General features: G+C 70.2%; 60 protein-coding genes and 1 tRNA gene (1 of these 61 cut by a window edge). 36 read left to right on the plus strand and 25 right to left on the minus strand.

What is annotated here, in order from left to right:
* Positions 1–27: 27 nt before the first annotated feature.
* From JAP66_RS00800 to JAP66_RS00810, 3 genes are all read right to left on the minus strand, one after another.
* Positions 28–816, minus strand: coding sequence for a LuxR C-terminal-related transcriptional regulator (locus JAP66_RS00800; protein ID WP_199429125.1), 789 nt, complete (start codon positions 814–816; stop codon positions 28–30).
* Between the two features lie 227 nt (positions 817–1043).
* A complete protein-coding gene (mug, locus tag JAP66_RS00805) occupies positions 1044–1589 on the minus strand; it encodes a G/U mismatch-specific DNA glycosylase (RefSeq protein ID WP_199429127.1) in 546 nt (181 codons plus the stop codon).
* A gap of 165 nt (positions 1590–1754) precedes the next feature.
* Positions 1755–2486: a VanZ family protein gene (locus JAP66_RS00810; protein WP_199429129.1), complete on the minus strand. Its 732-nt coding sequence runs from the start codon at positions 2484–2486 to the stop codon at positions 1755–1757.
* A gap of 107 nt (positions 2487–2593) precedes the next feature.
* Here JAP66_RS00810 and JAP66_RS00815 point away from each other — a divergent pair, with 107 nt between their 5' ends.
* Both JAP66_RS00815 and JAP66_RS00820 read left to right on the plus strand, forming a co-directional pair.
* Positions 2594–3094, plus strand: coding sequence for a GNAT family N-acetyltransferase (locus JAP66_RS00815; protein WP_199429130.1), 501 nt, complete (start codon positions 2594–2596; stop codon positions 3092–3094).
* A gap of 56 nt (positions 3095–3150) precedes the next feature.
* A complete protein-coding gene (locus JAP66_RS00820; protein WP_199429133.1) occupies positions 3151–3489 on the plus strand; it encodes an MmcQ/YjbR family DNA-binding protein in 339 nt (112 codons plus the stop codon).
* Here JAP66_RS00820 and JAP66_RS00825 read toward each other — a convergent pair.
* The 3 genes from JAP66_RS00825 to JAP66_RS00835 are packed head-to-tail and all read right to left on the minus strand — an operon-like array spanning position 3449 to position 5707.
* Positions 3449–3937 carry a protein-tyrosine phosphatase family protein gene (locus JAP66_RS00825; RefSeq protein ID WP_199429135.1) on the minus strand — a complete coding sequence of 163 codons (489 nt, stop codon included), beginning with the start codon at positions 3935–3937 and terminating at the stop codon, positions 3449–3451. The two genes, JAP66_RS00820 and JAP66_RS00825, sit on opposite strands and share 41 nt — an antisense overlap.
* Positions 3934–4743, minus strand: a complete 810-nt coding sequence (locus tag JAP66_RS00830) for a class I SAM-dependent methyltransferase (protein WP_199429137.1) — start codon at positions 4741–4743, stop codon at positions 3934–3936. The genes JAP66_RS00825 and JAP66_RS00830 overlap by 4 nt, the downstream gene beginning before the upstream one ends.
* 40 nt (positions 4744–4783) lie before the next feature.
* Positions 4784–5707, minus strand: a complete 924-nt coding sequence (locus JAP66_RS00835; protein WP_307849383.1) for an alpha/beta fold hydrolase — start codon at positions 5705–5707, stop codon at positions 4784–4786.
* A gap of 96 nt (positions 5708–5803) precedes the next feature.
* Here JAP66_RS00835 and JAP66_RS00840 point away from each other — a divergent pair, with 96 nt between their 5' ends.
* From JAP66_RS00840 to JAP66_RS33130, 5 genes are all read left to right on the plus strand, one after another.
* Complete coding sequence (locus JAP66_RS00840) at positions 5804–6361, plus strand: GrpB family protein (protein ID WP_199429139.1); 558 nt, start codon at positions 5804–5806, stop codon at positions 6359–6361.
* Between the two features lie 64 nt (positions 6362–6425).
* Positions 6426–6692: a Rid family hydrolase gene (locus tag JAP66_RS00845; protein ID WP_199429141.1), complete on the plus strand. Its 267-nt coding sequence runs from the start codon at positions 6426–6428 to the stop codon at positions 6690–6692.
* Positions 6673–6897, plus strand: coding sequence for a hypothetical protein (locus JAP66_RS00850; RefSeq protein WP_199429143.1), 225 nt, complete (start codon positions 6673–6675; stop codon positions 6895–6897). Before JAP66_RS00845 ends, JAP66_RS00850 begins: the two co-directional genes overlap by 20 nt.
* Before the next feature lie 129 nt (positions 6898–7026).
* A complete protein-coding gene (locus tag JAP66_RS00855; RefSeq protein ID WP_199429152.1) occupies positions 7027–7527 on the plus strand; it encodes an SRPBCC family protein in 501 nt (166 codons plus the stop codon).
* A gap of 381 nt (positions 7528–7908) precedes the next feature.
* Positions 7909–8094 carry a tautomerase family protein gene (locus JAP66_RS33130; protein ID WP_199429154.1) on the plus strand — a complete coding sequence of 62 codons (186 nt, stop codon included), beginning with the start codon at positions 7909–7911 and terminating at the stop codon, positions 8092–8094.
* An 87-nt stretch (positions 8095–8181) separates the two neighbouring features.
* Here the strand turns inward: JAP66_RS33130 and JAP66_RS00865 are convergent, their stop codons facing one another.
* Positions 8182–8730 (minus strand): hypothetical protein, encoded by a 549-nt coding sequence (locus JAP66_RS00865; protein WP_307849384.1) that lies wholly within the window; start codon positions 8728–8730, stop codon positions 8182–8184.
* A gap of 120 nt (positions 8731–8850) precedes the next feature.
* Positions 8851–9687 (minus strand): hypothetical protein, encoded by an 837-nt coding sequence (locus JAP66_RS00870; RefSeq protein ID WP_199429156.1) that lies wholly within the window; start codon positions 9685–9687, stop codon positions 8851–8853.
* A gap of 55 nt (positions 9688–9742) precedes the next feature.
* Here JAP66_RS00870 and JAP66_RS32650 point away from each other — a divergent pair, with 55 nt between their 5' ends.
* Complete coding sequence (locus JAP66_RS32650; RefSeq protein WP_268963177.1) at positions 9743–9874, plus strand: hypothetical protein; 132 nt, start codon at positions 9743–9745, stop codon at positions 9872–9874.
* A 27-nt stretch (positions 9875–9901) separates the two neighbouring features.
* Entirely contained in the window at positions 9902–10252 is a 351-nt protein-coding gene (locus tag JAP66_RS00875; RefSeq protein WP_199429158.1) for a VOC family protein, read from the plus strand.
* A gap of 265 nt (positions 10253–10517) precedes the next feature.
* On the opposite strand, the gene JAP66_RS00880 is transcribed toward JAP66_RS00875, so the two are convergent.
* Positions 10518–10591, minus strand: a tRNA-Gly gene (locus JAP66_RS00880).
* Between the two features lie 132 nt (positions 10592–10723).
* On the opposite strand from JAP66_RS00880, the gene JAP66_RS00885 reads away from it, so the two are divergent.
* From JAP66_RS00885 to JAP66_RS00895, 3 genes are all read left to right on the plus strand, one after another.
* Positions 10724–11962: an oxygenase MpaB family protein gene (locus JAP66_RS00885; RefSeq protein WP_199429160.1), complete on the plus strand. Its 1239-nt coding sequence runs from the start codon at positions 10724–10726 to the stop codon at positions 11960–11962.
* 19 nt (positions 11963–11981) lie between these two features.
* Complete coding sequence (gene dcd, locus JAP66_RS00890; protein ID WP_199429162.1) at positions 11982–12563, plus strand: dCTP deaminase; 582 nt, start codon at positions 11982–11984, stop codon at positions 12561–12563.
* Between the two features lie 161 nt (positions 12564–12724).
* On the plus strand, positions 12725–13441 hold the full coding sequence (locus tag JAP66_RS00895; protein WP_307849385.1) for a CAP domain-containing protein: 717 nt from the start codon (positions 12725–12727) through the stop codon (positions 13439–13441).
* A 6-nt stretch (positions 13442–13447) separates the two neighbouring features.
* Here JAP66_RS00895 and JAP66_RS00900 read toward each other — a convergent pair whose 3' ends face one another.
* From JAP66_RS00900 to JAP66_RS00920, 5 genes are read right to left on the minus strand one after another with little or no spacing between them, the layout of a single operon-like run.
* Positions 13448–14212, minus strand: a complete 765-nt coding sequence (locus JAP66_RS00900) for a crotonase/enoyl-CoA hydratase family protein (RefSeq protein ID WP_199429164.1) — start codon at positions 14210–14212, stop codon at positions 13448–13450.
* Positions 14213–14220: 8 nt separating this feature from the next.
* Positions 14221–15060 (minus strand): crotonase/enoyl-CoA hydratase family protein, encoded by an 840-nt coding sequence (locus JAP66_RS00905; RefSeq protein ID WP_199429166.1) that lies wholly within the window; start codon positions 15058–15060, stop codon positions 14221–14223.
* On the minus strand, positions 15057–16682 hold the full coding sequence (locus tag JAP66_RS00910) for an acyl-CoA dehydrogenase family protein (protein WP_199429172.1): 1626 nt from the start codon (positions 16680–16682) through the stop codon (positions 15057–15059). The genes JAP66_RS00905 and JAP66_RS00910 overlap by 4 nt, the downstream gene beginning before the upstream one ends.
* On the minus strand, positions 16666–17271 hold the full coding sequence (locus JAP66_RS00915; RefSeq protein ID WP_199429174.1) for a TetR/AcrR family transcriptional regulator: 606 nt from the start codon (positions 17269–17271) through the stop codon (positions 16666–16668). Before JAP66_RS00915 ends, JAP66_RS00910 begins: the two co-directional genes overlap by 17 nt.
* 40 nt (positions 17272–17311) lie before the next feature.
* A complete protein-coding gene (locus JAP66_RS00920; RefSeq protein WP_199429176.1) occupies positions 17312–18037 on the minus strand; it encodes an IclR family transcriptional regulator in 726 nt (241 codons plus the stop codon).
* A gap of 165 nt (positions 18038–18202) precedes the next feature.
* Here JAP66_RS00920 and JAP66_RS00925 point away from each other — a divergent pair, with 165 nt between their 5' ends.
* The 7 genes from JAP66_RS00925 to JAP66_RS00955 are packed head-to-tail and all read left to right on the plus strand — an operon-like array spanning position 18203 to position 26054.
* Positions 18203–19114, plus strand: coding sequence for a 5-dehydro-4-deoxyglucarate dehydratase (locus JAP66_RS00925; protein ID WP_235998644.1), 912 nt, complete (start codon positions 18203–18205; stop codon positions 19112–19114).
* Positions 19111–20649, plus strand: coding sequence for an aldehyde dehydrogenase (NADP(+)) (locus JAP66_RS00930; protein WP_199429186.1), 1539 nt, complete (start codon positions 19111–19113; stop codon positions 20647–20649). Before JAP66_RS00925 ends, JAP66_RS00930 begins: the two co-directional genes overlap by 4 nt.
* Complete coding sequence (locus JAP66_RS00935; protein WP_199429188.1) at positions 20646–22211, plus strand: ABC transporter substrate-binding protein; 1566 nt, start codon at positions 20646–20648, stop codon at positions 22209–22211. The genes JAP66_RS00930 and JAP66_RS00935 overlap by 4 nt, the downstream gene beginning before the upstream one ends.
* Before the next feature lie 7 nt (positions 22212–22218).
* On the plus strand, positions 22219–23145 hold the full coding sequence (locus tag JAP66_RS00940; RefSeq protein WP_199429190.1) for an ABC transporter permease: 927 nt from the start codon (positions 22219–22221) through the stop codon (positions 23143–23145).
* Positions 23142–24074: an ABC transporter permease gene (locus JAP66_RS00945; protein WP_199429192.1), complete on the plus strand. Its 933-nt coding sequence runs from the start codon at positions 23142–23144 to the stop codon at positions 24072–24074. The genes JAP66_RS00940 and JAP66_RS00945 overlap by 4 nt, the downstream gene beginning before the upstream one ends.
* Entirely contained in the window at positions 24071–25048 is a 978-nt protein-coding gene (locus tag JAP66_RS00950) for an ABC transporter ATP-binding protein (protein WP_199429194.1), read from the plus strand. The genes JAP66_RS00945 and JAP66_RS00950 overlap by 4 nt, the downstream gene beginning before the upstream one ends.
* Complete coding sequence (locus JAP66_RS00955; protein ID WP_199429202.1) at positions 25041–26054, plus strand: ABC transporter ATP-binding protein; 1014 nt, start codon at positions 25041–25043, stop codon at positions 26052–26054. Before JAP66_RS00950 ends, JAP66_RS00955 begins: the two co-directional genes overlap by 8 nt.
* 29 nt (positions 26055–26083) lie before the next feature.
* On the opposite strand, the gene JAP66_RS00960 is transcribed toward JAP66_RS00955, so the two are convergent.
* Positions 26084–26677: a DUF742 domain-containing protein gene (locus JAP66_RS00960; protein ID WP_199429204.1), complete on the minus strand. Its 594-nt coding sequence runs from the start codon at positions 26675–26677 to the stop codon at positions 26084–26086.
* A 144-nt stretch (positions 26678–26821) separates the two neighbouring features.
* Positions 26822–29197, minus strand: a complete 2376-nt coding sequence (locus JAP66_RS00965; RefSeq protein ID WP_199429206.1) for a (Fe-S)-binding protein — start codon at positions 29195–29197, stop codon at positions 26822–26824.
* 153 nt (positions 29198–29350) lie between these two features.
* On the opposite strand from JAP66_RS00965, the gene JAP66_RS00970 reads away from it, so the two are divergent.
* Positions 29351–29680, plus strand: a complete 330-nt coding sequence (locus tag JAP66_RS00970) for a DMT family transporter (RefSeq protein WP_199429208.1) — start codon at positions 29351–29353, stop codon at positions 29678–29680.
* Between the two features lie 5 nt (positions 29681–29685).
* Positions 29686–30246 (plus strand): TetR/AcrR family transcriptional regulator, encoded by a 561-nt coding sequence (locus JAP66_RS00975; RefSeq protein ID WP_199430004.1) that lies wholly within the window; start codon positions 29686–29688, stop codon positions 30244–30246.
* A 73-nt stretch (positions 30247–30319) separates the two neighbouring features.
* Here the strand turns inward: JAP66_RS00975 and JAP66_RS00980 are convergent, their stop codons facing one another.
* Positions 30320–30859 (minus strand): YbhB/YbcL family Raf kinase inhibitor-like protein, encoded by a 540-nt coding sequence (locus tag JAP66_RS00980; protein WP_199429216.1) that lies wholly within the window; start codon positions 30857–30859, stop codon positions 30320–30322.
* A gap of 180 nt (positions 30860–31039) precedes the next feature.
* Here JAP66_RS00980 and JAP66_RS00985 point away from each other — a divergent pair, with 180 nt between their 5' ends.
* From JAP66_RS00985 to JAP66_RS01005, 5 genes are all read left to right on the plus strand, one after another.
* Positions 31040–31810: a DUF4097 family beta strand repeat-containing protein gene (locus JAP66_RS00985; protein WP_199429218.1), complete on the plus strand. Its 771-nt coding sequence runs from the start codon at positions 31040–31042 to the stop codon at positions 31808–31810.
* Between the two features lie 184 nt (positions 31811–31994).
* Positions 31995–33872 (plus strand): molecular chaperone DnaK, encoded by a 1878-nt coding sequence (gene dnaK, locus JAP66_RS00990; protein ID WP_199429228.1) that lies wholly within the window; start codon positions 31995–31997, stop codon positions 33870–33872.
* On the plus strand, positions 33869–34570 hold the full coding sequence (gene grpE, locus JAP66_RS00995) for a nucleotide exchange factor GrpE (protein WP_199429230.1): 702 nt from the start codon (positions 33869–33871) through the stop codon (positions 34568–34570). Before dnaK ends, grpE begins: the two co-directional genes overlap by 4 nt.
* Positions 34571–34606: 36 nt before the next feature.
* Positions 34607–35797, plus strand: a complete 1191-nt coding sequence (gene dnaJ / locus JAP66_RS01000) for a molecular chaperone DnaJ (RefSeq protein WP_199429231.1) — start codon at positions 34607–34609, stop codon at positions 35795–35797.
* The gene (locus JAP66_RS01005) at positions 35797–36246 is read left to right on the plus strand and encodes a heat shock protein transcriptional repressor HspR (protein ID WP_199430005.1); all 450 of its coding nucleotides are present in this window, start codon (positions 35797–35799) and stop codon (positions 36244–36246) included. The genes dnaJ and JAP66_RS01005 overlap by 1 nt, the downstream gene beginning before the upstream one ends.
* A gap of 69 nt (positions 36247–36315) precedes the next feature.
* Here JAP66_RS01005 and JAP66_RS01010 read toward each other — a convergent pair whose 3' ends face one another.
* The 3 genes from JAP66_RS01010 to JAP66_RS01020 all read right to left on the minus strand — a co-directional run bounded on the left by JAP66_RS01010 (position 36316) and on the right by JAP66_RS01020 (position 40407).
* Positions 36316–37023: a dienelactone hydrolase family protein gene (locus tag JAP66_RS01010; protein ID WP_199429233.1), complete on the minus strand. Its 708-nt coding sequence runs from the start codon at positions 37021–37023 to the stop codon at positions 36316–36318.
* A gap of 191 nt (positions 37024–37214) precedes the next feature.
* The gene (locus JAP66_RS01015) at positions 37215–38390 is read right to left on the minus strand and encodes a globin domain-containing protein (protein ID WP_199429235.1); all 1176 of its coding nucleotides are present in this window, start codon (positions 38388–38390) and stop codon (positions 37215–37217) included.
* 424 nt (positions 38391–38814) lie between these two features.
* Positions 38815–40407, minus strand: a complete 1593-nt coding sequence (locus tag JAP66_RS01020) for an alanine/glycine:cation symporter family protein (RefSeq protein ID WP_199429237.1) — start codon at positions 40405–40407, stop codon at positions 38815–38817.
* A 395-nt stretch (positions 40408–40802) separates the two neighbouring features.
* Between JAP66_RS01020 and clpB the strand changes: the two genes are divergently transcribed.
* Both clpB and JAP66_RS01030 read left to right on the plus strand, forming a co-directional pair.
* Positions 40803–43406 carry an ATP-dependent chaperone ClpB gene (gene clpB / locus JAP66_RS01025; protein ID WP_199429239.1) on the plus strand — a complete coding sequence of 868 codons (2604 nt, stop codon included), beginning with the start codon at positions 40803–40805 and terminating at the stop codon, positions 43404–43406.
* Between the two features lie 80 nt (positions 43407–43486).
* Complete coding sequence (locus tag JAP66_RS01030) at positions 43487–44200, plus strand: TtfA family protein (RefSeq protein ID WP_307849387.1); 714 nt, start codon at positions 43487–43489, stop codon at positions 44198–44200.
* A 9-nt stretch (positions 44201–44209) separates the two neighbouring features.
* Here the strand turns inward: JAP66_RS01030 and JAP66_RS01035 are convergent, their stop codons facing one another.
* Positions 44210–44479: a hypothetical protein gene (locus tag JAP66_RS01035; protein WP_199429243.1), complete on the minus strand. Its 270-nt coding sequence runs from the start codon at positions 44477–44479 to the stop codon at positions 44210–44212.
* A gap of 101 nt (positions 44480–44580) precedes the next feature.
* On the opposite strand from JAP66_RS01035, the gene JAP66_RS01040 reads away from it, so the two are divergent.
* The 5 genes from JAP66_RS01040 to JAP66_RS01060 all read left to right on the plus strand — a co-directional run bounded on the left by JAP66_RS01040 (position 44581) and on the right by JAP66_RS01060 (position 48971).
* Entirely contained in the window at positions 44581–45348 is a 768-nt protein-coding gene (locus JAP66_RS01040; protein ID WP_199429245.1) for an SDR family NAD(P)-dependent oxidoreductase, read from the plus strand.
* 27 nt (positions 45349–45375) lie between these two features.
* Entirely contained in the window at positions 45376–45939 is a 564-nt protein-coding gene (gene pyrE, locus JAP66_RS01045; protein WP_199429247.1) for an orotate phosphoribosyltransferase, read from the plus strand.
* A 70-nt stretch (positions 45940–46009) separates the two neighbouring features.
* Positions 46010–47608: a flavin monoamine oxidase family protein gene (locus tag JAP66_RS01050; protein ID WP_235998645.1), complete on the plus strand. Its 1599-nt coding sequence runs from the start codon at positions 46010–46012 to the stop codon at positions 47606–47608.
* Between the two features lie 299 nt (positions 47609–47907).
* The gene (locus tag JAP66_RS01055; RefSeq protein WP_199429249.1) at positions 47908–48306 is read left to right on the plus strand and encodes a DUF2784 domain-containing protein; all 399 of its coding nucleotides are present in this window, start codon (positions 47908–47910) and stop codon (positions 48304–48306) included.
* A gap of 14 nt (positions 48307–48320) precedes the next feature.
* Positions 48321–48971 carry a TrmH family RNA methyltransferase gene (locus JAP66_RS01060; protein ID WP_372448923.1) on the plus strand — a complete coding sequence of 217 codons (651 nt, stop codon included), beginning with the start codon at positions 48321–48323 and terminating at the stop codon, positions 48969–48971.
* A 48-nt stretch (positions 48972–49019) separates the two neighbouring features.
* Here JAP66_RS01060 and JAP66_RS01065 read toward each other — a convergent pair whose 3' ends face one another.
* Together JAP66_RS01065 and JAP66_RS01070 are read right to left on the minus strand one after the other, a co-directional pair.
* Complete coding sequence (locus JAP66_RS01065; RefSeq protein ID WP_199429251.1) at positions 49020–49895, minus strand: LacI family DNA-binding transcriptional regulator; 876 nt, start codon at positions 49893–49895, stop codon at positions 49020–49022.
* Between the two features lie 88 nt (positions 49896–49983).
* Positions 49984–51021, minus strand: coding sequence for a LacI family DNA-binding transcriptional regulator (locus tag JAP66_RS01070; protein ID WP_199429253.1), 1038 nt, complete (start codon positions 51019–51021; stop codon positions 49984–49986).
* A gap of 128 nt (positions 51022–51149) precedes the next feature.
* Between JAP66_RS01070 and JAP66_RS01075 the strand changes: the two genes are divergently transcribed.
* From JAP66_RS01075 to JAP66_RS01085, 3 genes are all read left to right on the plus strand, one after another.
* Positions 51150–52010 (plus strand): PfkB family carbohydrate kinase, encoded by an 861-nt coding sequence (locus tag JAP66_RS01075; protein WP_199429255.1) that lies wholly within the window; start codon positions 51150–51152, stop codon positions 52008–52010.
* Positions 51989–52621, plus strand: coding sequence for a nucleoside/nucleotide kinase family protein (locus JAP66_RS01080; RefSeq protein WP_199429257.1), 633 nt, complete (start codon positions 51989–51991; stop codon positions 52619–52621). The genes JAP66_RS01075 and JAP66_RS01080 overlap by 22 nt, the downstream gene beginning before the upstream one ends.
* A gap of 143 nt (positions 52622–52764) precedes the next feature.
* Positions 52765–53175: a VOC family protein gene (locus JAP66_RS01085; RefSeq protein ID WP_199429259.1), complete on the plus strand. Its 411-nt coding sequence runs from the start codon at positions 52765–52767 to the stop codon at positions 53173–53175.
* 17 nt (positions 53176–53192) lie between these two features.
* Here the strand turns inward: JAP66_RS01085 and JAP66_RS01090 are convergent, their stop codons facing one another.
* Positions 53193–53864 carry a DedA family protein gene (locus JAP66_RS01090; RefSeq protein WP_199429261.1) on the minus strand — a complete coding sequence of 224 codons (672 nt, stop codon included), beginning with the start codon at positions 53862–53864 and terminating at the stop codon, positions 53193–53195.
* Positions 53865–53950: 86 nt separating this feature from the next.
* A protein-coding gene (locus tag JAP66_RS01095; protein WP_199429263.1) for a YceI family protein crosses the window boundary here: on the minus strand, positions 53951–54517 show its 3' portion. It continues 264 nt past the right edge of the window; only the last 567 of its 831 coding nucleotides appear in the window; its start codon lies off the right edge, out of view — the gene reads right to left on this strand; its stop codon occupies positions 53951–53953.

The following is a 54517-nucleotide window of genomic DNA, read 5'->3' on the forward strand; positions in this document are numbered from 1 at the left end:
CCTGCCGGTAACCGGCGGCAAGCGGGTTCACCTGGTTTGTGACGTACGGATCTCGCTGAGCGCCTCGTCGTGTGGAATTAGCGCGTCGTCGGCGCGGGCGATCAGGATGCCACTGCGGAAGGCGGTGGTGACCGCGTGTGTGCGGTCCCGTGCGGAGAGCTTGCGCAGGATGCTCTTGACGTGCGTGCGGACGGTCTCCACCGAGAGGTAGAGCACCTTCGCGATGGCCGAGTTCTCCAGCCCTTCGGCGACGAGTTGCAACACCTGGTACTCGCGCCGGGACAGCGGCATCTGCGGCCGGTTGGCCGGTGCGGGCACCTGGCCGTTCGCGGCCGTGGTGTGCCGCTTCGGGCGGGCGGTCAGCGCGGCGAGGGCCGGGTCGATGTAGCGGCGGTCGGTGTGCGCCCGCCGGATGGCCTCGGTGAGCCGGCGCGGGTCGGCGGAGCGGGGCACGGTGGCATGCGCCCCGGCGGCGACCGTGGTCGAGAGGTAGCCGGGCGTGCGCTGGGAGTCCCGGACGAGGACGATCACGACGAGTGCGGGGTCGCCGTCGCTGAGCAGCCGGGTCAGGTGGCAGTGCGGGTCGAGTCCGGAGTCGATGATCACGATGTTGGGCTTGAGCTGTTCGCAGAGTTGCAGCGAGGCGTGATGGCTCGCGGCGTGCCCGACCCAGCGCAACCCCGGGGTACGGTGGATCAGCGCGCTCAGGCCCTCCCGGAAGATCGGCACCGGGTCCAGCGCGGCGACGGTCAGTGCCCGTGTGCCCGCCGCGCCGAGGCCGGGCGCCGCACGGCCCTTGTCCATGTTCTGCGCCATTCGCTCTCCGTCTCCCTCGCCCCCTGGTCAAAGGACGCGTTCGCTCGCCGCGCTTCGCGCGGCCCCCTGTGAGTCGCGCCCAGCTCCCCCCTGCTGGGACTGGGCACCGATCGCCTCGTGACGCTTTGGACGACCATTCATTTAATCCATGACGCAGGCTCACCCGCGAGGGGGGTGCGTTAGCGCTGAGCTGCGCTTATGCCCCGCTTACGCGGCGACACGGTGGGTTACGACGCGGCGTCGCGCAAGCGGCCGAACTCCTCGGCGAGCGCGGTGGGGGTCCAGTGCGCGTTCAGGCCGCTGGGATTGGGCAGCAACCACACGCGAACGCCGCTGACCTGCTCGTCCTGCGGTCCGACCGCGGCGCGCGGACGGCCGAAGGCGGCCCGGTAGGCGGTGATGCCGACGACCGCGAGCCGGCGTGGCCGGTAGCGGGCGACCGTGCGGGCGAGACGTTCGCCACCCGCCCGCAGTTCCGCGGCTGTGAGCTCGTCCGCGCGGGCGGTGGTGCGGGCGACGAGGTTCGTGATCCCGAGGCCGTAGTCCGGCAACAGGTGCTGCTCGCTCGGGTGCAGCCGGCGCGGGGTGAAGCCGGCGCGGTACAGCGCGGGCCAGAAGCGGTTGCCGGGATGGGCGAAGTGGTGGCCGGTGGCGCCGGAGTACAGGCCCGGATTGATGCCGCAGAAGAGCACCCGCAGCCCGGGCGCGACGACGTCAGGGATGGTGCGGCCGTGGGCCGCCGCGAGCTCTTCCCTGGTCGGTCGGCTGGCCATGTAGCGCAGTGTGCCCGCGCGGCGGCCGCGGTAATCGGCGCGGGGCGGCCCGCAGGGTGGCGAAGGCGTCGCCCGGTGCGTACGCTGTGTGACCTGCCACACAAGCCGGCATCAAGGGGGATGGCGTGCAACTGGCCCTGGTCATCGGCCTCGCCGCACTGATCCTCACCGCCGCGACTGCGACGGTGCTGCTGGAGGAGCGACGCGCCCAGCGGCGGCATGCGCTGCGCAGGCAGGCGCGGCTGGCGCGGCTCGGTGAGGTCGACCCGCTGGCACCGGCCGGGTTGCCGGCGCATTCGGAGCAGCGGCCGCCCGCCTGATCTTCCGCAGCGCGACGAACAGCGCCGCCGCGACCCAGCCGAGCATCGCGCCCACGGTGTTGTTCATGAGGTCGTCCACGTCGAAGATCCGGTAGACGAACGGCGCGGTGCCGAAGTTCGCGGTCAGTTGCGTGATCTCGATCAGCAGCGACGCGCCGAGGCCGAGCAGCGCGGCCCGCGCGAACCCCTGCCGCCACAGCAGCCTGGCGAAGATGCCGAGCGGAACGAACAGCAGCACGTTCATCGTGGCCTGCTGGAAAGTCAGCGTCAGCAGCGCGTGCGAGACGGGCTCGCCGTACCTGCTCAGTTCCGCGCCGATGTCGCTGACCCACTGGAACGGGACCAGCTGTGTGGTCTGCTCCAGTCGCGGCCGGCCGGGGTCGGGTAGCGGGAGCAGCACCACCGCCAGCGCGAGGCAACCGTAGAGCGTGCCGACGGCCAGGACAGCCACCCGTTTCGGCCGCACGCGGCCGAAACGCGCGTGGTGGCCGATCAGCTGCGGGACGAGGAGCGTTCCCCACACGACGAGGAAGCCGAGAGTCCCGTACAGCAGGGACGTTTCCTGTGCCGTCGTCATGGGTTCGACGCTATGGACCCCGGTGTGCGCGGACCTCGGCTGAACGGTCGCGGTCGCCGCCGTGATCGGCCGTTCGGCTGATGGCCGATCGCCGATAGGGTTGGCGGATGACGATCGCTCTGCGGCGTGCCGAGGAGAACGATCACGCCGAGATGGTCCGGGCAATCCAGACGTGGTGGGGTGACTCCCGGTCGCCGGAGCAGGCCAGGGAGCTGGCGCTGCTGCTGCCGAGGCTGTTCGTCGAACACTTCTCAGGAACCAGCCTCGTCGCCGAGGACGGCGGCGATATGGCGGGGTTCCTGATCGGCTTCCATTCGGCCGACGACCCGGTGCTCGCCTACGTCCACTTCGTGGGCATCGACCCCCGGCGCCGCCACGACGGTCTCGCCCGGCGTCTGTACGAGACTTTCTTCACGGCGGCGGCCGCGGCGGGCCGCCGCCGCGTGGGTGCGGTGACCTCTCCGGCCAACCACGGGTCGATCGCCTTCCACCGCCGCATGGGCTTCACGCTGAAGCCGGGCGACACGATGGTCGACGGGGTGCCGGTGCACCGCGACTACGACGGTCCGGGCCAGGATCGGGTCGTCTTCGTGCGGGAGCTGAGCTAGTCCGGGAGTTCCCGTTCCGTCAAGACACCGGTGTGCCCTGGCATGACCATGCTGGCATGCCGACGTGGGAGGACGTCGTGGCCGTTGGCGCCGCGCTGCCGGAGGTCGAGGAGTCGACCTGGTACCGGACGCCCGCACTGAAGGTGGCGGGCAAGGGCTTCGCCCGGCTGCGGACCGAGAGCGAGGGCCGGCTCGTGCTGATGTGCGGACTGGACGAGAAGGCGGCATTGCTGGAGTCCGGCGATCCGGCCTTCTACACCACGCCGCACTACGACGGCTACGGCGCCATCCTGGTGGACCTCGGCGCCGTGGACCTCGATCAGCTCACCGAGTTGGTCGAGGAGTCGTGGCGGCTCAAGGCGCCGGCGCGGCTGCGGAAGGCCCGGGACGGTTGAGCGGCCGGTTCCTGGCGAACCAGGTGATCCACCTGCGCTGCCACGGAGTCTCCACCGCGCGCCGGTGGTAGTGCTGCCGCGTCCAGGCGAACGCCTCACCAGGGGTGAGGCCGCTCAGCGTGGCCAGGCAGGCGATCGCCGTGCCGGTGCGGCCGACACCGCCGTTGCAGGCCAGTTCGACGGCTTCGCCGGCCCGGGCGCGTTCGTGCAGCGCGACGATGCCGGTGGCGGCGCCCTGCCAGTTCGTCGGCAGGAGGCCGTCCACCCACGGGACCCATTCGTGCGGCCACTGCAACGACTCGTCGTGGCGGCGGCGGAGCAGGAAGGTGCCGAGATAGAGCCCGAAGGCGGGCGGCGGTCCTTCGGGGAGCGGCCTGCGGAGTCCGCGGCCCCGCACCCGGGTGCCGTCGGGTAGCTCGATCGCGCCCGTGAGCGCCGGTGTGCTCATCCGTCGATTGTGCAGGGCCGGGAGCCGTGGGTCCGGCCGATCAGCATCGTCACGCGAACATGTTCCGCGAAGGGCGCGTGTGGTGCCAGCGCGTCGCGGACACGTTCGGCGAAGCGCGGTCGCTCCTCCGGCGACGGCAGTTGTGTCGCCGAGAAGGCGGAGTAGACACCGCCGATGAGCTGTTCGATGCCGAGTTCGCCGGTGTACTCGACGGTGGCAGGCGTCACCTCGAACCCGGCGGCCGTGAGCAGGTCGCGGTAGTGCTGCTGACTGGCGGCGTCGGTGCCGCAGCCGTTGGTGAGGGTGGTGTCCAGCCAGCTCTCCAGCACACCGCGCAACGCCCGCGACCATGCGTTGTCCTGTAGCCAGAGCGGTTCGCCGTTGGTGACGGCGGCGATGCCGCCACCGGCGCGGAGGAACGGGCGAAGTTCCGGGAGAAGTCGGCCGGGGTCCATCCAGTGCAGTGCCTGAGCGATGGTGACGGCGCCGAGAGCGGGCCGGTCGCGCAGCAGCGCGGGCAGGTCTCGGTCGGCGCCGACGATCCAGTCCACGTTGGTCACGCCTTGTTCCGCCGCGGCGTTGCGGGCATGGGCCAGCATGTCCGGTTCCGGATCGATGCCGAGCACGGACCGCACCCGGCGGGCGATCGGCAGCGTCAGCTGGCCGGTCCCGCAGCCGAGGTCGGCAGTGGTGTCGTTCGCCGTCAGCCCGAGGGTGCGCGCGAGCGTGTCGACGACGGCGGGCGGGTAGCCGCGCCGGTACCGGTGGTAGAAGTCGGTCACCGTACCGCTGAATCCGAGGTCCACCGGACCAGCCTCGCAGGTCCGCGAGGTGTGGCGGAGCCGTTCAGCTCGTGGCGGAATCCGCTGTGAGGAAACCGAGGACGGCCTCGCTCACCTGGTCCGGCGCCTCCTCGGCCATGTGGTGCCCGCTGTCGATGGTGCCGAAGCGGACGTCGGCCGCCCACGCGCGCCAGATGTGGTCGAGGTCGGGATACAGTTCCCGGAGGTCGTCGAAGCGGGAGTCCAGCACGAGCAGCGGGCAGGTCACGCGGCGACCGGCCGCACGGTCGGCGAGCTCGTGGTCGCGGTCGATCGACAGGCCGGCCCGGTAGTCCTCGAGCATGGCCCGCACGGTCGCCGGGTCGTGGATCGCCTGCTGGTAGTCGGCCCAGGCCTCGGCTCCCATCCGGGCCGGATCGCCGCCGTACCAGGCCGCAGGGTCGGCGAGGATCGCGCGCTCGGGCTTGTCCGGCTGCGCGAAGAAGAACCAGTGCCACCACTGGCGCGCGAACTTCTCGTCACAGCGGGCGAGATGCTCGCTGATCGGTACGCAGTCGGCGAGCACGAGCCTGCTGACCGCCGCCGGTGCGTCGAGCGCCAGGCGCAGTGCGGCGTAGCTGCCCCGGTCGTGGCCGACCACGGCGAAGCGCTCGTGGCCCAGCCGCCGCATGAGTTCGAGGCAGTCACCCGCCATCGCGCGCTTGGCATAGGGTCGATGGTCGGCCGTAGTCGCCGGTTTGCCGGATCGGCCGTACCCGCGCAGATCGGGGCAGACGACCGCGTGCCGCCCCGCGAGCCGGGGCGCGACGCGGTGCCATGTGGCGTGTGTGCGCGGATGCCCATGGAGCAGCAGGACCGGTGGGCCCGCGCCACCGTGCCGCACGCGGAGGGACACCTCGCCGACGTCGATCATTTCGAGCGCGAATCCGTCGAACAAGGTCGCCACCTCCGCGAGTCCCCCGCTCAGGCCCGCGAGTTCCGCGTTCACGACGCCTCGAAGGCACCGCTGGAACGGGAGCGCACCGTTGAGCACCGTTCGCCGGTCACGCTACATTCACCTGCTGCCTACCGGGAGGTCGTACCGATGCCTGACGCGTTCGACGACGCCGCACTTTCCGCGAAGCTGGTCCGGGGGCTACGCCCGACTCGCGTCACGCTCGTCGACTACGACCCCGCCTGGCCGGAGCGCTTCGAACTCCGAGCCGCCGAACTGCGCGGGATACTCGGCGACCGAGCGCATCTCATCGAGCACATCGGTTCCACGTCCGTGCCGGGGCTCGCCGCGAAACCGATCATCGACATCGTGGTCGGCATCGACGACCCGGACGACGAGCGGGCGTACCTTCCCGACCTGGAAGCGGCGGGCTATGACCTCCGCGTCCGTGAACCCGGGCATCGTGCGCTGCGTGGCGGCGAACCCGACGAGCCGGTGAACCTGCACTGTTATCCGCCCGGCCATGTCGAGGTGCACCGCTACCTCGCCTTCCGCGACCGGCTCCGGGCCAGTGACGCGGACCGGGACCTGTATGCCGAGACGAAGCGGAGGCTGGCGCAGCGGGAGTGGCGCGACATCAACTACTACGCCGAGGCCAAGCGGCCGGTGATCAACGAGATCCTGACGCGAGCGGGCCTGCCAGGTTGACGAGGCAGCGGTATCGGGACCATTCGGTCCGGTTGAGTTCACCCGGGTTGCTAGCGTGCTCGGTATGTCCTCCGCCGTTGACCTGGTCCGGACCTCGCGGCTGTCCGATGTCGCCGAGTACGCCTATGCATCGCGGGTGCGCGCCGCGGGCTGCGAGCTGATCTTCGCCGCGGGCGCGTGCCCGCTCGACGCCGAGGGCAACACTGTGGCGGTGGGCGACTACGCCGGTCAGGCACGTCAGGCGATGCGGAACCTGCGGACCGCGCTCGCTGAAGCGGGCGCGGCACTGGTACGTGCCAACCCTCGCTCCGGTGTGTCACAACGGCGATGAGCAAGCGATCGGGGCGCACCGCCGCTCGCTTGCCCTCGCGCTGGCCGCGGGCGTATCCATCGCGGCGGGTTCGGACATGGCTCCCCGGCCGCACGTCGACCTGCTGACCGAGCTGGCCCTGCTGTCGAGGGCGGGGCTCGCCGTCGACGACTTGCCCGGTCGCGTACGCGCCGTCTGGCGGAACGGAAGTCTCGGGGCACCGTGACCCACGCCGCGGCGACGCGGACGGACGCCGGCCAGGACGGCGATGACCTCGGCGGGGAGGTCCGGCACGTTGACATCGATATATGCGCATGTGACCATGCCTTTTCTGTTGCGGGAGGGAGTGAACCCCGTGCTTGAGTTCACCGAGACGATCTCGATTCACGCGCGGCCTTCGACGGTGTGGGACGTCATGCGCGATATCGAGGGCTGGTGGCTGGCATCGAATCCCGAGCACGAGACTCTTGAACGCCTCGATGATCGTGACGTTCTCGAGGTCGGCGCTCGACTGCGTATCCGGGAGAGGATCGGCGGCATCCCTGGCGAGGCCACCGGCACGATCACTCAGGTCGAGCCTGGCTCTGCGGTGACGTGGGAAGCAGAGGCTCGGTACCGCTGGCTCGGCGTGCCTGTCAGCGTCGAGGAGGGCGTTACCTGGCGCGTTGAACCGCACGACAGAGACGGCGAGAGCGCGAAGCTGAGTGCCCATGTATGGGCGACCTTCCCGCCGGGACTTCGTGGTCGTCTTCTGGAAGCTGCCTTCACTCACCTGCTTGGCGGAGTGGACAAGGACCGGGAACACGCTCGGACAGAGTTGCGGTACCTCAAGGGCAGAGTCGAACAGATCCCCTGACGAGGTGGCCGCGTAGCCGAAAGCCCTGCCGTGGGTAGACGGCGGGCGCTGTTGGGTAGCGACGATGGTGCGTTCCGGAAGGGGACCTGCTTAATGATTCGCCTCGTACGTGTGCGATGTGTGGGGTCGGTCGCGGGTGCAGGACTGCGCCCGCTCAGCTTGGTGGAAGGACTCCCGGCATGCCGACTGCCCTCATCGAGGTGCGCCGCCAGTATCCCGAGGCTGATGAAGCGGCCATCATCGACGCCGTTCACGGTGCGCTTGTGGCCGCTTTCCGTATCCCACCGCAAGACAAACATGTGCGCCTCATGGTGCACGAGCCGCACAGATTCGCCTGCTCGCCCAACCAGACGAACCCCGAGTTCTACACGCTCGTGACCATTGACTGTTTCGCAGGGCGATTCCAAGCGGAATCTGTATGCAGAGATCGTCGATCGGCTGTCGGTATTCGGCATTCCGCGAGGCGACGTAACGATCACCCTTCGGGAGATCCCCACCGAGAATTGGGGGGTCCGGGGAGGTCGAGCGGCCTGCGACGTCGATCTTGGATTCGAGGTCGACGTCTGACGCTCTCCGAACGGCGGTGACCTGCGGCGCAGCTGGGTCTGAGCATGCCTGACCGGCTTGACGGCCCACACGGCGGCGGGTGACCGGTCAATCCATCCAGTGGAACCACGCGTCGAAGATCGTGTAGGGCGGCCGGTCGGTGAGTACCGTTTCGACGGTCAAGGCGGGGTCGATCGAAGTGCTCAGTGTTTCCCGGTCCAGTAGCAATATTCCGTGCCGATCCAATACTTGGACGATGTCACGGCACGCGTCCTCCCAGCCGGTGACCGGGTTGCTGGCCGCGGTCTCGAGACTCGGGAGATAGGACGCTCCACTGGTGGCGCAGAAGGCGATGTCGACATCGGCGAAGAGTGCGGCGATCGGAGCCAGGCGGCACAACCCGACGGCGAGACCTCGGACTCTGGTCATGTTGTCGTCGGCAACCCGTGCCGACCCGTCGCGCCAGGTGAGTAGCACATCGACAAACGAGGCGTAGCCAGAGCCGTACATGTCGAACTCGGATCGTTCGACGACGACCGAGGGGCATCGGTCCAGATCGGCGACGACCCATCGAAGCAGCCCCTCGACGGCTTCGGCGCTGCCGGCCCAAGCGCCTTCGGGGATCGCGATCTCGTCGTTCGCGGCCGCGCGCAGCACGGCGGGCTCCCTCGCCAGGGCGAGAATCTCACTCGTCACGTGCTGATCGTAGGCTGTGCTGAAGTGCCCAGTTCTCTTCGAGCGCACGGACGCAAGCGACACCAGCCGCGCCTCCGGTGACTAGTTCGCGTCGCCTGCTCGGCGGGAGGCGTTGCCGCTCGTTCTTCCTTCAGGCAGGAGAACCGCGACGCTCTTGTCGTCGTGGCGCTTGGCGCGGGGCAGTTCCTGTGCATCCGGGTCGGCGTGTGCCTCCCAGGTCTCGCACTGGTGGAGCATGGTTCTCAGCTCGTTGGGGTCCGCGCCGCGGAGGCCGGGCCAGTCGTTGAGGCCGAGGTAGTCCATCGTGTTGTACGCGCCGTCGGTGGCGAGTACGACCCACGGTGCGGACTCGGTCGGTCGAGTGGTGACGATGGCATGGTCGGCGGCGGTTGGGTCGGTCTCGGCGATCCAGTAGCCCCCTGGCTGGTTGCGGCGCTCCGCTTGCTGGCTTTGCAGCTCTCTCAGCAGGGCTTTGTGCTCGTCGTCGTAGCCGGTGCCGGCGGCAAGGCGGGCGCGATACGTGCGCCGGGGAACAAGGTCGAGCCGGTCCATGCGGTCGTCGGTGAGAACCTCGTCGGGCAGGACGATCAGGTTGTCTCCGAGAACCAACAGCTCGAACTGGTCGCCGAGTTCACGAACGATAGTGACCGCGCTTGAGGGCGACTTGCCAGGCGCGAGGCCGAGGTCGCGAGTGGTGCGTTCGATGGTGTCGGCAAGGATGGTGCGGAGGTCGCCGTCAGGGGCGGCGTTGAGGGCGTCGCGGAGATGGCGGCCGAGCCGGTCGGCGTAGGTGCTGGCGGCCACCGGGACCGGCACGAAAGCGGACGCGCCGTCCAGCATGATCACGGCGTCTTCGGTCGTGAACACCTTGTCATCGCTGTTGTCAATCCCGGGGAGCTGGGCGGCGGATACACGCATCGGGTCACCAAACGTAAGGGTCGGCAACGAGTTCGGCCCTGATCATGCCGCGCTGTTGTTCACGGTCGCACGGGACGGTAACGCTCTGCGGTGGCCGAACTTCAACCAGCGGGTGAAGTGGACCAAGGTCGTGATCGGTGGTTCGTCGTTTGCCCGCAGCGTCTCGGTGGTGGTACCGCTGCTCTGAGCCGGTTCGTAAGAGGAGTTGGTCATCGTGGCGATCAGGTGGGAGGCCCTGACCATCGATGCGCGGGAGCCGGAGTCACTCGCGCGGTGGTGGGCAAAGACCCTCGGCTGGGTCCTGGTGGACCCTCAGCCGGGTGGTGTCGAGGTCCGGTCGCCCGATGGGCACTCGTCGTCTCTCTTCTTCGTCCGCGTAGACGACGCGAAGCTGAGCAAGAACCGCTTGCACCTCGACTTGTACGCAGAGGACCAGGTGGCAGCCGTGGACGACCTCATCTCCAGGGGAGCCACTCGCGCCGCCGTGGGGCAGCCCGACGACGCGGAATGGGTGGTGCTGCGTGACCCCGAGGGCAACGAGTTCTGCCTCCTCGAACCGCGCTGACCGCTGAGGCGTCCCACTGTGTCAGGGTGGGCGTCACCCATCGCGCAGCGACGCCGACAGGCGCCCTTGACGGCAGCGGTCGCACTGTTTTCGCAGGTCACCGGTCGTGAGTGAAGAGCCGTGTTCTAACTCGCGTGCGCACTCACGAGAGGTGACCAGTGATGCCGACGGGCGCCAGTCGGTTGTGGCACGGAAGCGGAGCTGATCTCGAACGACGAAACCCCCGGGTCCACATCAGACGGTGTGTGACCTGGGGGTTTCGGCTTGGAGCGGATGACGGGAATCGAACCCGCGTTCTCAGCTTGGGAAGCTGATGTTCTACCATTGAACTACATCCGCAAGGCACGAACAGCATACACGGTGCCGATCTACGGCTTCACGCGGCTTCCCCTTCGCCACACCGCCTTGACGTTCCCCGCATCAAGTGACAACACTTGTTGTCTGAAGTCGTGTACGGGCAGGTGAGCAACCATGAAGGCCGACGAGCGGCTACCGGACCCAGAGCTGTTCCGGCAGGGTGGGTTCCGGTTCGCGGCGAAGCTGTTCGCCCCCGGCGACATCCGCGGCACCGAGTCGCAGGTGCGGCGGCTGCGCGAGTTCGCCCAGGCCGAGGATCCACCGGCCGACGCGGTCGTCGCCATGATCCACGATCGCCCTCGCGGCGAGGGGCGCGCGCTGTTCGAGCAGGCGCTCGAACGCGGCGTCGACACCCTCGACGACCCGCCGCCGCAGCTCGTCGACTTCTTCCGCGACGTCGAGGCGACCCCGTACTGGGTCGACCAGGAACGCGTGGAACGCGGCGCACGGGCCATCGTGCGCACCGGGCTGCTCGGCCTCTTCCCGCTGGGCGACATGTCGCTGATGGGCGGCTACCTCGCCTCCCGTGCCACGAAGTCGCTGGTCGGTACCGGTGCCATCGAGCGGACCGCCAGCCGCAGGCTCGTCGAGACCGCCACCTGGTGGATCGACGTCACCTCCCCGGGCGCCCTCCGGCCCGGCGAGCGCGGCTACACCTCGGCGCTGCGCGTCCGGCTCGTGCACGCACACGTACGCGCCGCCATGAACCGCCGCGACGACTGGGACTACGAAGCCTGGGACCGGCCGGTCAACCAGGTGCAGACGGTGGGCACGCTGCTGCTCTTCTCCCTGGTCTACGTACTCGGCATGCAGCTGCTCGGCGTCCGCTACACCGAACGCGAGCGCGCCGACATCATCCACCTCTGGCGCTACGTCGGCTGGCTCATGGGTGTCTCCGAGGAGCTCCTGCCTGCCACCGAGGAGGACGCCTGGCGCCTGCTGTGGCTGCTCGCCACCACCGAGTTCATCCCCGACGCCGACTCGAAACGCCTGGCAGCGGCGCTGCTCGAATCGCACGCCGACGTCGGCCGGGGCCGCGGCGCCGTGGGCAAGGTCCTCTCGCACGTCTCGGTGCGCCTGCACTCCTCGATCAGCCGGCTGGTACTCGGCCGGACCAACGCCGACTTCCTCGAACTCCCCAACGATCCGGTCGCGCAGGGTGTGGTGTTCGCGGTCTCGGCCGCGAACTTCGCCGCCGAGACCGTCCGCAGGCACGTCCCGGGCGCGACGACCCTGCAGGAACGGCTCGGCGACGCGGGCCGCCGCCAGTACGTCGCCCGCCTCGGCGCGATCTTCCACACCGACACCACCTACGCCCGGCACATGCGTACCGACTCCCGGCCCGCGGCCTGAGCCGGGCTAGGGTGGCCGGGTGCTACTGAGCGACCGCGACCTCCGCAAAGAGCTGGATTCCGGGCGGCTCGGGATCGACCCGTTCGACCCGGCGATGCTGCAGCCCTCCAGCGTGGACGTGCGGCTGGACCGTTTCTTTCGCGTGTTCGACAACACCAAGTACACCCACATCGACCCGAAGCTCCAGCAGGACGAGCTGACCTCGCTCGTGGAGAAGGAGGGCGAGGACCCGTTCGTCCTGCACCCCGGCGAGTTCGTGCTGGGGTCGACCTTCGAGCAGGTCACCCTGCCCGACGACCTCGCGGGCAGGCTGGAGGGCAAATCCTCGCTCGGCCGCCTCGGGCTGCTCACCCATTCCACGGCCGGGTTCATCGACCCCGGCTTCACCGGGCACATCACGCTGGAGCTCTCCAACGTGGCGAACCTGCCCATCACGCTGTGGCCGGGCATGAAGATCGGCCAGCTGTGCCTGTTCCGGCTCACCAGCTCCGCCGAGTACCCGTACGGCTCCGCCCACGCCGGCTCGCGCTACCAGGGCCAGCGCGGTCCGACGCCGAGCCGCGCGTACAAGAACTTCGACCGCATCGACACCCGGCGCTAGACCTGCCCGACCAGCGCTCGTGAGTGCATAACACTGTTCTAACTCGTGTGCGCACTCACGAGGCAGACGCACATGGTGAAGATAACGGTTTAGTTACTCACGCGTCGGTGGTAATTTGCGCGCCTGTGCCCGCCCCGAGCTCCAGAATCAAGTCACTCTTGGTGACCCTGAGTGTCCTGATGGGGGTCACGCTGGCGGCAGGCGTCCGTCTGCTCTGGGAGCCTGCGGAGGACCGGCTACCCGTCGTGGCGATGCCCGCGCCGGAGACTCCAGGCCCCTTCAACAGCCCCATCCGCGACGGCCGGTCCGGCACCACCACGCCGGGCACATCCGAGCCGGCGAGCCCTTCGACGTCTGCCCCGGCGAAGCCCCCGGAGCCCACCTCCGCGACGACGGAGAGCACGTCGTCGCGGTCCGCGCCCACCAGCACGACCACTACCGAGAGCGCGCCGCCCAGCCCGAGGACCACTACCGAAGCCGAACCACCCAGCACGCCCCGCTCCGCCGCGAACTCGCTGCCAGGAGAGGTCGTCCGCCTGGTCAACGCGGAGCGCGCCCGCGCGGGCTGCGACGCCGTCGAGACCGACCCCCGGCTCGCCGAGGCCGCGCAGCGGCACAGCGACGACATGGCTCGCCGCGGCTACTTCTCGCACGACTCACCGGAGGGCGAGTCGTTCGACCGGCGCATCCGGGAGGCGGGCTATCCGCGGCCGGGCGCCGAGAACATCGCCATGGGCCAGTCGAGCGCAAAGGCCGTCATGGACGCGTGGATGGACTCGCCCGGGCACCGCCGCAACATCCTGAACTGCGACCTCTCCGCCATCGGCGTCGGCGTGACGACCTCGGGCTGGTACTGGACCCAGGACTTCGGCTACTGAGGCGAGCTACCGGCCGAAGTCCCCGTGCCGCCCGGCCCCTTCGGCGAAGCGGCCCGCCCCGGCGAGCGCGTCGGTCCGCAGCGAGACCATCCCGTGCCCCAGTTCGACGGCGAGCGCCTCCGCCTCGGCCAGCCCTTCCTGCTCCAGCACCGACATCCGGTCTTCGCGCAGGCACGTCTGCGGGAAGCGGGCGATGTCGGCGGCGAGCCGCTCGGCGGCCTCCCGAGCCTGTCCCGTCGGCACGACCCGGTTCGCCAGGCCCATCGAGAGCGCCTCGTCTGCGGCCACCGGCCGCCCGGTGAGCACCAGGTCCATCGCGCGGCTCTCGCCGATCAGCCTCGGCAGCCGCACCGTGCCGCCGTCGATCAGCGGGACGCCCCACCGCCGGCAGAACACGCCGAACACGGCGTCCTCCTCGGCCACCCGCAGGTCGCACCACAGCGCCAGCTCAAGCCCGCCGGCCACCGCGTAGCCGGAGACGGCGGCGATCACCGGCTTGCTCAGCCGCATCCGCGTCGGCCCCATCGGTCCGTCGCCGTCCTCGGTGACCTGGTTGCCGTTCGCCGTCCCGATCGACTTGAGGTCGGCCCCGGCACAGAACGTGCCACCCTCTCCCCACAGCACGGCCACGCTCGCGTCCGGGTCGGCCTCGAACCCGTGGAACGCCTCGGCGAGCGCCGCGGCGGTCGGCCCGTCCACGGCGTTGCGCTTGTCCGCGTTCGCGAGCACCACCGTGGTGACCGGACCGTCGGTCTCGACCCGCACTCCCATACCAGCTCCTATCTGCGCGAACCGTAGTCGCCGAACGGGTCGTCCCGCTCCCGCACGGCCTGCCGGAAACCGGCGTCGCCCGCCCGCCGGACGAAGTCCCGGCCTTCCTGAGTGTGCCGGGCCACGCCGTCGAGCAGGGTGCCGAGCGTGCGCGACGACGACAGTCCCATGTTCTCGGCGGTCTGGTTGCACAGCAGCTTGAGCATCTCGAGCTGGTTGCCGGGCAGCCGCGCCATCCTGCGGGCGAGCCCGGTCGCGTGCTCGACCAGGCGCTCGTCGGGGACGCATTCCAGGATGAGCCCGATGTCGGCGGCCGTGGGCGCCGGAATCTCGTCACCGGTGAGCAGGTAGCGCTTCGCCCGCTCGAAACCGAGCCGGTACACCCACATCGCCGTGGTCGGCGTGCCCCACACCCGCGCGGGCGGGTAGCCGAAGACGGCGTTCTCCGCGGCCACCACGATGTCCGCGCACAGCACCATGTCCGTGCCGCCCGCGATGCACCAGCCGTGCACGGCGGCGATCGTGGGCTTCGCCGCGTACCAGAGCTTCAGGTAGACATCGACGAACGTGGACAGCATCCGCATGTCCGCCGCGGAGTCCCACACCCGGTCCGACTCGTCCTCGGCGGCCTGCAGCTCGGTGGACCAGTCGAGCCCGTAGCCCGCGCAGAACGCCGGCCCCTCGGCCCGCAGCAGCAGGACCCGGACGTCGGGATCGGCGTCCGCCTCGTCGATCGCGGCGGCGAGGGCGTCCCGCAGCCGCGGCGTGATCGTGTTGTACTCCTCCGGCCGGGTGAGCACGATCGACCGGACCCCCGCCTCCGTCTCGGTCCGCAGGGGTGCGGTCACGGCAGGATCCGCCGGACGATCGCCCCCGTGTCGGCGCCCGCGGGCAGGGTGCCGAACGCGACGCCCCAGTCGCCGCCGAGGCGCGAGGCGCAGAACGCGTCGGCCACCGCGTGGTCGCCGTGGCGCACCAGCAGCGACCCCTGGAGCACCAGCGCCATCCGCTCGACCAGGCGCCGGGCCCGGTACTCGATGTCGGAGAGGTCGGTCAGCTCCTTGCGCAGCCTGGCGGTGGCGTCGTCCAGCCGGGCATCGGCTCCCGCGGCGCGCTCCACGTCGGCGAAGAAGGCCTCCACCGACTCCGGCTGCTTCGCCATCGCGCGCAGCGTGTCGAGCGCGGCGACGTTGCCCGAGCCCTCCCAGATCGACGACAGCGGCGACTCCCGGAACAGCCGGGGCATGCCGGACTCCTCGACGTAGCCGTTGCCGCCGAGGCATTCGAGCGCCTCCGCGGCGTGTGCCGGGGCCCGCTTGCACACCCAGTACTTGGTCACGGCCAGCGCGAGCCTGCGGAACTGCTCCTGCTCGGTGTCCCCGGTGATCGCGGCGTCACAGGCACCGGCGAGCCGCAGCGCGACCGTGGTCGCCGCCTCCGACTCGATGGCGAGGTCGGCGAGCACGTTCGCCATCAGCGGCTGGTCGACGAGCTGCTTCCCGAACGCGGCGCGGTTGCTCGCGTGGTGGGCGGCGCGGACGGCGCCGTAGCGCATGCCGGACGCGCTGCCGGTCACGCAGTCGAGCCGGGTGTTGTTGACCATCTCGATGATGGTCCGCACGCCGCGGCCCTCCTCGCCGACGAGCCAGCCGATCGCGCCGTCGTACTCGATCTCCGCCGAGGCGTTGGAGCGGTTGCCGAGCTTGTCCTTCAGCCGCTGCAACAGGATGCCGTTGCGGGTGCCGTCCGGCAGCACGCGCGGCAGCAGGAAGCAGGAGAGCCCGCCGGGTGCCTGCGCCAGCGTGAGGAACATGTCCGACATCGGCGCGGAGGTGAACCACTTGTGCCCGGTCAGCACGTAGCTGCCGTCGCCTGCGGGCCGCGCGCTCGTGGTGTTCGCGCGCACGTCGGAGCCGCCCTGCTTCTCGGTCATCGACATGCCGGCGATCAGGCCCCGCTTCGTGCTCGGCTCGCGCAGGCCGTAGTCGTACTCCGGCGCGGCGAGCAGTGGCTCGTACCGCGCGGCGAGTTCGGGGTTGTGCCGCAGTGCCGGGATCGCCGAGTAGGTCATCGAGATGGGGCAGATGTGGCCGGCCTCGACCTGGCCCCACACGTAGAACTTGGCCGCGCGTGCGACGTGTGCGCCCGGCCGTTGCTGGCGCCACGGCGCCGCGTGCAGCCCGTGCGACACGGCGACGTCCATCAGGTCGTGCCAGTGCGGGTGGAACTCGACCTCGTCGATCCGGTGGCCGAAGCGGTCGTGGGTGCGCAGCTTCGGCGGGTTCTCGTTGACCAGCCTGCCCCACTCCTGCACGCGCTCGCTGCCAGCGAGCGTGCCGAGCCCGTGCAACTCCTCCTCGGCCCAGCCCGCGTCCTCGCGGCGCAGTCCCGCGAGCAGCGCCGGGTCGTTGGCGACGTCGTGACCGGTCAGCGGCGGTGCCTGGTTGGTGACCTCATGGGTGGGTGGCATCAGGGGCTCCTAGGGCGCGCAGGGTGAAGGTGCACAGTTCGGTCACGGCGGTGGCGTTGCCCGAGGTGAGCGGGCCGATCATGACCTCGGCGATCGCACCGACGATCGCCGCGGCGGTGATGTCGGCGTCCTGCGGGGGCAGCACGCCCGCGCCGACGCCCGCGCGGACGTGGCGGGCGACGATGTCGCGGAAGGCGCGCCGGAACACCAGCCGCTCCTGCTCCACCGGCGCGTCGACGGGTTCGGCGAGCAGTGCGTAGGCGAGCCGGGGTGCCTTCAGGGCGCGACCGGCGAAGGTCTCGACGACCGCGACGACACGCTCGGTCACGGCGCCGGAGCTCGCCGATGCCCGCTCGACCGCGGCTACCTCGCGGGTCACGACGAGGCGGAACAGCTCGGCGACCAGCTCGGCCTTTCCGGGGAAGTGGCGGTAGACGCTGCCGGTGGCGACCCCGGCCTGCGCGGCGACGGCGGCCATCGAGCAGCCCGCGTAGCCGCGCTCGGCGAGCAGCTCGATCGCGGCGTCGAGGATCGTGGCCCGCTGGGAGTCCATCCGGGCCTGCACCTTGGGGGTGCGCCGGTACGCCATACCAAGAAGTGAAGCACTGATTCACTTCTTCACGCAAGGGTCAGCTCAGGATTCGCTCCCTGGCGCTGCGGAGCGCCTCGACGATCACCTCCTCCCTGGCGGCATCCAGTCGCACGGTCGGGATCGAACAGCTCAGCGCCTCGTTCGGCGGGTCGGCGAACTCCAGCGCAACCGCGAAGCAGCGCAGCCCCAGCGTCGACTCCTGGTTGTCGATCGCGTGGCCGCGTCCGGCGATCTCCCCCAGTTCGGCACGGAAGGCCGCGCGGTCGGTGATCGTGTGCTCGGTGCGCGCGGGCAGCGCGCCGGGCAGGAGCGCGTCCACCTCCGTCCATTCGCGACCGGCGAGAATCGCCTTGCCCAGCCCCGTCGCCCAGCACGGCAGCCTGCGCCCCGGCTTGGACACCACGGCCAGCGAATGCCGGGAAAGGCACGTCGCGAGGTAGACGATCTCGTGACCGTCCAGCCTGGCCAGGTGGATCGTCTCGCCCAGTTGCCCGGAAAGGTCGTTCATCACCGGCTGGGCTCGCTGGACGACGTCGTCGTGCTCCACGTAGGCGGCGCCGGCGCGTAACGCCCGGATACCCGGGCGGAACCCGGATCCGGAGCTGTCGGTCTCGACCCAGCCCGTCTGGACCAGGGTCACGAGCAGGGCGTAGGCGCTCGCTCGCGGGATGCCCATGTCGCGGGTGACGTCCCGGAGTGTTCTCGGCGACGCCGCGGCGCTCAGGTACTCCAGCAGAGCGATGGTGCGCTCCGCGGATTTCACGCTTCGTACACCTCTGCTGTCCAGCGGTTTCGCCGTTTCGGTCACCGGATTCTCTCCGCTCGGGGCTTGACTGCCTCATCGCCGACGTCTTTACTGCCGTCTACAAGGATAGATGACGTCTTCACATGTAGACAAGAGGTACTAATGGCGCTCGCTCATCCGCAGTTGACCAGCTCACTCGACGGCCTCCTCGGCTTTCCCGTAACGCCGTTCCGGAAGACCGGTGAGCTGGATTTGCCGCGGTTCGAGACCCACCTCGCCGAAATGCTCGAAGCCAAGCCGGCCGCGTTGTTCGTGGCCTGCGGAACGGGTGAGTTCGCCTCCCTCACGCTCACCGAGCACCGTGAGCTGCTGCGGGTCGCCGTCGCCAACGTCGACGGCGCCGTGCCCGTACTGGCCGGTGCCGGTGGCGGAACGCAGGTGGCGCTCGAGTTCACCCGCTCGGCCGAGAAGGCCGGCGCGGACGGCGTGCTCGTCCTGCCCCCGTATCTCCAGGTCGGCCCGCCCGAGGGCCTGGTCGAGCACTACCGGCAGATCGCCGCGGCCACCGGCCTCGGGGTGATCGCCTACCAGCGCGCCACCGCGGTCTTCACGCCCGAGTCGGTGTGCGAGCTCGCGGAGATCGACGGTGTGGTCGGGCTGAAGGACGGGCACGGCGACGTCGAGCTGCTGCAGCGCATCCACACCGTGACGGGCGGGCGGCTGCTCATGCTCAACGGGATGCCGACCGCCGAGACGTTCGCCAAGGCGTTCCGGGCGATCGGCGTACGTGCGTACTCGTCCGCGACGCTGTCGTTCGCGCCGGCGATCGCCCGCGCTTTCCATGACGCGTTCGAGCGCGGGGACGACGATATGCAGCAGGCGTTGCTCCGTGAGTTCTACGTGCCGCTCACGCAACTGCGGCACACCACGAACGGCTACGCCGTGGCGCTCGTGAAGGCGGGGCTCGACATCCAGGGTCGCTCCGCCGGGCCGGTCCGACCGCCGCTGCGGGACGTCTCACCGGAGCACCGGGCGGAGCTGGCGCGCATCATCGAGCGCGGTCACGCCGTCCTCGACGCCGGGCCGGCCAAATGAGCGCGGCCAGCGGAACCGGCTTCCTCGCCGGAGCGCCGCATCGTGGCGCCGGTGAATCCTTCCGGGCGGTGGACCCGGGCACCGGAAGCCCGACCGGCCCGGAGTTCACGTCCTGGACGAGCGCCGAAGTGAACGAGGCGGCGGCGCAGGCCCGCACGGCCTTCGAGGCCAACCGGGAGCTGCCCGAGCGCTGGCAGGCGGGTCTCCTCCGCGATCTCGCGGCCCGGCTCGGTGCCGAGCGGGACGCCATCGTCGAGACCGCGCGGGCGGAGACCGGCATCAGCGTGGCGCGCCTCGACGGCGAGCTGACCCGCACCCGCAACCAGCTGTCCGGCTTCGCGGACGTGGTGGAGGGCGACGGGTTCGGCGAGCCGGTGCACGACCCGGCCGACGCCTCGGCGACGCCGCCGAGGCCGGACCTGCGGCGGATGCTCGTGCCGGTCGGGCCCGTCGCCGTGTTCGGCGCCTCCAACTTTCCACTCGCCTTCAGCGTCGCCGGTGGCGACACGGCCTCCGCACTGGCGGCCGGCGCTCCGGTGCTCGTCAAGGGCCACCCCTCACATCCGGGCACCAGTGAGGTCGTCGGCGCCTGCGTGGCCGAGGCGGTCGCCGCGTGCGGCGCGCATCCCGGCACGTTCGCGCTCGTACAGGGTGCGGGCACCGAGCCCGGCTCGGCGCTGGTCACCGCGCCGGAAGTGCGCGCCGTCGGGTTCACCGGCTCCTACGCGGGCGGGCGCGCGCTCACGGCGCTGGCGGCCGGGCGTCCCGAGCCGATCCCCGTCTTCGCCGAGATGGGCAGCCTCAACCCGGTCTTCGTGACCACGGCCGCCACCGGAGCGCGCCTGGACGCCGTCGCCGAGGGCTTCGTCGCCTCGATGACCCTCGGTGCGGGGCAGCTGTGCACCAAGCCCGGCATCGTGTTCACCACGGCAGGCAGGGAGTTCGCCACCAGGGCGGCGGCCCTGCTCGCCGAGAGCGAGCCGGGACCGCTGCTCAACCGCGCCACGCTCGACGCCTTCGAGTCGGGCATCCGCATCCCCGCGGCCGAGGTCGTCACCACCGCCGGGCCACGTACGGGACCGGGCCTGAGGACCGCTCCAGTACTCGCGCTCGCGCGGCTGGCGGACCTGCGCCGCGAACCGGCACTGCTGGAGGAGCACTTCGGGCCCTTCGCCGTCGTGGTCGACGTCGACTCCGACGACGACTTCCTCGATGCCGCCCGGCTGCTGCCCGGCTCGCTCACCGCGACCGTCCACTCCGAACCCGAGGACCACGAGCGGCTGCGCCCCCTCGTCACGGAGCTCGTGGAACGCGCAGGCCGCTTGGTGCACAACGGTTTTCCCACCGGAGTCAGCGTCTCCGGCGCGCAGACGCACGGCGGGCCGTTCCCGGCGACGTCGGACAGTGCCCACACCTCCGTCGGGTGGACGGCAATCCGGCGATTCCAGCGCCCGGTCACCTTCCAGGACCTCCCCGAGCCGCTTCTGCCGCCGGTCCTGCGAACCACGACGTCCGTAGAGAAGGAGGAACAATGACGTCCCCTTTCCGTCCCACGTCCAGCGCCCGGTTCCGGGCACCGAGAGCCACCGTGCTGGTGGCCGCGGGCGCCGTCCTGCTCACCGGTGCCTGCTCGGTGGGCGGTTCCACGGCCGACGCACCCGGTGACGAGGTGCGCATCGCACTGCCCGAGGAACCGCCCACGCTCGAGCCGTGTGACGCCTCGCTGACCGCGACCGGCCGGGTGACCCGCTCGAACATCACCGAGCCGCTCACCGAACGCGAGCCGACGACCGGTGAGCTGGGACCGAAGCTCGCCACCGAATGGGAGCAGACCGCACCCACCTCTTGGACGTTCACGCTGCGCGAGGGAGTCTCGTTCCACGACGGTTCGGCGTTCACCGCCGAGGACGCCGCGTTCTCGATCGACCGCACGGTCTCCTCCGACATCGGCTGCAACGTCGACGGCTATGTCTTCGGCGACAGCGAGCTCACGACGAACGTCGTGAACGACACCACTCTCGAGGTCGCCACGGCCGAGTCGGACCCGATCCTTCCGTTGCGCCTTTCCTTCGTGGAGATCGTGCCGGCCGAGACGGACGCGGAGGCCAAGGTGCGCGAGCCGTCCGGCACCGGGCCGTACCGGATCGAGACGTGGGACCAGGGCGTGAGCCTGCGGCTCGCCCGGTTCGACGACTACTGGGGCACCGCGCCCCCGTTCGCGGCCGCCCGCTACGTCTGGCGTGGGGAGGGCAGCATCCGCGCCGCGATGGTGACCAGCGGTGAGGCGGACGTGGCCGTGGGACTCGCGCCCGCGGACGGCGCCGGTGACCGTGCCGTCGAGTACCCGAACAACGAGACGTCCTACCTGCGTATCGACGCCACCAAGGCACCGCTGGACGACATCCGCGTGCGCCGGGCGATCAACTACGCGCTGGACAAGGAGGGGCTGGTCGCGTCCGTGTTCTCCGGGCTCGGCGAGCCCGCGGCGCAGGTCGTCCCGGAAGGCGTCACCGGCCACAACCCGGACATCGAACCCTGGCCGTACGACATGGCCAAGGCCAAGGAACTGATCCAGCAGGCCAGGGCCGACGGCGTTGCGGTCGACACCGCGATCACGATCATCGGCCGCAACGGCATCTACCCGAAGGCTGCCGAGGCGATGGAGGTCGCACAGAACTCGCTGCTCGAGGCGGGGCTGAAGGTCGACATCCAGATGCTCGACGTCAACGCCTGGATGGAGTACCTGCTGCGGCCGTTCCCGTCCGACGCCGGACCGACCCTGCTGCAGGCACAGCACGGCAACCAGGCCGGTGACGCCGCTTTCACGATGGGCCAGATCTACGGCAGCGAGGGTGCGCAGAGCAGCTACGGCACGCCCGATCTCGACCGGCTGATCGAGCAGGCGGAGCTGGCGTCCGGCCCGGACCGGCAGGAGAAGTTCACCGAGGCACTGGCGTACCAGAACGACGAGGTCGTCCGCGACGCCGTGCTGGCGCACATGACCGGGATCATCGCGCTGTCGCCGCAGGTGACGTACGAGCCGAACTCCGCGACCAACGACGAGATGCGCCTGGCCGAGATGCGCCCGGCGAACTGAGGCGGTCATGCTCACGTTCCTGCGGCGCCGGATCGTCTCCAGCGCCATCCCACTGCTCGTCGTGATCCTGGGCGTGTTCTTCCTGGCCCGGCTCACCGGGAACCCGGCGAACCTCTACCTGCCGCTGTCCGCGACGCCGGAGATGCGGGCGGAGTTCGCCGCCCGCAACGGGTTCGACCAGCCGATCATCGTGCAGTTCGGCGACTACCTCGCCCAGTTGTCGCGGCTGGACTTCGGGGAGTCGCTGCGCACCGCGCAGCCCGCGGCGGAAGCCGTGCTGCAGGCGTTCCCGGCCACCCTGCAACTGGCCGGGGTGACGATGCTGCTGGCCGTCGTGGGCGCGGTGGTGGTCGGCAGCCTCGCGGCCTACCGGCCCAACTCGGCGGCCGACCGTGGGGCGAGCTTCCTTTCGGCGACGGCGGCGAGCGTGCCGGACTTCTGGTTCGCGATCATGGGCGTGCTGCTCTTCTCGGTGACGCTGGGCTGGCTGCCCACCTCGGGAACGGTCGGTGCCGCCGCGTGGGTGCTCCCGGTGGCCACGCTGCTGATCCGGCCGTTCGGGGTGCTGGTCCAGGTGGTGCGCGGCGCGATGGTGTCCGCCCTCTCGGCGCCCTACATCAAGGTGGCCCGCAGCAAGGGCGCCGGTGACCAGCGCGTCATCTTCGGCCACGCGCTGCGCAACGCCGCGGCACCCGCGCTGACGGTGGCCGGCGACCTCGCGGTCGGGTTGCTCAACGGGGCGGTGGTGGTCGAGACGATCTTCGGCTGGCCGGGCATCGGCAAGCTCATGATCGACTCGATCCTGCAGCGGGACTTCGCCGTCCTCCAGGCGGCCGTGCTGCTCACCGCATTGACGATCTTCGCGCTGAACATCCTCATCGACGTCTGCTACGCGCTGCTGGACGCGCGGGTACGGCAAGGAGTCGCGGCATGACGAACAGTCCGACAACGCCACCGGGCAAGGTCTCGATGCTCTCGCTGCTCGCCAGGGACCGGGTCGCGAGCACCGCCGCCGTGGTGCTGGTGCTCATCGGCGCCTGCGCCGTGGTGGGGCCGATGCTGCTCGGGGACCTCGCGGTGGAACAGAACCTGCGGGCGGTCAACCTGCCTCCGTTCAGCATCGGCGCGGGATGGGAGTTCGTGCTCGGCAGCGACTCGCTCGGCCGCAGCGTCGCCGCCCGGCTCGTCGTCGCCGCGGGCACGACGATGTCCGTGGCGGTGCCTGCCGTCCTGCTGTCACTGACGGTCGGCTCGATCTGGGGCATGTGGGCCGGATTCCATCGCGGCCGGCGGGAGAGCGTGTCGATGCGGATCGCCGACGTGATCCTCAGCTTCCCTTCGCTGCTGCTCGCGGTGGTGGTGCTCTACGTGTTCACGCCGAGCGTCGCGAACATCATCGCGGTACTCGCCGTCGCACGCATTCCCATCTACCTGCGGACGGCACGTGCGGAGTCGGCGGAGCTGCAGAGCAGGCTGTTCGTGGACGCGGCGCGGACCTTCGGCACGGGGAGCTGGGCGACGATCCGGCGGCACGTCTTCCCCACGGTGCTGCCCACCCTGCTCACCGTGGCCGCCGTGGACTTCTGCTTCGTGATGCTCACCGAGTCGTCGCTGAGCTTCCTGGGCATCGGCATCCAGCCCCCGGACATGTCGTGGGGCCTGATGGTGGCGCAGGGCAGGCAGGAGCTGCAGACCGCGTGGTGGATCGCGGTGTTCCCGGGCCTGGCGATCATCGGCACCACCGTGTCGGCCGCGATGCTCGCGGCGTGGGCCAGGATGGCAGGCGACCCGGGACAGCGTTGGCGGCTCACGCTGCCACGCCGCGGGCGCGGGAAGATCACCGCGAGGAAGGGAGTCGCATGACCGCGACGATGGAGGTCGACGGCCTCTCGGTGGACATCCGCACTCCGGGCGGCACGATCAGGGCCGTGCGGGGGATGAGCTTCGCCGTCCACTCCGGACAGACGCTCGCGCTGCTCGGCGAGTCCGGCTGCGGCAAGAGCATGACCGCGCACGCCGTGGCCGGGCTGCTCGGACCCGTGGCGGACGTCGCGGGCGGCGAGGTCCGCCTCGACGGTGTCGACGTGCTCCGGCTGGACCCGGCGGCCCGGCGCAGGCTCGCGGGTCCGGGGCTGGCGATCGTCTTCCAGGACGCGCTGACCGCGCTGAACCCGGTGTATCCGGTCGGAACGCAGCTAGCGGAACCGTTTCGGATCCACGAGAAGCTGTCGCGGCGGGCGGCCAGGGCCAAGGCCGTCGAGCTGATGGAACGAGTCGGCATCCCGGAGCCGCGGTCGCGGGCAGGCGCCTACCCGCACCAGTTCTCCGGTGGGATGCGGCAGCGGCTGCTGATCGCGATGGCGGTGGCGCTGCGGCCCGCGGTGCTGCTGGCCGACGAGCCGACAACGGCACTCGACGTGACGGTGCAGGCGCAGATCATGGAGCTGCTCGCCGAGCTGCGCGCGGAGCAGCGGATGGCGCTGGTGCTCATCACGCACGACCTCGCCGTGGTGGCCGAGCAGGCCGACCACGTCGCCGTGATGTACGCGGGCTCGGTGGTGGAGACCGGTCCGGTGGCCGAGGTCTTCCGCGCGCCACGGCATCCCTACACGCGGGGACTGCTGGACTCCGTGCCGTCCGGTGCCGAGCGGGGCGGCAGGCTGCGCTCGATCGAGGGCAGCCCGCCTGAGCTGGCGTCGTTGCCGGCGGGCTGCGCGTTCCGCGAGCGCTGCCCGCTGGCGCGGGAGCGGTGCGCCACCGAGCGGCCCCCGCTGGTGGAGACCGGCACCGGCCGCGCGTCGTCCTGCCACTACTGGAAGGAGCTCGCCGATGCCTGACGACGAGACCACGCTGCTGGAGGTCGGTGGCCTCACCAAGACGTTCGAGGTGGCGGCCGGTGCATCCGGCAGGACCGCGCTGCGCGCGCTGGACGGCGTGGACCTCACACTCGGGCGTGGCGAGACACTCGGCCTGGTCGGCGAGTCGGGCTGTGGCAAGTCGACGCTCGCGCGCGTACTCCTGCTGCTCGAACGCCCGGACGGCGGCCACGTGCGCTTCTCCGGAGTCGATCCGTTCACGCTGCGGGGCAAGGACCTGCTCGCGTGGCGGCGCCGGGTGCAGATGGTGTTCCAGGACCCGTTCGCCTCGCTCAACCCGCGCCTCAACGCCGCCGAGCTGATCGGGGAACCTTGGCGTACGCACCGTGACCTGGTGCCTGCGGGCAAGCGGGCGGCCCGCGTGCGGGAGCTCCTGGAGCTGGTCGGGCTGCGGGCCGCCGACGCGGGGCGCTACCCGCAGGAGTTCTCCGGCGGGCAACGGCAGCGCATCGGGATCGCGCGGGCCCTCGCGCTCGAGCCGGACGTCATCGTCTGCGACGAGCCGGTCTCCGCGCTGGACCTCTCGGTGCAGGCGCAGGTGCTCAACCTGCTTGGCGACCTGCAGGCAGAGCTCGGCGTGTCGTACCTGTTCATCTCGCACGACCTCACCGTGGTCCGGCACATCGCCGACCGGGTGGCGGTGATGTATCTCGGCAGGGTGGTGGAGTCGGGCCCCACGGAGGAGGTGTTCGGCTCCCCGGCACACCCCTACACGGCGGCGCTGCTGTCGGCTGCACCGTCCCTCGACGCGGTCCGGGAGGGTGGCCGGGAGCGCATCGTGCTCACCGGAGAGGTGCCCTCGCCCGTCGATCCGCCGTCCGGCTGCCGCTTCCGCACCCGCTGCTGGCTTGCGGAGGACAGGTGCGCGCAGGTGGCTCCCGTCGCCGAGGCCCGTCCGGGCGAGCCCGCACACCATGCCGCGTGTCACCTGCCGCTGGAGCCGGTCGTCGCGGGCGCTCCGCGCTGAGCGGCTTCGCTCCCCGCGCCGCGCCGGGCTCAGAGCCGGTGCAGGCCCTCCAGGATGCGCTCCATCAGGTCGAAGTCCGGCCGCCCGTGTGGCGTGGTCCGGTTCTCGTGCACGTTGACCAGTCCCTCGTCGGCCATGTCGCTGAGCAGGATCCGGGCGACCCCGAGCGGTACCGCCAGCGTGGCGGCGACCTCGGCGACCGACCTCGGCTGCACGCAAAGCCTGCGCACCGCCTGGTACTCGCTGCTGATCCGGTCGCGTCTCCACGGGCCACTGGGCTCCACCGAGATCAGCGTCTCGACGGCGAGAGCGCGGGCGGCCTGCGTGCGCCCCCTCGTCAGCACGTACGGGCGGACCCGAAGGCGGTGCTGTTCGGCCGTGTCGTCCTCGCCGGAGTCACCGGTGATGGCGAGTTCGGTGCGCTGCCGCGGGGTGGGTGGCCGTGGCGCGCGCGGTGGGCGCTGTGGTTCGGCCGCGGGCGGCGGCTCCGGCTCGGCGGACTCGAACCTCTTCCGTTGCCTGGCGGACGGAAAGCGCGCACCGGAGCGCCCGGTGGCCGGGCGTCCGGCCTCGTCGGGTTCGTCGGGGTTGCCCACGCTCGTCCGCCTCGCGTCCTGGTTCATGGCCTCGGGAGCGACATTGACTACGAGGTTGAGTCATGTTACTCGCCATGTCCAGCTTCGAGGTGATTGCGGAGCGTCACCAAAGTGTCGTGAGTGCCGGCACGAGTTAGAACTCGTGCCGGCACTCACGACACTGGCGTGCGGCTACTTGTCCTCTTCGGCCTGCGGAGTTCCGGTGGGCGCCTCGTCGGTCGGGACGTCGGCGCGACCGTTGGCCTCCGCCTCACCGCCGGGCTCGGCGTCACCGCTCGTGTACGCCTCCGGCGCCGTGGGACCCGGCAGCGGGTCGGCGGAGGCTCCGATCGCCGCGTCCGCGGCCGGCTTTGCGGTGCCGACGGCCGCCTTCTCCTCGCCCCGCCGGACGGCCGACAGCAGCAGCTGCGCGACATCGACGACCTCGACGTTCTGGCCGGCGTCGCCGTCGTTCTGCCGGGACGTCACGCCGTCGGTGAGCATGACCCGGCAGAACGGGCAGCCCGTCGCGATCTTCGACGGGGCGGTGCCCAGCGCCTCGTCCACGCGGTCGACGTTGATCCGCTTGCCGATGCGCTCCTCCATCCACATCCGCGCGCCGCCCGCGCCGCAGCACATCGAGCGCTCGCCGTGCCTGGGCATCTCCCGCAGCGCGGCCCCGGACGCGCCGACGAGTTCCCGCGGCGCCTCGTAGACCTTGTTGTGCCTGCCGAGGAAGCACGGGTCGTGGTAGGTGACGTCCTCGGCGATCGGCGCCATCGGGGTGAGCCGCTTCTCCCGGACCAGCCGGTTGAGCAGCTGGGTGTGGTGCACGACCTCGTAGTGCCCGCCAAGGTCCGGGTACTCGTTGGCCAGGGTGTTGAAGCAGTGCGCGCACGTGACGACGATCTTCCGCCGGGCGGGCTCCACGTCCTCGAACACCGAGTTCAGCACCTCGACGTTCTGCTGGGCGAGCATCTGGAACACGAACTCGTTGCCCGCCCGCCGCGCGGGGTCACCGGTGCAGGTCTCCTCGGGGCCGAGCACCTTGTACTCGACGTCGGCGATGTGCAGCAGTTCGGCCACCGCGCGGGTGGTCTTCTTCGCGCGGTCCTCGAACGCGCCCGCACAGCCGACCCAGAACAGGTACTCGGTGTCGCCCCACTCGCCGTCGAACTGCGGCACCTCGAAGTCGAGCTCGTCGGTCCAGGCCAGGCGGTCCTTGGCGTTCTGGCCCCACGGGTTGCCCTTGTTCTCCAGGTTCTTGAACATCCCGTTCAGCTCGGTCGGGAAGTCCGACTCGATCATCACCTGGTAGCGGCGCATGTCGACGATGTGGTCGACGTGCTCGATGTCCACCGGGCACTGCTCGACACACGCGCCGCAGTTGGTGCACGACCACAGCACCTCGGGGTCGATGACGCCGTTGACGTCCTCGCCGCCGACGAGCGGGCGCTCGGCCTCGGCCAGCGCCAGCACGTCGATGCCGGCGTGCGGGTCGTCCCCGGTGAGCCCGATCTCCTCACCGGTCATGTCCTTCTTGCCGCCCGCGAGCAGGTACGGCGCCTTCGCGTAGGCGTGGTCGCGCAACTGCGTGATGACCAGCTTCGGCGACAGCGGCTTGCCGGTGTTCCACGCCGGGCACTGCGACTGGCAGCGGCCGCACTCGGTGCACGTGCTGAAGTCCAGCCAGCCCTTCCACGTGAAGTCCTCCACCTGGCCCGCGCCGAAGACGTCCTTCTCCGGGTCGGCCTCCTCGAAGTCGAGCGGCTTGCCGTCGCTCATCATCGGCTTGAGCCTGCCGAGAGCGACCCCGCCGTCGTCCTCCCGCTTGAAGTAGATGTTGAAGAACGCGCTGAACCGGTGCCAGGCGATGCCCATCGTCAGCGTGCGGCCCACCACGTACAGCCACACGATGCCGGAGAGCAGCTTGATCAGCGCCATCGCCGAGACCCCGGCCGCGCTCGCGGGCAGGATCGCCGCGAGCGGCTGGCTGACGAAGCTGGTCCACAGCGCCGGGTCCTCGATGCCGCTGGAGATCTTGAACGCCTTCACCCCGAGGATGCCCAGCCCCTCGATGATCACCACGGCCTCGACGAAGTACGCCTGCTTGAAGTTCGATCCGGCGAAGCGCGACTGCCGGTCGGCGCGCCGCGGGTGGTTGAGCTGGCGGATGACCGCCATCGCCACACCACCGGCCACGGTGCCGATGCCGAGCAGCTCCGCGAGGAACAGCCACGGTGCCCAGTGCCCGAACACCGGCCACGCGAAGGCCGGGTCGAACATCTCCCCGTACGCCTCGAACCAGACGGCCGTGCCGATGAGGAATCCCCACATCACCAGCCAGTGCCACGGGCCGACGTGGCGGAACTTGTTCATCCGGGTGTGGGCCACGAACTCCTTGAGCAGTGTCCGCATACGCGGCACGAACGGGCCGTTACGGGTGGCGTCCGGCTGACCGAGACGGATGATGCGCACCTGGCGCACCACCCCGGTGATGAACGCGACCCAGGCGACAACGCTGACGGCAACGCCGATCACACCGAGCGTGATCTGCAGTGCACCCATGATCGGGGCCTTTCGGTTCGGGATTCTTCGCGGTGGGTTCCGGGGAGCCTAACTCTTCTTACTGATCAGTAACCGATTGGTGCGCCGGAAGTCCCACTGATGTGGTGCAAAACTCGCGAGTATTGGGACCATCGTTCAGGTATTGTCGCCGACATGGGTGCATACCTGCTTCTCGCCGTCGCCATCGCGGGCGAGGTCGCCGGCACGGTCTCGCTGAAGCTCTCGGAAGGGTTCAGCAAGCCGGTGCCCTCGATCATCGTCGTCGTGGGCTACGGGCTGGCCTTCGTGATGCTCGCGCAGGTGCTCAAGGCGGGCCTGCCGGTCGGCGTCGCGTACGCGATCTGGGCCGCGGCCGGGGTCGCGCTGGTCGCCGCCATCGGTGCGGTGTTCCTGAACGAGAGCCTCAACTTGACGATGATCGCCGGGCTGGCCCTCGTGATCGGGGGCGTGGTGCTGATCGAGCTGGGGCGGTCGGCGCTGTGAGCGCCATGCGGCAGCGGGCCGACGGCCGCAAGCTCCGCGGCGAGAAGCGCAGGGCCGAGATCGTCGAGGCGACGCTGCGCGTGATCGAGCGCGACGGCGTCGCCGGGGTCACGCACCGGACCGTCGCCAGGGAGGCCGGCGTGCCCACCACGTCGACCACCTACCACTTCGCCAGCCTCGACGACCTGCTCATCGCCACGCTCATTTCGTGCGCGCGGGACATGGCCACCGAGGTGTACTGGATGATCGACCGCGCGCGCTCGCGTGGCAGCCGCGGCGCCGAGGAGGTCGCGAACCTGCTCGCCGAGGCGCTCGGACCACGGCGGGGCCGCACGATGGCCGAGTACGAGCTGTACCTGCTCGCCGCGCGCCGGCCCGAGCTGCGGCCGGCCGCGCGGCGCTGGCTCGACGTGCTCACCTCGATGGTGCGGCACGACGACGAGGTGGCGTTCCGGGTGTTCCTCGCCGGGATCGACGGGCTGCTCGTCCAGGGGCTGATCGACGACGAGCCGCCGACCGCCGAGGAACTGCGCCCGGTCGTTGACTACCTGCTCAAACCCCGCTGACCTGGGCGCCCCCGACTCGTGAGTGCGCACCCGAGTTAGAACTCGCGTGCGCACTCACGACCCTGGCGCACGGTCACCCCTTGTTCTCGTACAGCGCGGTGATCGTGGCCCTGGCCAGCGTGTGGCCGAACATGTTGAAGCCGAGGAACGCGGGCGTGGCGTCCTCCCCCACGTCGAGGGAGTCCACGTCGAGTGCGTGCACCGCGAAGATGTAGCGGTGCGGGCCGTGCCCGGGTGGCGGCGCCGCACCCAGGTACTGGCGGACGCCGCCGTCGGTTTTCAGTGTCCTGGCACCCTCGGGCAGCCCCGAGCCGCTGGCGTCGCCGGCGCCGGAGGGCAGCTCGGTGACGGAGGCGGGGATGTTGAACACCGCCCAGTGCCAGAAGCCGCTGCCCGTCGGCGCGTCCGGGTCGAAGCAGGTCACCGCGAAGCTCCCGGTCTCGGCCGGGAAGTCCGACCAGCTCAGGTGGGGCGAGCGGTCCTCGCCGCCTGCGCCGAAGATTCCGCTGAGGTGCGGCGTGGCCAGCGTCTCGCCCTCGGCGATGTCGTTGCTGCGCAGGGTGAAGGACGGAACCGGCGGCAGGGAGTCGTACGGGTTGGGTGCTTGCGGCATCGGGTCCTCCTCGGGGTCGGGAAACGGCTTCGCGAACGAGGCTAGTAGTGATCACCCCCACGCGCGGCCGGACGTACCGGGGGACAGCTTCAGGGTCGAACCGGGGGTTGGCCCTGATGCCCATGGTGCGCACCGGGTCATAGCGTGTGTCCGCAAGGAAGTTGCGGCAGGAGGACTCACATGGGACGGGCTGGACTGGCCATCGGGGGCGTCGCGCTGATCGTCGTGGGCGGGGCGATCGGTTTCGGCTGGCTGTGGCCGTCGACCGCCGAGGCGACCGCGACGATGGAGAGCGAGATTCGCGACGTCGAGATCGACAACGGCTCCGGCTACGTGACCGTGCGCGCGGAGGACGTGGAACGCGCCACCGTGCGGCAGGTCTTCCGGTACCGCTGGGACCGTCCCGGCGACGCGTACTCGGTCGACGGCGACACCCTTGTGCTCGGCGGCTGCGGCGGGTTCTGCTCGGTCGACTACGAGCTGGTCGTCCCCCGCGGCACGGAGGTCGGCGGGGAGAACGGCTCCGGTGACATCACCCTGACCGGGGTCGGCGCGGTCGATGTGCACGCCGGCTCGGGGGACGTCCGGGTGACCGGCGGCTCCGGTCCGGTCGATATCGACGCGAGTTCCGGCCACGTCCGGCTGAGCGACCTCGCGCAGGACGTCACCGTCCGGGCCAGCTCCGGCGACGTGACCGGCGAGGACCTGCGCGGCAAGGTCGACGTCGAGGCGAGCTCGGGCGACATCGAGCTGCGGCTGGCCGTGCCGCGCGACGTCCGGGCGAGCGCCAGCAGCGGCGACATCGAGCTCACGATGCCGTCCGGCGCCTACCGCGTCGAGGGCAGCAGCGACAGCGGAAACCGGGACATCGAGGTCGATCAGGTCTCCTCGGCCGAGCACCTGCTCCGGCTCGACTCCAGCAGCGGTGACGTCACGGTCGAGGCCGCCTGAGCAGGCCGGGAACAACCCGGCCCGGTGGCGCGTTGGGCTGGCATAAAGGTTGAGCGACTCTCACTCAAGTCTGGTTTGACGAGTTGGGGAGGCTCCGGATACAACTTGAGTGAGCCCCACTCAACGTGGAAGCGATGGCACTGCTCAGCGGAGTGGTGCAGTACATAAGCAGGAGGGAACACACATGGCGCGAGCGGTCGGCATCGACCTCGGCACCACCAACTCGGTCGTCGCCGTCCTGGAGGGCGGTGAGCCGGCGGTCATCGCCAACTCGGAAGGTTCGCGGACGACCCCGTCCGTCGTCGCCTTCGCCAAGAACGGCGAAGTGCTGACCGGGCAGTCGGCGAAGAACCAAGCGGTCACCAACGTGGACCGCACGATCAGGTCGGTCAAGCGGCACATCGGCACCGACTGGAGCAGCGGCGAGATCGACGGCAAGGCCTACACGGCCCAGGAGATCAGCGCGCGCGTGCTGATGAAGCTCAAGCGCGACGCCGAGGCCTACCTCGGTGAGGAGATCACCGACGCGGTCATCACCGTGCCCGCGTACTTCGAGGACGCGCAGCGGCAGGCCACCAAGGAGGCCGGCCAGATCGCGGGCATGAACGTGCTCCGCATCGTCAACGAGCCGACGGCCGCCGCCCTGGCCTACGGCCTGGACAAGGGCGAGAAGGAACAGACCATCCTGGTCTTCGACCTCGGTGGCGGCACCTTCGACGTCTCGCTGCTGGAGATCGGTGAGGGTGTCGTCGAGGTCCGCGCGACCAGCGGTGACAACCACCTCGGTGGTGACGACTGGGACGAGCGCATCGTCAGCTGGCTGGTGGACAAGTTCAAGGCGTCGCAGGGCATCGACCTGACCAAGGACAAGATGGCGCTGCAGCGCATCCGTGAGGCCGCGGAGAAGGCGAAGATCGAGCTGTCCAGCTCCAGTAGCGCGAACATCAACCTGCCCTACATCACGGTCGACGCGGACAAGAACCCGCTGTTCCTCGACGAGACGCTGTCCCGCGCGGAGTTCCAGCGGATCACGTCGGACCTGCTCGACCGCACGAAGTCGCCGTTCCACAACGTGATCCGCGACGCAGGCATCGCGGTCGGCGACATCGACCACGTGGTGCTCGTCGGCGGCTCGACCCGCATGCCCGCGGTGACCGACCTGGTCAAGGAGCTGACCGGTGGCAAGGAGCCGAACAAGGGTGTGAACCCGGACGAGGTGGTCGCGGTCGGCGCGGCGCTGCAGGCCGGTGTGCTCAAGGGCGAGGTCAAGGACGTCCTGCTGCTGGACGTGACCCCGCTGTCGCTGGGCATCGAGACCAAGGGCGGCGTGTTCACCAAGCTCATCGAGCGCAACACCACCATCCCGACCAAGCGTTCGGAGATCTTCTCCACCGCGGACGACAACCAGCCGTCGGTGCAGATCCAGGTGTTCCAGGGTGAGCGCGAGATCGCGGCGCACAACAAGAAGCTCGGCATGTTCGAGCTGACCGGCATTCCACCCGCGCCGCGGGGCGTGCCGCAGATCGAGGTCACCTTCGACATCGACGCCAACGGCATCGTCCACGTCACCGCCAAGGACCTCGGCACCAACAAGGAACAGTCGATGACCATCACCGGTGGCTCCGCGCTGCCGCAGGAGGACATCGACCGGATGGTCAAGGACGCCGAGGCCCACGCGGAGGAGGACAAGAAGCGCCGCGAGGAGGCCGAGACCCGCAACCAGGCCGAGACGCTGGTCTACCAGACCGAGAAGTTCATCAAGGACAACGACGACAAGTTGCCCGAGGACCTCAAGGGCAAGGTCAAGACCGCGATCGACGAGGCCAACGAGTCGCTCAAGGGCACCGACACCGGCAAGATCCGCGAGGCCGTGGAGAAGCTGAACTCGGCTTCGCAGGAGCTGGCCACCGCCCTGTACGCCAACACCGGCGCGCAGGCGGGTGCCGAGGGTGCCGCCGGTGACGCCACCGGTGCGGCCGGCGACTCCTCCGGCTCGGCCAAGGCCGACGACGTTGTGGACGCCGAAATCGTTGACGACACGGCCGAGGACGACAAGAAGTGACCGAGCGATACGACGACACCGAGCGACAGGAACCACAGGAGCCAGTGGTCGTGCGGGATCGCCGGAAGATCGACCCGGAAACCGGTGAGCTTCGGCAGCCGGTGACCGAGGAGGCCCAGGAGGTGCCCGCCGCCGCGGGCGTCTCCGGGCCTCCGGCCGGGGAGGCGATCGTGGACGAGTCGGTGCTACCCGCCTCGGACATCGAGAAGCAGCTCGAGGAGCGCACGGCCGACCTGCAACGTCTGCAGGCCGAGTACGCCAACTACCGCAGGCGGGTCGACCGCGACCGGGAGGCCGTGGCCACCGCGGGCAAGGCTTCGGTGGTCAGCGACCTGCTGCCGCTGCTGGACGACCTCGAACGGGCCGAGGCGCACGGCGACCTCACCGGCGCGTTCAAGGCGGTGGCGGACAAGCTGGTCGGCGCGCTGGAGCGGGCCGGGCTCGAATCCTTCGGCGACGCGGGCGAGCCCTTCGATCCGAGCGTGCACGAGGCCGTGCAGCACACCACCTCTCCCGAGGTGAGCGGCCCGACCGTCACCACGGTGCTGCGCCGGGGTTACCGCTTTGGCGATCGGGTGCTGCGAGCGGCGCTGGTCGGGGTCACCGACCACGAGCCGGAGGCGGCACCGCCGGAGGCGCCGTTCGACGCGCCGGTCGGTGGCGAGCTGCCGATCGACAGCGATGAGAACTCACGCTGACAACCGGGTCGACGACGGGAAGGGAGGGGACGCCCGATGAGCGCGAGGGAATGGATCGGTAAGGACTTCTACCGTGAGTTGGGCGTCTCCTCCGACGCCAGCCAGGAGGAGATCAAGAAGGCGTACCGGAAGCTGGCGCGGGAGAACCACCCCGACGCCAACCCCGGTAACACCGAGGCCGAGACAAAGTTCAAGGCCGTCTCTGAGGCGTACGGCGTGCTCGGCGACACCGAGAAGCGCAAGGAGTACGACGAGGCGCGCAGGCTGTTCGGCTCCGGCGGGCCCGGCGGGCCCGGTGGGTTCGGGTTTCCCGGCGGTGGCCAGGGCGGTCCCGGTGCCGGTGGCTTCGACCTCGGCGACATTTTCGGGCAGCAGCAGGCCGGCGGCTTCGGCGGGCTCGGCGACATGCTGGGCAACCTGTTCGGCCGCCGTGGCGCGGCCGGGCCGACGGCAGGCCGCGCGCAGCGTGGCTCCGATGTGGAGACCGACGTCCGGATCGACTTCACCGAGGCGGTCCGCGGTGCCACGTTGCCACTGCGGCTGTCGAGCCCTGCCACGTGCGGCACCTGCCGGGGCAGCGGCGCGAAGCCGGGCACCAGCCCGCGGACGTGCCCGACGTGTGCCGGTGCCGGCCTGATCAGCCGCAGCCAGGGCGCGTTCGCGTTCTCCGAGCCGTGCCGGGACTGCCGCGGGCGGGGCTCGATCATCGACGAGCCGTGCCCGGAATGTCTCGGCGACGGGGTCAGCACGCGGACGCGGACGCTCACCGTGCGAATCCCGGCCGGGGTCGACGACAACCAGCGCATCCGGCTCGCGGGCCAGGGTGAACCCGGCAGGGGCGGCGCTCCGGCCGGCGACCTGTACGTGCGCGTGCACGTCGCCCCGCACCCGGTGTTCGGCCGTTCCGGCAACGACCTGACGATCACGGTGCCCGTCGAGTTCACCGAGCTCGTGCTCGGCGGGACGATCACGGTGCCGACCCTGGACGGCAAGGTGTCGCTCAAGGTTCCCGCGGGCACCGCGAACGGGCGTGTGCTGCGGGCCCGGGGCAAGGGCATCGGCAAGCGGGACGGCACGTCCGGTGACCTGCTGGTCACCCTCGAGGTCGTCATTCCGTCCAAGGTGGACGGTAAGGCGAAGAAGGCACTGGAGGACTACGCCGACGCGGTCGCCAAGCACGATCCGCGACCCGAGATCACGGCACTGCTGCGAGAGCGGGGGGCATGATGCTCGGCTCCGGCATTCCTGGTGGTCTGCCGCACGGCACCGACGAGGACACGCCGGTGTTCGTCATCTCGGTGGCCGCGCAGCTTTCCGGGCTGCACGCCCAGACGCTGCGGTCCTACGACCGGCTCGGGCTCGTCTCTCCCGGCCGGACGCCGGGTGGCGGGCGGCGCTACTCCGTGCGGGACATCGCGCTGCTGAAAGAGGTGCAGCGGCTGTCCCAGGAGGCGGGGGTCAACCTCGCCGGGATCAAGCGGATCATCGAGCTGGAGAACCAGGTCGAGGCGTTGCAGCACCGGGTCTCGGAGCTGACGGAGGAGCTGGCGTCGGCTTATGCGGCCGCCGAGCAGGCCGCCGCCGCCGTGCACGCCTCGTACCGCAAGGACCTGGTTCCGGTGCGGCAGCGCGGGGCCCTGGTCGTGTGGCGGCCGAAGCCGCGCCGCCCCCGGTGAGTGCCCCCAATGCGGCGTTGGTTGCGTCCAGCGCACCCGGTGCCGCATTGGTGACGTGCGGGCGGGCCGCTAGCCGCCGAGGTGCTCGGCGAAGAACGCCAGCACCCGCCGCCACGCGTCCTCGCTCGACTCGTGGTGGTAGCCGAATCCGGCCACCTTCGCGAGCACGTTGAACGGCCCCAGCGGAAGCTCGTTGGCGAAGCTGTGCCCGGCGTCCGGGTATTCCTTGACGTCGTGCGGCACTCCCCGCTCGGTCAGCTCCGTTTCGAGCTTCGCCGCGGCACCCTTCAGCGTGGGATCGCGGCGGCCGAAGCTGGCCACGATCGGGCAGGCGCCGTCCAGCATCGAGAAGTCCTTCGGCAACTGGCCGTAGTAGGGCGCCGAGGCATCGAACTCCCGGCTCGCGGCGACGAGCGCGAAGCCACCGCCAAGGCAGAAGCCGACCACGCCGATCCTGCCGGTGCAGTCGTCGCGGTCGGCCAGCAGCCGCCGCGCGGCGTCGAGGTCGTCGAAGGCGCGTCCGCGGCCCGCCCCGAGCTCGCTGAACACCGCCTTGGTGCACTTCACCCGCCCGCCCCGTGAGTACAGGTCCGGGCTGAGCGTGAGGAACCCGGCGGTAGCGAACCGGTCGGTGATCCGGCGCGTGTCCCGGGTCATGCCGAAGGCGTCGTGCACCACGACCACGCCCGGCCACGGTGCCGGACCGGCGATCTCCGGCTGGGGCGTGGCGATGTAGCCGCCGATCGTCCCGTCGGCGACGGGTATCGAGGTTTCCATCGGTTGATGCTATTGGGGCGGCGTTGTGCCTGGTCACCTCTCGTGAGTGTTTGGCCGAGTTAGAACTCGGTTCTTCACTCACGACCGCGGGCGCCTCAGTCGGTGTTGTTGGGCGGCGCTCCGCAGGCTCCGCGCCGCGTGTTTCTCCCTCGGCGGGTGGCTCATCGCCCTGGTCGCCCACCGTCCCCGCCTCAGTCGATTGTGAAAGGGTCGTAGCGCACCTGATCCAGCGCCGTCCCCGCGACCAGCATCCGCGACACCGTGGCCCGGATCATCGCGGGCGAACCGGACACCAGCACGTCGTGGCCTGGCCACGCGCCCCGCCGGGTGACGGCGTCGGCCAGCGTTCCCTGCTCACATCCCGGCAGCCCCTCGCCGCGCTCGACCACCGGCGACACCGAAAGCCACGGGTTCGTCGAAGCGAGCGCGCGCAGTTGCTCAAGGGCGTAGAGGTCCTCCCTGGTGGGGCCGCCGTAGAAGAGATGCACCTTGGGGTTCTCGCCCCACTTCCCCAGGTCGTCGAGGATCGCCTGCAACGGCGCGATTCCCGTGCCGCCGGCGACCATGAGCACGTCCCGGCCTGCCGCCCGGTCGACCGCGAGCCTGCCGAGCGGCGGCCCGATCCGCCACGTGTCGCCGCTCTGCGTGTGGCTCACGATCGCGCGGGACACCCAGCCGCCCTCCACGGCGCGTACGTGGAACTCGAGCGAACCGTCCTCCCGTGGCGCGTTCGCCGGCGACAGGTAGCGCCACAGCCGCGGCCGCTGCGGTACCTCGATGCTCATGTACTGGCCGGGCCGGTACGGGATCTGCTGCTCGGGCTCGACCCGGATCAGGGCGAGGTCCCAGCTCAGCCTGCGGTGCTCGGCGACGGTGGCGTACCAGCACGGCGGGCACTCGTCGGCTGCCGCCGCCTCCTGCATGGCCCGCGCGATGATCGTGTACGCCTCCGCCCACGCGCGCTCCACCTGCGGTGTCCACGAGTCGCCGAGGTGGCGTTTCAGCGCCGCGAGCAGGGAGGTGCCCACAGCCTCGTAGTGCCGGGGCAGCACGCCGAACTTGCGGTGATCACGGCCGAGCTGGCGCAGGAACGGCACGAGGTCGTCCGGCCGGTCGACCATCTGGACGATGTGCACGAGCGCGCGCACGAGGCGCCCACGCTGCACCTCCATGTTGATCGGGAAGAAGTCGCGTGTGGCGGGCGCGAGCGTGAACAACATGCCGTAGAAGAACTGGGAGATCTCCGGCGTGTACGGCTCGGCCTGACGCCAGGTGTCCCGGATCAGGCGCACCATCGCGGCTACAGCGGGTGGCGCCTCGCGGGGCGGAGCCGACCGGGGAACCGGGCTGATCGCGTCTGCGGTCATGGCTGCTACCCGAAGCTGTCCGAAGCTGCGGCGCACCGGACGGACCGTGTACGCCGTGTGACGAAGAGCGGCCCGCGATTATTCACGAACGGGTGACAGCGTTAGCTCGAACGGACGTAGCAGGTCAGTGACCCACGCTGACTCCGAAGACTTCATGAATATTCCACCTTTCCGGCCAAGCGCTCTGTCCACACTAGGTTCCAGCGCGCCCGGACGGTAGGCACTGCGAAGCTTGTCCCTCTCGGGTTGCTCCGGATGGGTGGAATATCGGGCGGTTTAGTGGGCTAACTCACGTCAGTCCCGGCATTAATTTGCGTTACGCAAGTAACTTAATGTCACCGGCCCCGGATGCCATGAAAGGCTCGTTACTGGCGAAAAGTGCCAGTAACGAGCCTTTCATGGCAGTACTGCGGACGCGGAGGCGTCAGCTCTTGATCTTGTCCGTCCGCTCGACCTCGCCGGTGCGGATCTTGTTCTTGAAGTCCTTGACCTCACGCTTGACCACCGGCACGAGGATGTAGAGGCCGATGATGTTGAACAGCGCGAGCAGGAACAGCACCGCGTCGGCGAAGTCCAGCACGCTGCCGAGCGTGAGGACGGAACCGGCGACGATGAACGCGCAGAAGATCACTTGGTACACGCGCTCGCTGGTCGCCGTCTTGCCGAACAGGTACGTCCACGCCTTCTGCCCGTAGTAGCCCCACGTGATCATCGTGGAGAGCGCGAACAGCGCCACCGCGACGGTCAGCACGTACGGGAACCACGGCAGCACCGTGGCGAACGACTCCGAGGTCACCGTCACGCCGTCCGGGGTCTCGCCGCCTGCGAATACCGTGGCCTTGGCGTCGGTCCAGAACTGTGTCTTGGCGATGACGATCGTCAGCGCGGTCATCGTGCAGACGACCACCGTGTCGATGAACGGCTCGAGCAGTGCGACGTAGCCCTCGGTGACGGGGTTCTTGGTCCGCACGGCGGAGTGCGCGATCGGGGCCGAACCGAGGCCCGCCTCGTTGGAGAACGCCGCCCGCTGGAAACCGACGATCAGGGCGCCGATGGCACCACCGGTCACGCCCTCCGGAGTGAACGCGCCCGAGAAGATCTCGCCGATAGCGGCGGGGACGTCGGTGATGTTCACCAGGATGACGATGAGGCAGGCGGCGATGTAGATGACGGCCATCGACGGGACAAGGCGGCTGGTCACCGCGCCGATCGACTTGATGCCACCGATGATCACCGCGCCGACGACGACGGCGAGGATGACGCCGAAGACGAAGGCGGCGCCGTCGCTGCCGAGGAAGCCGTTGTCGCCACCGGTGACGTCACGCAGCTGGGCGAAGGTCTGGTTCGCCTGGAACATGTTGCCACCGGCGAGGGCGAAGAACAGCAGCATGATCGCCGCGCCCGCGGCGAGCACCCGGCCGAGTCCCACGCCGAGACCGCCCTTGATCCGCTCGGCGAGGCCCTTGCGCAGATAGTGCATCGGGCCGCCGGAGACGGTGCCGTCCTCATGTGTCTCGCGGTACTTCACGCCGAGTGTGCACTCGACGAACTTCGTGCACATGCCGAGCAGGCCGGCGAGGATCATCCAGAATGTCGCGCCCGCGCCACCGATGGTGACGGCGACACCGACACCGGCGATATTGCCGAGTCCGACCGTGCCGGACACGGCGGAACTCAGCGCCTGGAAATGGCTGATCTCGCCCGGTTCGTCCTTCTTGGTGTATTTACCGCGGACGATCTGTGTCGCGAGCTTGAAGTTACGGAACTGAACGAAGCCGAAGTACACCGTGAAGACGGTCGCCGCGAGGACCAGCCAGGCGACGATCCACGGGAACGACACGGTGCCGATCGTGATCTCGGCGAAGACGAAGGCCGACAACCCGTCCGAGATCGGGTCGAAGATATTGTTGATCCATTCCTCGATGGAGGCGAGGGTGCCCCCCTCCGCAGCGAGAACATGCGTGGCCGGGTCCGGCGGCCCGCTCGTGGCTGACAAGCCGGTGCTGATGACAGACATGGTCCGGTATCTGACCCTAAGACCAAACGGATGACAAGAGGCGACCGCGATTTGTTGCCCGTTGTTACATTGATGTGAGCTGAGTCACAAAGATTGACACCTTGATCCGCTGTCCGATCACTGCGGAAATGCCTCCGACGAGGCCGGAGTGAGCCGTCCTGTCGCCGTCGTACTCCTGTACATGACGCCATCGCGGAGCGTCTCCGCGCCGCTTACGGAGACCGTGCCGAGGCGGCTGGCGACGGGGCGGCGCGGTCCGCGTGGAGCCGGGTCGGTGCCCGAGAGTGGGTCCACCATACTTGAGCGGAACACACTCAACTTTCCTGACGTTATGCATGGCGACAGCCTCTGCGAGAGGCTTGCTCGGAGAGCTTTGACAACACAGAGGTGAGGGGATGGACGCTTTCAACCCGACCACGAAGACGCAGCAGGCGATCTCGTCGGCGGCGCAGGCCGCCACCATGGCCGGCAATCCGAACATCTCACCGGCCCACCTGCTCGGTGCGCTGCTCGCTCAGGGTGACGGTCTCGCCGCGCCGCTGCTGACCGCGGTCGGTGCCGATCCGGAACAGGTCCACAAGGAGCTGGAACCCATCGTCTCGGGGCTGCCCTCGGCCACCGGCGCGACCGTCTCCGCGCCGCAGTTCGACACGCATGCGGTCAAGTCGCTGACCCACGCGCAGAAGCTCGCCACCGAGCTCGGTGACGAGTACGTCTCGACCGAGCACGTCCTGGTCGGCGTCGCTGCCGAGGGCGGTCCGGTCGCGGACCTGCTCAAGCGGCACGGGGCCACGCCGGACGCGCTGCGCGAGGCGTTCACCAAGGTGCGGGGCTCGGCGAGGGTCACCAACCCCGACCCCGAGGGCACCTACCAGGCGCTCGAGAAGTACGGCCTCGACCTCACCGCCCAGGCACGGTCCGGCTCGCTCGATCCGGTCATCGGCCGCGACACGGAGATCCGCCGGGTCGTGCAGGTGCTCTCCCGGCGCACCAAGAACAACCCGGTGCTCATCGGCGAGCCCGGCGTCGGCAAGACCGCGATCGTCGAGGGACTGGCCCAGCGCATCGTCGCCGGCGACGTGCCGGAGTCGCTGCGGGGCAAGCGGGTCGTCGCGCTGGACCTCGGCTCGATGGTGGCCGGGGCGAAGTACCGCGGCGAGTTCGAGGAACGCCTCAAGGCCGTGCTCAAGGAGATCAAGGACTCCGAGGGGCAGGTCGTGACGTTCATCGACGAGCTGCACACGATCGTCGGCGCCGGTGCGACCGGCGAGGGCGCCATGGACGCGGGCAACATGATCAAGCCGATGCTCGCCCGCGGCGAGCTCCGCATGGTCGGCGCGACCACGCTCGACGAGTACCGCCAGCACATCGAGAAGGACGCCGCGCTGGAGCGGCGCTTCCAGCAGGTGCTCGTCGGCGAGCCGTCGGCCGAGGACACCATCGCCATCCTGCGCGGCCTCAAGGAACGCTACGAGGTGCACCACGGCGTCCGGATCACCGACGCCGCGCTGGTCGCCGCCGCGACCCTGTCGGATCGCTACATCACCGCGCGCTTCCTGCCGGACAAGGCCATCGACCTCGTCGACGAGGCGGCGTCCCGGTTGCGCATGGAGATCGACTCCCGGCCGGTCGAGATCGACGAGGTCGAGCGTGCCGTGCGCCGCATGGAGATCGAGGAGATGGCGCTGGCCAAGGAGGACGACGCGGCGTCGCGGGAACGGCTGAGCGCGCTGCGCGCCGAGCTCGCGGAGAAGCGTGAGGAGCTGTCCGGCCTCACGGCGCGCTGGCAGAACGAGAAGGGCTCGATCGAGCGGGTCCGCGAGCTCAAGGAGCAGCTGGAGCAGCTGCGCGGCGAGTCGGAGCGGGCCGAGCGCGACGGCGATCTCGGCCGGGCCGCGGAGCTGCGCTACGGCCGCATCCCGGTGCTCGAGAAGGAGCTCGCGGAGGCCACCGCGGCCAACGAGGCGACCGAGTCCAAGGGCGAGGTGATGCTCAAGGAGGAGGTCGGCGCCGACGACGTGGCGGATGTGGTCAGCGCCTGGACCGGCATCCCCGCGGGCAGGCTGCTCGAGGGTGAGACCGGCAAGCTGCTCCGGATGGAGGAGGCACTGGCGAGCCGGGTCGTCGGCCAGTCCGACGCCGTGACCGTGGTGTCCGACGCGGTGCGCCGCAGCAGGGCCGGTGTCGCCGACCCCGACCGGCCGACGGGCTCGTTCCTGTTCCTCGGCCCCACCGGGGTGGGCAAGACCGAGCTCGCCAAGGCGCTCGCGGAGTTCCTCTTCGACGACGAGCGCGCGATCACGCGCATCGACATGAGCGAGTACAGCGAGAAGCACTCGGTGGCCAGGCTGGTCGGTGCGCCCCCCGGCTACGTCGGCTACGACCAGGGTGGCCAGCTCACCGAGTCGGTGCGGAGGCGGCCGTACTCGGTGGTACTGCTGGACGAGGTGGAGAAGGCGCACCCGGACGTGTTCGACGTGCTGTTGCAGGTGCTCGACGACGGCAGGCTGACCGACGGCCAGGGCCGCACGGTCGACTTCCGCAACACCATCCTGGTGCTCACCTCGAACCTCGGTTCGCAGGCGATCGCGGACGCCGCGATGGACGAGCAGCAGCGCAAGGATGCCGTGCTCTCGGTGGTGCAGCGGCACTTCAAGCCGGAGTTCCTGAACCGGCTCGACGACGTCGTGGTGTTCCACTCGCTCGACACGGAGCAGCTCGCCTCCATTGTGGACATCCAGGTGAAGCGGATGGCACAGCGGCTGGCGCAGCGCAGGCTCACCCTCGAGGTGGCACCCGCGGCTCGCGAGTGGCTTGCGCTGAACGGGTTCGATCCCATCTACGGCGCGCGGCCGCTGCGCAGGCTGGTCCAGTCGGCGATCGGCGACCAGCTCGCCAAGCAGCTGCTGTCCGGCGAGATCCGCGACGGCGACACCGTGCACGTCGACGTGCCGGAGCTCGAGACGGGCAACGGGACGCTGGTCGTCCGCGCGGCGTAGGGGTCGTTTGCCCGAAACGGGTGGCGGCGACACGGCCCGCTGATCTTGGTCAGCGGGCCGTGGGGGATACCCTGGTCGCCGTGGGTATTCCAGCGTGGATCTGGTTCGTCATCGCCGCCGTCGCCGCGGTGGCCGGGCTTGCCCTGCTCGCCGTCGATCGGGCCAGAGAGAGTTCGCGTAACCGCGAGCGCACCCGCTGGGCCGAACTGCGCGGATGGCAGTACGTCGAGGAGGACGAGGGCCTGCCCCGGCAGTGGTCGGGTGGCGCGATCGGGTACTTCGGCGCGGAGACGGCCGTCAACGTCGTCGCCGGGTCGACCTTCACCTCCGACGGCCGCAGGCCCGTGTTCGTCTTCGACGTCGAGGCGGACGGGCTGATCCCGGCGGTCATCGTCGCCGTACGGTGCAACCGGATCCATCCCGTGCTGCTCGAACTGTGGCTGGCCAGCGTGCCGTTCCAGCGTGCCGAGATGCCGGAGCTGCTCGGCCCGGTCGGCCAGCGCTACGCCTTCGCCGACGACGTCACCGGTGCCCGCAACCTGATCACCCAGGAGCTCGTGGACGCCGCCGACGCGCTGGGCGGCGACGTCGGCGTCGCGTGGCTGGAGAACGAGTGGGTGCTCGCCAGCGTCGCGCCGAACGCCGGGCCGTCACGGCTGGAGCGGCTGCTGCGCGACCTCGGGGAGATCGCCGACATCGTCGACCCGTTCGAGGAGTACGAGGGCGGCGACCAGGACTGGCAGCGGGAGCCGGAGGAGACCACCGAGGAGCGAGCCCGCCAGCAGGGCTTCTAGCCGGACGCCCTACCGGTCCTGGAACCAGTCCAGCGTCCCGGACAGCGACGGCGGGTCGTCGGTGCCCGGTAGCTCGAGCGTCCCGGCGAACGAGCCGTGGTCGGCGTCCCGGCCGGTCAGCTCCAGGTACGTCACCGGGTAGCCGTTACGCCGTGAACCCTCGGCGTAGCCCTCCGCGTAGGCATCCGGGTGCGCGGCATTCTCGTCGCGGCCCTCGTGGTCTGTTGCCGCGATGAAGCCGCGAACGAACGCCTGGTACTCGATGGCACCGTTCTCCATCTGGAGCGCATCCTCGTCTGGGTGAGGCTCTCGTTACCCCTAATGGTTTTCCGGACCTTACTGTGTGTCGTTACGCGCGCGGAGCCGGGTAGGTTCGCACCATGCCAGTCGCACTGATCACCGGATCGACCGCGGGCATCGGTGCCGCCTTCGCCAGCAGGCTCGCCGCGGAGGACCACGATCTCGTTCTCGTCGCCAGGGACGAAACCAGGCTCCAGGAGCAGGCGGCCGAGCTGGCGAAGGCGCACGGTGTCACCGCCGATGTCCTCGCCGCCGACCTGGCGACCACGGAGGGACGGGCCGCCGTCGAGCGCCGCCTCACCGAGCAGCCGGTGGACCTGCTGGTGAACAACGCGGGCCTCGGGCTGGCGGGCGAGCTGTGGACGGCGCCGATGGAGGCGCTGCAACGGCAGCTCGACGTCAACGTGACCGCGGTGCTGCGACTCACCAGGGCGGCGCTGCCCGGCATGATGGAGCGCGGCAGCGGCGACGTGCTGAACGTGTCGAGCGTGGCCGGCTTCTTCTCCGGCCGCGGCTCCACCTACACCGCCAGCAAGAACTGGGTCACCTCGTTCTCCGACGGTGCCGCGTCCGCCTTGCGGGGCACCGGCGTGCGCGTGATGGCGCTGTGCCCCGGGTTCACCCGCACCGAGTTCCACGACCGCGCCGGTCTGGAGAAGAGCGGCCCGAAGGCGTTCTGGCTCAGCCCGGAGCGAGTGGTGGACGAGGCGCTGGCTGACCTGCGCCGCGGCAAGGTGATCTCGGTGCCGAGCCGCCGGTACAAGGTGGTGGCCACGGTCGGCCGGTTGCTGCCGCGCGCACTGGTGCGGCGGCTCGGCGCGCGGTTCGCGGGGCGAGACCGCACCTGAGCCGGGGCGGTGTGTAAGACTCGCGGCGTGGCGAAAACCTCGTTGGATCAAGCGGCCAAACTCGAACTCGCCAGGCTGGTCACCGAGCTCTCCGTCGTGCACGGCAAGGTGACCCTCGCCTCCGGCAAGGAGGCCGGTTACTACATCGATCTTCGCCGGGCGACCCTGCATCACGCGGCCGCCCCGCTCATCGGCAGGCTGCTGCGCAGGCTCACGGACGACTGGGACTACGTCGCGGTGGGCGGGCTCACGCTGGGCGCCGACCCGGTGGCCACCGCCATGCTGCACTCGGCCGCGGCCGACGGCGTCGTGCTCGACGCCTTCGTGGTGCGGAAGTCCGCGAAGCAGCACGGTATGCAGCGCCGGATCGAGGGGATGGCGGTGGCCGGTCAGCGGGTGCTCGCCGTCGAGGACACCTCCACCACCGGCGGCAGCGTGCTCACCGCCGTCGAGGCGCTGCACGAAGCCGGTGCGACCGTGGTCGGCGTGGCGACGGTCGTGGACCGGGACACCGGCGCCCGCGAGGCCATCGAGAAGGAAGGTCTGCCGTACCGCTACCTGCTCGACCTGGACGATCTCGGCCTCAGCTGACACCCCGGGTGACCACTTCTTCACTCGAATCGGTGACACGGTAGATCATCCTCTGTCACCATCTGCTCGCATGAGCCCGAATGTCACACGCCGGACCCTGTTGCGATCGATCGGTGTCGCGGGCGGGACGGGGGTGATGTTCGAGTCCATGCGAGCCCTCGGGCTCCTCGCCTCGCCGCACGCCCTCGCCGTTCCGGACTACCGGCCACCACGGGCGGGCGACCTCGCCGCGACGGGCAGGCACGGCAAGCGGGTGGTGATCCTCGGCGCCGGGATCGCCGGCCTCACCACCGCCTACGAGCTCGGCAAGGCCGGCTACCGGTGCACGATCCTGGAGGCCAAAGACCGGATCGGGGGCCGTACCTGGACCGTCCGCGCCGGTACCACCGAGACCGACCTCGGTGGCCACGCGCAGACCGCGCGGTTCGCCCGCGGCCAGTACCTCAACGCCGGAGCAGCCCGGCTCCCGCAGTCGCACCTCACCATCGACTACTGCCGTGAGCTCGGCGTGCCGCTGGAGCCGTTCCTCAACACCAACGTCAACGCGCTGATCTACAACGAGCAGACCGGTGCGCCGGTGCAGCAGTACCGCACCGCGAGGGCCGACATGTACGGCTATGTCTCCGAACTGCTCGCCAAGGCGCTCGACCAGGGTGCGCTCGATCAGGAGGTGTCCGGCGAGGACCGGGACCGGCTGCTGACGTTCCTCGGTCGCTTCGGTGACATCGGCGCCAAGGCCGACGGCTTCGCCTACACCGGTACGTCTCGCCGCGGCTACTCCGTCGAGCCGGGCGCGGCAGACCAGCCGGGCGAGCCCCTCGGCCCGCCACCCTCGCTCACCGAGGTGCTGACCAGCGCGGTCGGGCGGTACCTGCCGATCGAGCTGGAGTACGGGCAGGCGATGACCATGCTGCAGCCGGTCGGCGGCATGGACGCGATCCCGGCCGCGCTGTACCGCGCGGTAGGCGCGGACAAGGTGCGCCTCGGCGCCGAGGTCACCACGATCACCGACGGGCCGGACGGCGTCGAGGTCGGTTACCGGGACAGCCGGGGCAAGGAGACCCTCGTCGGCGCGGACTTCTGCGTCGCGACGCTGCCACCGCACCTGCTGGCCGGGATCCCCACGAACTTGAGCCCCGGCGTCACCGCCGCGCTGCGCTTCCCCACCGTCGTTCCGGTCGGCAAGATCGGCCTGGAGTACCGGCGCCGCTGGTGGGAGGAGGACGACCGGATCTACGGCGGAAGCACGTTCACCGACCTGGACCTCTCGCAGATCTGGTATCCCTCCGCCGGTTTCCACGGCGGCCGGGGCGTCGTCGTCGGCTACTACCACGGCGGCCCGGACGCCGTCGCCTACGGCGAGCTGCCCCCGGCCCAGCGCGCCGAACGGGCCGTCGCACAAGGAACGAAGATCCACGGTGCGAAGTACCGCGACGAGCTGGCGAGCGCGTTCTCCGTCGCCTGGCACCGCACCCCGTTCATCGAGGGCGGCTGGGTGGGCTGGCCGTCGCGGACGAGCGGAGAGTACGCACTGCTGAACAAGCCGGCAGGCCGCGTCTACTTCGCCGGGGACTGGCTCAGCTACTACATCGCCTGGCAGGCGGGCGCCTTCGACTCGGCCCGGCACGCCGTCACCGGCATCCACCAGCGCGTCCTGGCCGAGGGGTAGCCGCTCCCGGCGTACGGTGGGTGTCATGGAGCAGCCGCGGGAGCCGCATCAGCCTCCGGAACGGCCTGGGCGGCAGCCGCCGTTCCCGAGTCACCGGCGGCCCCCAGGGGAGGCCGAGCAGTACCCGCACGAGAAACCCCGTCGTTATCCCACCGAGACTCCATCGGAATTTCCGGAGGAAGACCCGCCACCACCGCCGCCTCGGTAGCGTGCTGCGGATCAATTTGTCGACGCCGCCCGTCCCCTTCGGAGTAACGTTGCCCGTGTTCAGGGGGTCGCGACTGGGGTAGGTGGGGCGAATGCTGGGATTCTTGACGGGCGCTACGACGGCGCTGCATTTCTTGGCCCTGCTCTATATCGGGCTGGGCGGGTTTCTCGTCTGGCGCTGGCCCAGAACGATCTTCATTCACGTGTTCTTCGCGGCGTGGGGAATCGCCGTGAACGTGTTCCCGCTGCCCTGCCCGCTGACCGTGCTCGAGGACCACCTCCGCGCGCTGCGCGGCCTCGAACCGCTCAGCGGCGGCTTCAACGAGTACTACATCTACGACATCGTGTTCCCGCGGGAGCTTCTGCCCGTGGTTGCGGCCGGCGCGCTGTTGCTGGTCATGGCGTCCTATGTCGGGGCCTACGTGCGCTGGCGCAACCGGCAGGGCAGTGGCGGTGGTGGTGTGCCGCCGCGGACCGTGCGGATGGGCTGAGTGACAATGGCCTGGTGACCGACGATCCCGGACCCACCGAGTGGGAAGCGCGTGGCGAGGTCGGGGTCGGGCCGTGGCAGGGTGAGTGGCCGGACGACGACCGCTACGACCCGGAACTGCTGGAACACGGCGACCGGCGCAACGTCGTCGACGCCTACCGGTATTGGCGACGCGAGGCGATCGTGTCCGATATGGACACTCGGCGGCATCCGTTCCATGTGGCCATCGAGAACTTCCAGCACGATCACAACATCGGCACGGTGGTGCGCACGGCGAACGCCTTCGCCGCCGCGGCCGTGCACATCGTCGGGAAGCGGCGGTGGAACCGGCGGGGTGCGATGGTGACCGATCGCTACCAGCACCTGTACCACCACCCCACCGTCGGCGACCTCGCCGAGTTCGCGTCGGCGCGGGGGCTGGCGGTGGTCGCCGCCGACAACACACCCGGCGCCGAGCCGGTGGAGACGGCGCCGCTGCCGCGCGAATGCGTGCTGCTGTTCGGCCAGGAGGGCCCGGGTCTTTCCGACGAGGCGAAGCGGGCCGCGTCGCTGGTCGTGTCGATCGCGCAGTTCGGCACCACCCGTTCGGTCAACGCCGGAGTGGCGGCGGGCATCGTGATGCACAGCTGGATCCGCCGGCACGCCGACCTCTCCGCCGCCTGGTGACGCCCGCGACTCGTGAGTGCCTACACGAGTTCTAACTCGCGTGTGCACTCACGAGCTGGGGCCGCCGCAGCCGCAGGACGCGCGGTGGGCGAGACGCGGTGGCAGCCGCACGGTCTCGTAGGGCCGGCCCGGCTCGCTCAGCCGTGCCAGCAGCAACTCCACCGCCTTGCGGCCGATGTCGCCGATCGGCTGTGTCATCGCCGTCACCGGCGGGCGGACCTCGCGGGCCCACTCGGCGTCGCCGTAGCAGGCCAGCGCCAGGTCGGCACCGATCCGCAGGCCGCGCCGGTGCGCCTCGTACTGCACCCCGACGAGCATCGTCTCGCTCGTGACGACCAGTGCCCCCGGTCGCGGCGAAAGGTCGAGCAGCTTCCGCGCCGCACTGGCCGCGCCGCCCGCGGTGGAGCCGCCGCACGCCACCAGATCCCGCTCCCAGCGCAACCCGGAGCGGCCGAGCCCGAGCCGGTGACCGAGCATCCGCTCCTCGCTGGAGTTCAGCACGGGCGCACCGGCGATCAACCCGATGCGCCGGTGACCGAGCGCGGCCAGGTGCTCCGTCAGTGCGGAGGTCGCCTGGACGTTCTCCGCGCCGACCTGGTCCACGTCGGTCCGGATCGCCAGCCGGCCGACGAGCACGGTCGGGATGCCCAGCCGCACGAGTTCGGTGACGACGGTGTCCCCGCCGGGCGCCGGGGTCAGCAACAGGCCGTCGACGCCCTGCGCGCGCAACGTGCGCATCCCCGCCAGTTCCGAGGTCACCGTGTCGGCGGTGTCGGCGAAGGTGACCGCGCACCCGGCCGCCCCTGCGGCGGCCTCGATCGCGTTCGCCAGCTCGGCCGAATGGGGACCGGCCGCCATCGCCACGCCGAAGCGGTGCGCGACGGGCGTCTGCCACCGCGGCAGTGTGTCGGGCAGTGCGGTCATGGCGGAGACTCCAGGTGGCGACGCGATGCGGTGACGCTAGTCCGGGTGGCGGGGGCTCACATCCGGAGCGTGGCGCGTCGCCATCGAATCAGTCATGTGGGTTAACGGCTGAACAACCGCAGGACTCGCGGTGACGCAGCGTAGGCGGCAGCCGGATGGTCTCCGGTGCCCGGTCCGGGTCCTCGATCCGGGCGAGGAGCAGGCGGACGGCCTGCCTGCCGATCTCGGAGATCGGCTGCGCCATCGTGGTCAGCGGCGGATCCACGAGGTCGGCCCATTCGACGTCGTCGTAGCCGACCAGTGCGACGTCCGCTCCGACGCGCACCCGCCTTCGGCGTGCCTCGTGCAGCACCCCGACCATCATGGCGTCGTTGCTCACGACCACGGCCGACGGTGGTTCGGGCAGGTCGAGCAGGGCGGCGAACGCCCTGGCGCCCTGCTCCGGTTCGGAGTGCCCGCACGCCACGAGTTCGGGATTCCAGGGCAGCCCCGCGCGGCCGAGCCCGAGCCGGTAGCCGAGCGTCCGCTCCTCGCTGGTGGTCAGCCGTTCGGCGCCGCTGACCAGCCCGATGCGCCGGTGGCCGAGCGAGGCCAGGTGCTCGGTCAGCGCGGAGGTCGACTGGATGTTCTCGGCGCCCACCTGGTCGATGTCCCCGCGGGTGGCCAGCCGGTCGACGAGGACGGTGGGGAAGCCGAGCGAGGTGAGCTCGCCGATCACCGGGCCGTCACCCGGCGCCGGGGTGAGCAGCACGCCCTCGACCCGGCGCGCCCGCAGCGCGCGCACGGTCGACTGTTCGGTGTCGGCGGTGTCGTGCGTGTCGGCGAGCAGCACGGTGTAGCCTGCTGCCGCCGCCTCCCGCTCGATGGCCTGCATGAGTGCCGCGAAGTACGGGTTGGCGAGCAGTGAGATCGCCACGCCGATCGAGCGGGTGCCGCCCGTGACCAGCGAGCGGGCGATCGCGTCGCCGGTGTAGCCGGTCTGTTCGACGGCCTCGAGTACCGCGGCGCGGGTCTCCGGGGCGACCGCCCTGGTGCCGTTGACGACGTGCGAGACAGTGGTGATCGAGACCCCGGCCAGCTCGGCGATGTCGCGTTGGGTTGGCCGGGACGACCTCGGCGGGGGCATTGCTCGGTCCTTCGTGATCGCGGCTGCGGCAAGCGTTTGCGCAAACGCTTGCGCCGCAGCATAGCCCCTGTCTACCTTCCAGGCATCCGCGGTGTGGCCGAGCGGGAAAGGTTGTCGAGGTGGACGGCGTGCGCGTGCTCCTGGCGGGACTCTGCACGGTCGACGTCGTCCAGCGGGTCGACGACCTGCCCGAGCCAGGGCGGAAGGTGCAGTCCCGCTCGGTGACCGTCGCGGCAGGCGGTCCGGCGACGAACGCCGCCGTGACGGTTGCGGCCCTCGGCGGCGAGGCGACGCTGCTGACCGTGCTGGGCACCCACCCGCTCGCCGGACTCGCCCGCGCGGACCTGGCGGAGTGCGGGGTGACCGTGCTCGACGCGCTGCCAGGGCACGCGCCGCCGCCCGCCGTCAGCGCCGTGACGGTGCGCGAGCGCGATGGTGAGCGCACGGTGGTGTCGAACAACGCGGCGAAGGTGCCGGAGCGGGTACCGTTCGATACCGGTTCGCTGCCCGAGGCCGATACCGTGCTGCTCGACGGGCATCACCCGGATCTGGCTCGTGCGGTCGCCCGGTGGGCACGCGGACGCGGGGCGACGGTGGTGCTGGACGCGGGAAGCTGGCGGCCGGTGTTCGCCGACCTGCTACCGCAGGCCGACATCGCCGCGTGCTCGGCGCAGTTCCGGGCGCCGGCCGGCGGCCTGCGTGGCGTGCCGACGGTGATCACCACGGCGGGCCCGGACCCGGTGCGCTGGACGAGCGGCGAGGATTCCGGCGAGGTGCCGGTACCGAGGGTGACGGCGCGGGACACGCTCGGCGCCGGCGACGTTTGGCACGGTGCGCTGGCGCTGCGCGCCGGGGAGCTGGACCCGCCCGGCCTGATCGAGTTCGCGAACGCCGTCGCCGCCGAGCGGGTGCGGCACGCCGGACCGAGAAGCTGGCTGGGCCCGATCAGGGCGAAGATGGGAGAGATATGGAATTCGAGGAGCTACTGAGCAGGGCGCAAACGCTTGCCTCCAGTGGCAGGCGGACGGTGCTCGGCATAGCGGGCGCGCCCGCGTCCGGCAAGACCACGCTGGCCTGGCGGCTGGCCGACTCGCTCGGCACCCGGGCGGCCGTGGTGGGGATGGACGGCTACCACCTCGCGCAGTCGGAGCTGCACCGCCTCGGCCGGACCGAGCGCAAGGGCGCTCCGGACACGTTCGACGCCTACGGCTACGTGCACCTGATCCGGCGGCTCGCCGAGGGCAGGGAACTCGTGTACGCACCGGAGTTCCGGCGGGAGATCGAGGAACCGATCGCCTGCGCGGTGCCGGTCGATCCGGACGTGCAGATCGTCATCACCGAGGGGAACTACCTGCTGCTCGACACCGAACCGTGGAACGAGCTGCGCGCGCTGCTCGACGAGGTGTGGTACGTCGCTCCCGACGAGGACGAGCGGCTGGAGAGGCTGGTCACCCGGCATCGCAAGTTCGGTCGCTCGCTGGTCGAGGCGAAGCAGCGGGCGCTCGGTTCCGACCAGCGCAACGCCGACCTCGTCGCCCCGACGGCCGCGCGGGCCGACCTTGTGGTCGAGGGCATGGCGCTGCCCCACTTCGCGGTGTAGGTCCTTTTGGGCCAGATGGAGTACGGCGCGGTTACGGCGACGTCCCATTCCAGCCACTCCGTTCGCCGCAACCGTCCCGATCGCCGAGAATCCTCTGCAGGTTCCGCGAGATTCGCTCAGGGTGGGAAGGACGGCTGCCACGCATGTCGAAACTCACGTGCGTCCACCATCTCGCCCTCACCGTGACCGACGTCGATCGCAGCGTGCCCTGGTACATGCGGGTGCTCGGCTTCGAGGAGGTCACCCGCAGCGAGAATCCCGAGACGGGGCTGCGCAAGGTGCTCCTGCGGGCACCCGGTGACGGGTTCGCGGTGGCGCTGGTGCAGCACGAGCGGGCCGAGCGGCCATCGTTCGACGAGCGGCACACCGGCCTCGATCACGTGGCGTTCAAGGTCGCCTCGCGGGACGACCTGCTCGCCTGGCAGACGCGGCTGGCCGAGTACGGCGTCACCTACACGCCCGCGGCGCCGTCGCGCACGTTGCCGGGCTCCGAAGTCGTGGTGTTCCGTGACCCGGACGGCATTCAACTCGAGGTGTGGGCCGATCCCGAGTAGTCGCCGATCCCGAGTAGTCAGAGCCGGGCGGTGGCCGGATCGTCCTCGACGGGGTGGCGCATCTCCTGCCGGTAGCGCCACACCCCGTACACGGTGCCGAACACGAAGAACGCCACGCTGGCCCACACCAGCGTCGTCTTCAGCCACGGCAGCACGTCCAGCAGCCCGGCGCCGTAGTAGCCGAGCAGCACGAGCGTCGGCACCCACAGCACCGCGCCCACCGTGGTGGCGAGCATGAACCGGCGCTGGTCCATCCGCGCCGCCCCGGCGATCAGTGGCGCCAGCGTGCGCACCCACGGGATCCAGCGCGCGGCGACGATCGCCAGGAATCCCCTGCGGTTGAGGAAGGCTCTCGCCCGTTCCAGGTTTCGCTGGTTGAGCACCTTCCCACCGCGCCGCGCGATGAACCGGGTGCCGGTGTGCTTACCGATGTGATAACCCGCCTGGTTGCCGATGATGGCGACCACGAGCGCGGCCGCGGACAGGCCCCATGCGTGGCCGTCCGCGCCGTGCTGTGCGAGCACGACACCGGCACCGAACAACAGCGAGTCACCGGGCAGGAACAGTCCGATGACCAGTGCACATTCGATCAGCACGAAGCTGAGCACGATGACCCAGACGAGAAGCGGGCCCGCCGTTGCCAGCCAGTGCGGCCCGACGCTCGCGGCTTCAGCGTGCACTAAGTTCACGCCACGCAGACTACGTGCCGCCCTCGGAGCGGTCCCACCCGAATGGGTTTCGAGCCCGATTCGCAATAGTGAAATCGGCGGTATTTCTAGATTTCCGGCAGTTCTTCGCCCGCAAGCGCCTGAATGTCGAGCTCCACCTTCACGGTCGTACCGATCGCCGCCACCCCGGCGCTGACCAGCGCGTTGTAGTCGATCGCGAAGTCGTCGCGCCGCAGCCGGGTCTCGGCGTCGAACGCGGCCCGCAGCCCGCCCCACGGGTCCGGTCCGCAGCCGCCGTAGTGCAGGTCGAGCTCGATCTCGCGGCGGCGCCCGTGCAGGTTCAGTTCGCCGTGCAGGGACCACGTGTCGGCGCCGCGCCGGTGCAGTCGCGTGCTGGTGAAACCGATCACCGGATATGTCCCGACATCGAGAAAGTCCGGCGAGCGCAGATGATCGTCGCGCGTCTTGATCCCGGTGTCGATCGACGCGGCATCGATCTCGGCCCGCACGGACGAGTGCTCGACCGGCCGCTCCACGACGATCCGGCCGGACAGCCCGGGAAACCGCGCCTTGATGCCGGCGATGCCGAGATGGCGGGCGGTGACGAGGATCGAGGAGTGCGCCGGGTCGATCACCCACGGTCCCGGCGCGGGTGGCTCGACCGACTCCTCCTC

The sequence above is a fragment of the Qaidamihabitans albus genome (genome assembly GCF_016464705.1).
Lineage (GTDB): Bacteria > Actinomycetota > Actinomycetes > Mycobacteriales > Pseudonocardiaceae > Qaidamihabitans > Qaidamihabitans albus.

Bases quoted from the DNA above. Each gene is read 5' to 3' on its own strand.
- JAP66_RS01070 (WP_199429253.1), bottom strand. From the start codon at position 51,021: ATGCCCCCGCCGAGGTCGTCCCGGCCAACCCAACGCGACATCGCCGAG.
- JAP66_RS01055 (WP_199429249.1), top strand. From the start codon at position 47,908: ATGCTGGGATTCTTGACGGGCGCTACGACGGCGCTGCATTTCTTGGCC.
- JAP66_RS00955 (WP_199429202.1), top strand. From the start codon at position 25,041: ATGCCTGACGACGAGACCACGCTGCTGGAGGTCGGTGGCCTCACCAAG.
- JAP66_RS00885 (WP_199429160.1), top strand. From the start codon at position 10,724: ATGAAGGCCGACGAGCGGCTACCGGACCCAGAGCTGTTCCGGCAGGGT.
- JAP66_RS01065 (WP_199429251.1), bottom strand. From the start codon at position 49,895: ATGACCGCACTGCCCGACACACTGCCGCGGTGGCAGACGCCCGTCGCG.
- dnaK (WP_199429228.1), top strand. From the start codon at position 31,995: ATGGCGCGAGCGGTCGGCATCGACCTCGGCACCACCAACTCGGTCGTC.
- JAP66_RS00915 (WP_199429174.1), bottom strand. From the start codon at position 17,271: ATGGCGTACCGGCGCACCCCCAAGGTGCAGGCCCGGATGGACTCCCAG.
- JAP66_RS00910 (WP_199429172.1), bottom strand. From the start codon at position 16,682: ATGCCACCCACCCATGAGGTCACCAACCAGGCACCGCCGCTGACCGGT.
- JAP66_RS00950 (WP_199429194.1), top strand. From the start codon at position 24,071: ATGACCGCGACGATGGAGGTCGACGGCCTCTCGGTGGACATCCGCACT.
- JAP66_RS00960 (WP_199429204.1), bottom strand. From the start codon at position 26,677: ATGAACCAGGACGCGAGGCGGACGAGCGTGGGCAACCCCGACGAACCC.
- JAP66_RS00965 (WP_199429206.1), bottom strand. From the start codon at position 29,197: ATGGGTGCACTGCAGATCACGCTCGGTGTGATCGGCGTTGCCGTCAGC.
- dnaJ (WP_199429231.1), top strand. From the start codon at position 34,607: ATGAGCGCGAGGGAATGGATCGGTAAGGACTTCTACCGTGAGTTGGGC.
- JAP66_RS01015 (WP_199429235.1), bottom strand. From the start codon at position 38,390: ATGACCGCAGACGCGATCAGCCCGGTTCCCCGGTCGGCTCCGCCCCGC.
- JAP66_RS01005 (WP_199430005.1), top strand. From the start codon at position 35,797: ATGCTCGGCTCCGGCATTCCTGGTGGTCTGCCGCACGGCACCGACGAG.
- JAP66_RS00820 (WP_199429133.1), top strand. From the start codon at position 3,151: ATGCCGACGTGGGAGGACGTCGTGGCCGTTGGCGCCGCGCTGCCGGAG.
- JAP66_RS00935 (WP_199429188.1), top strand. From the start codon at position 20,646: ATGACGTCCCCTTTCCGTCCCACGTCCAGCGCCCGGTTCCGGGCACCG.
- JAP66_RS00985 (WP_199429218.1), top strand. From the start codon at position 31,040: ATGGGACGGGCTGGACTGGCCATCGGGGGCGTCGCGCTGATCGTCGTG.
- JAP66_RS01010 (WP_199429233.1), bottom strand. From the start codon at position 37,023: ATGGAAACCTCGATACCCGTCGCCGACGGGACGATCGGCGGCTACATC.
- JAP66_RS01020 (WP_199429237.1), bottom strand. From the start codon at position 40,407: ATGTCTGTCATCAGCACCGGCTTGTCAGCCACGAGCGGGCCGCCGGAC.
- JAP66_RS01035 (WP_199429243.1), bottom strand. From the start codon at position 44,479: ATGGAGAACGGTGCCATCGAGTACCAGGCGTTCGTTCGCGGCTTCATC.
- mug (WP_199429127.1), bottom strand. From the start codon at position 1,589: ATGGCCAGCCGACCGACCAGGGAAGAGCTCGCGGCGGCCCACGGCCGC.
- JAP66_RS00970 (WP_199429208.1), top strand. From the start codon at position 29,351: ATGGGTGCATACCTGCTTCTCGCCGTCGCCATCGCGGGCGAGGTCGCC.
- JAP66_RS00800 (WP_199429125.1), bottom strand. From the start codon at position 816: ATGGCGCAGAACATGGACAAGGGCCGTGCGGCGCCCGGCCTCGGCGCG.
- JAP66_RS00815 (WP_199429130.1), top strand. From the start codon at position 2,594: ATGACGATCGCTCTGCGGCGTGCCGAGGAGAACGATCACGCCGAGATG.
- JAP66_RS00975 (WP_199430004.1), top strand. From the start codon at position 29,686: ATGCGGCAGCGGGCCGACGGCCGCAAGCTCCGCGGCGAGAAGCGCAGG.
- JAP66_RS00945 (WP_199429192.1), top strand. From the start codon at position 23,142: ATGACGAACAGTCCGACAACGCCACCGGGCAAGGTCTCGATGCTCTCG.
- JAP66_RS00980 (WP_199429216.1), bottom strand. From the start codon at position 30,859: ATGCCGCAAGCACCCAACCCGTACGACTCCCTGCCGCCGGTTCCGTCC.
- JAP66_RS00900 (WP_199429164.1), bottom strand. From the start codon at position 14,212: ATGGGAGTGCGGGTCGAGACCGACGGTCCGGTCACCACGGTGGTGCTC.
- JAP66_RS00930 (WP_199429186.1), top strand. From the start codon at position 19,111: ATGAGCGCGGCCAGCGGAACCGGCTTCCTCGCCGGAGCGCCGCATCGT.
- JAP66_RS01085 (WP_199429259.1), top strand. From the start codon at position 52,765: ATGTCGAAACTCACGTGCGTCCACCATCTCGCCCTCACCGTGACCGAC.
- JAP66_RS01080 (WP_199429257.1), top strand. From the start codon at position 51,989: ATGGAATTCGAGGAGCTACTGAGCAGGGCGCAAACGCTTGCCTCCAGT.
- JAP66_RS00940 (WP_199429190.1), top strand. From the start codon at position 22,219: ATGCTCACGTTCCTGCGGCGCCGGATCGTCTCCAGCGCCATCCCACTG.
- clpB (WP_199429239.1), top strand. From the start codon at position 40,803: ATGGACGCTTTCAACCCGACCACGAAGACGCAGCAGGCGATCTCGTCG.
- JAP66_RS00825 (WP_199429135.1), bottom strand. From the start codon at position 3,937: ATGAGCACACCGGCGCTCACGGGCGCGATCGAGCTACCCGACGGCACC.
- JAP66_RS00810 (WP_199429129.1), bottom strand. From the start codon at position 2,486: ATGACGACGGCACAGGAAACGTCCCTGCTGTACGGGACTCTCGGCTTC.
- JAP66_RS01040 (WP_199429245.1), top strand. From the start codon at position 44,581: ATGCCAGTCGCACTGATCACCGGATCGACCGCGGGCATCGGTGCCGCC.
- JAP66_RS00840 (WP_199429139.1), top strand. From the start codon at position 5,804: ATGCCTGACGCGTTCGACGACGCCGCACTTTCCGCGAAGCTGGTCCGG.
- JAP66_RS01050 (WP_235998645.1), top strand. From the start codon at position 46,010: ATGAGCCCGAATGTCACACGCCGGACCCTGTTGCGATCGATCGGTGTC.
- JAP66_RS00845 (WP_199429141.1), top strand. From the start codon at position 6,426: ATGTCCTCCGCCGTTGACCTGGTCCGGACCTCGCGGCTGTCCGATGTC.
- JAP66_RS00870 (WP_199429156.1), bottom strand. From the start codon at position 9,687: ATGCGTGTATCCGCCGCCCAGCTCCCCGGGATTGACAACAGCGATGAC.